This is a genomic window from Serratia proteamaculans (assembly GCF_949794035.1).
Taxonomy (GTDB): domain Bacteria; phylum Pseudomonadota; class Gammaproteobacteria; order Enterobacterales; family Enterobacteriaceae; genus Serratia; species Serratia proteamaculans.
Map to the genome: position 1 here is coordinate 514,973 of NZ_OX461105.1, position 57,671 is coordinate 572,643.

The window sequence follows — 57,671 nt, forward strand, 5'->3', positions numbered from 1 at the left end:
GGCAAGCATTCGCTGTACATGTGGCTGACCCACAGTTTTTATTGCTATTACTTCACTCAAAAGCTGATCTTTGCGCCGCGCTATACGCCGCTGATCCTGCTGTTGTTAATTGCGGTGTCGTACCTGACCAGCCTGGTGCTGAGCCGGATTGAGTTGGCTATCAAGGGCGGGGTGACGGGGAAAGAGCAGAAGGCGGGGTAAGGGCGTAGGGGCGCTGCATGCTGCGCCCGTTATTACCGCGGGCGCAGTAGCAAGATTACAGCGTCTTCAGCATGGTGACTTCACAGTCGACGTGGCCGGTGGTGCCCATCGCCTGGTCGATATGCTCAAAGCCCAGATGCTCATACAGGCCGATGGCCTGCGTCAGGCTGGCGGTGGTTTCTAAATAACAACAGCGGAAACCCTGTTGACGGGCGAACTCCAGTGCCTGCAGCGCCAGGCGTTTTGCCAGGCCCTGGCCGCGTAAAACCGGCAGGAAATACATTTTCTGTAATTCGCAAATATCGTCTTCACCGCCCTGCAGCGGCGCAACACCGCCACCCCCGGCAATCTTGCCGTCGACTTCTATCACCCAGTAAGCGCTGCGTGGCAGGCTGTAGAGCTGATACAAGACGTCCAGATTGGGGTCGGAAACGGTATAGCCTTTGTCCGCTGTCAAACCGTGCTCGGCGGAGACTTCGCGAATGACATTAGCAATAGCGGCATTATCATCAGCCGTTATTGGGCGCACCAGAAGACGTACTGGGGTTGCTGTTGTCATATTTACACTCGCCATAAGAAGAACCTTAGTGGTTCCGAAATTTCATTTTTGTTGCAGACAAAAACGCGCCGAGTTTATATCCCGGCGGCGTCCATGCAGCATTAATACCCGTCATCTTTCAAGTTGCAGCGTTGTTACCTGCACTCGTTCACCCCAGTTACTTACCTGAGTAAGCGCCTGGGGATGAGCGAGCTGGGCGCCTAGCTGCAACTTGAAAGCTATAGGGTGAACCTTGTAATAACATCTTAAGCGGGCCGGATGCAACGGCGATAAAAAAACAGCGGGGAAATCCCCGCTGTTTTCAGCTGTTGCAGCGAACCGACAGATTACAGTGCGGCGATGGTCGCCTGCTGTTCCTGCAGCTTCACTTTGCCTTCTTTGCAGGCCGTCAGACGTTCGCGCTCTTTGGCGACCACGGCTTCTGGCGCACGCGCCACAAACCCTTCGTTAGACAGCTTGCCTTCGATCGAGGCGATTTCCGCATCCAGCTTGCCCATCTCTTTCGACAGACGCGCAATCTCGGCGTCCTTATCGATAAAGCCGGCCATAGGGATCAGCAGCTCGGCACCGTCCACCAGTTTGGTGACCGACAACGGGCCTTTGTCACCGGCAGGCAGCAGGGCGATCGACTCCAGACGCGCCAGACGCTGAATAAAGCTCTGGTTCTCCTGCACGCGGCGCTCAGCGTCGGGGTTGCAGTTGCGCAGCAGCACTTCCAGCAGTTTGCTCGGTGCAATGTTCATCTCGGCACGAATGTTACGTACCGCGGTGATTGCCTGCTTGATCCACTCCAGGTCGTTCAGCGCTTGCGTATCTTCCAGCGCGGCGTCGTACTCTGGGAACGGCTGCAGCATGATAGTGTCTGCGGTTTCGCCGGTCAGGGTTTTCACGCGCTGCCAGATGGTTTCGGTAATGAACGGGATCACCGGGTGCGCCAGGCGCAGCAGGGCTTCCAGCACGGTGATCAGCGTATGGCGAGTGCCGCGCTGTTCCGCTTCGCTGCCGTTGGTCACTACCGGCTTGGTCAGTTCCAGATACCAGTCACAGAACTGGTTCCAGGTGAATTCGTACAGGATGTTGGCAGCCAGATCGAAGCGGTAAGTGTCCAGCGCTTCGCGGTAAGCTTTCACCGTACGGTTGAATTCAGCCAGGATCCAGCGATCCGCCAGCGACAGCACTTTCTCGCCGCCGTTGAAGCCACAGTCCTGGCCTTCTGCGTTCATCAGCACAAAGCGGCTGGCGTTCCACAGCTTGTTACAGAAGTTGCGGTAGCCTTCCAGGCGCTTCATGTCCCAGTTAATGTCACGGCCGGTGGAAGCCAGTGCCGCCAGGGTGAAGCGCAGGGCGTCGGTGCCGTGCGGTTCGATGCCGTTCGGGAACTGCTTCTCGGTGCGCTTGCGAATTTTCTCCGCCAGCTGCGGCTGCATCATGTTACCGGTGCGTTTTTCCAGCAGGTCTTCCAGCGAGATGCCGTCAACCATGTCCAGCGGGTCGATCACGTTACCTTTCGACTTGGACATCTTCTGCCCTTCGTCGTCGCGGATCAGACCGGTCATGTAGACGGTCTTGAACGGAACCTGTGGCTTGCCGTTTTCATCCTTCATAAAGTGCATGGTCAGCATGATCATGCGCGCAATCCAGAAGAAGATGATGTCGAAGCCGCTGACCATCACGCTGGTCGGGTGGAAGGTTTTCAGCGCGTCGGTCTGCTCTGGCCAGCCCAGGGTAGAGAAGGTCCACAGGCCGGAAGAGAACCAGGTGTCCAGCACGTCTTCGTCCTGGTTCAGCACCACTTCCGGGCCCAGGCTGTTCTCGCTACGCACTTCTTCTTCGTTGCGGCCAACATAGACTTTGCCGTTCACGTCGTACCAGGCCGGGATACGGTGACCCCACCACAGCTGACGCGAGATACACCAGTCCTGAATGTCACGCATCCAGCTGAAGTACATGTTTTCGTACTGCTTCGGCACGAACTGGATCTCGCCTTGCTCAACCGCTTCCACCGCCACTTTCGCCAGCGGGGCAGTACGCACGTACCATTGGTCGGTCAGCATAGGTTCGATCACCACGCCGCCGCGGTCGCCGTAAGGCACCGTCAGGTCGTGCGGTTTGATCTCTTCCAGCAGGCCCAACTCTTCAAAGGCGGCTACCACGGCTTTACGCGCCGCGAAACGCTCCAGGCCACGGAACTGGGCTGGGATTTCGTTGCAGTAGTCGGTGCAGATTTCGCCGAGGGTGTTGAACACTTCCGCTTCCTGACGGATATCACCGTCGAAAGTCAGGATGTTGATCATCGTCAGGCCGTGACGTTTACCGACTTCGTAGTCGTTAAAGTCGTGCGCCGGGGTGATTTTCACGCAGCCGGTGCCTTTTTCCATATTGGCGTGTTCGTCACCGACGATGCGGATGCGGCGGCCAACCAGCGGCAGAAGGATTTCTTTGCCGATTAAATCTTTGTAGCGCGGATCTTCCGGGTTCACGGCCACGCCGGTATCACCGAGCACGGTTTCCGGACGGGTGGTGGCGACCACCAGGTAATCTTTGCCTTCGGCAGTTTTAGCGCCGTCGGCCAGCGGGTAGCGCAGGTGCCACATGGAACCTTTGGACTCGCGGTTTTCCACTTCCAGATCGGAGATAGCGGTGCGCAGTTTTGGATCCCAGTTCACCAGGCGCTTGCCACGGTAGATCAGATCTTCTTTGTGCAGGCGGACAAACACTTCGCGTACCGCGTTGGACAGGCCTTCGTCCATGGTGAAGCGCTCGCGCTCCCAGTCCACGGAGTTGCCCAGACGGCGCATCTGACGGGTGATGGTGCCGCCGGATTCTGCCTTCCACTGCCAGATTTTGTCGATGAACGCGTCGCGGCCATAGTCATGGCGAGTTTTGTTTTCTTCTGCGGCGATTTTGCGCTCAACCACCATCTGGGTAGCAATACCGGCATGGTCGGTACCGGCCTGCCACAGGGTGTTTTTACCCTGCATGCGCTGGTAGCGGATCATGGTGTCCATGATGGTCTGCTGGAAGGCGTGCCCCATGTGCAGGCTGCCGGTGACGTTCGGCGGCGGGATCATGATGCAGAAGCTTTCCTGGCTGGTATCGCCATTGGGCTTGAAGTAACCCTGGTTTTCCCAGTGATCGTACAGCTTCTGTTCGATCTCTTTCGGGTCGTAGGCGGTATCGAGGTGACTGTTTGTCTTTTCCATTTTATATCGTTGTTCAGTGAGTTGGCGGCGTGGCCGTGGTCAAATGGAAGCCGACGCTGCGATAAGCTTTATATCGGTCGCGCGCCAACTGTTTCAGGGTGTCTTCGTATGGGACGAAGTCTACCACTTCATGGAAAGCAGTAGCAAAATCTGCAAACTGCGGCAGCAGGGCGATCAGCAGGTCACGCGGGGAGTTACCGCGTTTGCCGGGCCAGCACAGTTCGACCGGGGCACCGTAATGCGGGCCTTCACCGGCCAGGTTATGTGGCACAAACTGGTGTGGATCGCGCTGCCACAGCGCTTCGTCCAACCGCTGGGCCTGTTCCTGACTCTCGCAGGCGATCAACACCCGCTTGCCGGAGCGCCAGCGTTCGGCTGCAACGGCGCAGGCCACGGCCTCATGCGCGCTGAGCGCACCTGCGGGTTCCGCGTGTTCGATTAGATAGAACGTTGCCTGTTTCATGGTCTGATTCACCGCTGCCTATAAAAAGTGTAGGGGCACAGCATGCTGTGCCCCTCGGGATTATACCTGAATTACCACTCAGATTTAATCGTCGCCGTTTAACCCGGCGCGGTTCAACAAGAATTGAGACAGCAAGGCGACCGGACGACCGGTGGCCCCTTTGGCCTTGCCGGAGCGCCAGGCGGTGCCGGCGATATCCAGGTGTGCCCAGCTGTACTTGCGGGTAAAGCGCGACAGGAAGCAGGCCGCAGTGATAGCCCCGCCCGGACGGCCACCAATGTTCGCCATATCGGCAAAGTTGGAGTCCAGCTGCTCGTAGTACTCGTCGGACATCGGCAAGCGCCACGCACGGTCGCCGGCCTGTTCGGACGCGCCGATCAGTTCGTGCGCCAGCGGGTTGTGGTTCGACATCAGGCCGGTGATGTGGTGGCCCAGCGCGATCACGCAGGCGCCGGTCAGGGTGGCAACGTCAATCACCAGCTCCGGATCGAAACGCTCGACGTAGGTCAGGGTGTCGCACAGCACCAGGCGGCCTTCGGCGTCGGTGTTCAACACCTCGACGGTCTGGCCGGACATGGTGGTCAGCACGTCGCCCGGACGATAAGCGCTGCCGCCCGGCATGTTTTCACAGCCGGCCAGCACGCCAATCACGTTCAGCGGCAGGTTCAGTTCCGCCACTACGCGCATCACGCCGTACACGGTGGCGGCGCCACACATGTCGTACTTCATCTCGTCCATGCCTTCGGCAGGTTTGATCGAGATGCCGCCGGCATCAAAGGTCAGCCCTTTACCGACGAGCACAATTGGCTTAGCGTCCGGGTTCGGGTTGCCCTTATATTCCATCACCGACATCAATGATTCGTTACGCGAACCAGCGCCAACCGCCAGATAGGCGTTCATCCCCAGCTCTTTCATCTGCTGTTCGCCGATGACGCGGGTGGTGATGTTGGTGCTGAAGGCGTCTGCCAGTTGGCGAGCCTGTGAGGCCAGGTAACCGGCGTTACAGATGTTCGGCGGCATATTGCCGAGATCTTTCGCCGCTTTGATGCCGGAAGACACCGCCAGCCCGTGCTGGATCGCACGTTCACCGCTGGTGAGTTCACGACGGGTCGGCACGTTGAACACCATCTTGCGCAGCGGACGACGTGGCTCCACTTTGTTGCTTTTCAGCTGATCGAAGGTGTAGAGCGTTTCTTTTGCGGTTTCCACCGCCTGACGCACCTTCCAGTAAGTGTTGCGGCCTTTCACGTGCAGCTCGGTCAGGAAGCAGACCGCTTCCATGGAGCCGGTATCGTTAAGGGTATTGATGGTTTTTTGAATCACCTGTTTGTACTGGCGTTCATCGAGCTCGCGCTCTTTGCCACAGCCAATTAACAGGATGCGTTCGGAGAGAATGTTAGGTACATGGTGCAGCAGTAACGTCTGCCCGACTTTACCTTCCAGTTCGCCACGGCGCAGCAAAGCGCTGATATAACCATCACTGATTTTGTCGAGTTGTTCTGCGATAGGGGACAAGCGGCGCGGTTCAAAAACGCCGACTACAATACAGGCACTGCGCTGTTTTTCCGGGCTACCGCTTTTTACACTGAACTCCATGCACTCTCCTGAATCTTAAAGACAAAGGCAGGCGCTACGGCTAGAATGACGCACTCCGTAACGATCTCCCGCCATTGAGTTAACGAGTTATGTTAACCTGAACGGCGTAAATTGCTCTGTTTTGGCGACTATAGGCAAGTTCCTATAGGACACCCAAATGCTAGATGTTGTAATACTATTTTAGCTGTGTCGGTTGCCATATGATGAGAATAAATGGCGGATTAGCGATGAAACTATCGATTTTCCTGCAAAAAGACAAGTTTTCACAGGCGTAATAAGCGTGATCATCATAAGATATCTGGTACGGGAAACGCTAAAGAGCCAAATCGCGATCTTGTTCATCCTGCTTCTGATCTTCTTTTGTCAGAACCTGGTCAGGGTGTTAGGCGATGCGGTGGACGGCGATGTCCCGACAAATTTAGTTCTTTCTTTGCTCGCATTGGGTGTGCCGAAGATGGCGCAGCTAATCCTGCCATTAAGCCTGTTTCTCGGCCTATTGATGACGCTTGGGCGGCTGTATACCGACAGCGAAATCACCGTCATGCATGCCTGCGGACTGGGTAAACGAACCCTGATTATCTCGGCGATGGTGCTGGCGTTGATCACCTCCGTTGTGGCAGCGGTCAATGTGTTCTGGGCAGGCCCCATGGCCTCGCGCTATCAGGACGTGGTGCTCAGCGAAGCCAAAGCCAACCCCAGTATTGCCGGGCTGGCGGAAGGGCAGTTCAAAACCTCGCAAGACGGCAACGCGGTGCTGTTTATCGGCAACGTTAAAGGCAGCACCTTCAACAACGTGTTCCTGGCGCAACTGCGGCCGAACGGCAACCAACGCCCTTCCGTGGTGGTGGCCGAGCACGGCCAGATCAACCAGATTAAAGACGGTTCGCAGGTAGTGACGCTGGATAAGGGCACCCGCTTTGAAGGTACCGCGCTGCTGCGCGACTTCCGCATTACCGATTTCAACGACTATAAAGCCGTGGTAGGCCACCGTGCAGTTGCCGTGGACGGCAACCAGGCCGAACAGATGTCGATGACGACGCTGCTGGCGTCTGACGACCCGGACGCGCGTGCCGAGTTCCACTGGCGCCTGACGCTGGTGTTGTCGGTGGTGATTATGGCGTTGCTGGTGGTGCCGCTCAGCGTGGTGAACCCACGTCAGGGCCGCGTGCTGAGCATGCTGCCGGCCATCCTGCTGTATTTGATATTCTTCCTGCTGCAGACCTCGCTGCGTTCTAACGGCGGCAAGGGCAAGCTGGATCCGATGATATGGCTGTGGGTGGTCAACGCGGCGTACTTCGCGATCGCGCTGGCGCTGAACCTGTGGGATACCGTGCCGATGCGTAAGCTGCGTGCACGCCTGAGAGGAGCGGCCTGATGTTTGGTGTTTTAGACCGATATATCGGTAAGACAATTTTCAACACCATCATCATGACGCTGTTCATGCTGGTGTCACTTTCCGGCATCATCAAGTTCGTCGACCAGCTGCGTAAAGTGGGCCAGGGCGAGTATACGGCGTTGAGCGCCGGGATGTTTACCCTGCTGAGCGTGCCGAAGGATATCGAGATTTTCTTCCCGATGGCGGCCCTGTTGGGTGCATTGCTCGGCCTGGGGCAACTGGCAACGCGCAGTGAACTGGTGGTGATGCAGGCTTCTGGCTTTACCCGCATGCAGATCGCCGGTTCGGTGATGAAAACCGCCATTCCGCTGGTGCTGTTGACCATGGCGATTGGCGAGTGGGTTGCGCCGCAGGGCGACCAGATGGCGCGTAACTACCGTGCACAGCAGATGTACGGCGGTTCACTGCTTTCCACCAAGAACGGCCTGTGGGCGAAAGACGGTACCGACTTTATCTACATCGAACGCGTAGCGGGCGAGAAAGAGCTTTCCGGCGTAAACATCTACCACTTCAACGACCAGCGCAGGCTGGAGACGGTGCGTTATGCCGCGACCGCCAGCTTTGAAGACGGCGTGTGGAAGCTTTCGCAGGTGGATACCTCTGACCTGACCGACCCAAAACAAGTGACCGGCACCCAAACACTGACCGGCGAATGGAAAACCAACCTGACCCCGGACAAACTGGGCGTGGTGGCGCTGGATCCAACCTCACTCTCCATCAGTGGCCTGCACAACTACGTGAAGTACCTGAAGCAGAGCGGCCAGGAAGCCAGCCGTTACCAGCTGAACATGTGGAGCAAGGTGTTCTCGCCGCTCTCCGTTGCGGTGATGATGCTGATGGCGCTGTCGTTCATCTTCGGGCCGCTGCGTAGTGTGCCGATGGGCGTGCGTGTAGTGACCGGTATCAGCTTCGGGTTCCTGTTCTACGTGCTGGACCAGATATTCGGCCCACTGAGCCTGGTGTACAACATGCCGCCGGTGCTGGGCGCGTTGCTGCCAAGCATGCTGTTCTTGTTGATCAGCGTTTATATGCTGCTAAAACGTAAGTAGCGGCATTGCAGGCAGTTTAAGAAGGCGTAGCCATTGGGTTACGCCTTTTTTGTTTCTGCGGCCTGGTGGCACGCTCCTGCTGATATTAATACGTAGGGGCGCCGCATGCTGCGCCCACAAAACGGGCCCAACGTAACCTCGGAGACGATTTTTTCAGCACTTAACTCATTGAACAACGGATAAGTGTTGCACGCGGATCGCTGAAAGGTATAATGCCCACGTTTTCCGCATACTACTTGCAGTGCCGAAGTGGCGAAATCGGTAGACGCAGTTGATTCAAAATCAACCGTAGAGATACGTGCCGGTTCGAGTCCGGCCTTCGGCACCATTAGTACAGCGCGAACAAGAAGCCACCGAAAGGTGGTTTTTTTGTGCCTGGAATTTGGTCCGCGAGTTTTCCCTATCTTACTCAGACTTATCTTCATCAACGGATTGCTGCACCTCGTCATTGCCACTTTTGTGGGCAGGTTCCGCAGTCCCTTGAACGCTCATTTCCTTCTAAGAGGTGCTGGACTAACCGGGAGTGATGATTATCATGTTATCGAGACTACAGACCCAGAGAGCGTGTTATGCAACATATCATTGAAGGTTTCCTCAGCTTCCAGAAAGATATTTTCCCACAGCGTAAGGAACTCTTCCGCAGCCTTGCCTCCAGCCAGAACCCTAAAGCACTTTTTATTTCGTGTTCTGACAGCCGCCTGGTACCCGAGCTTGTGACTCAGCAAGATCCGGGGCAGCTTTTCGTTATCCGTAACGCAGGCAATATCGTTCCTTCCTTTGGCCCGGAACCGGGTGGAGTGTCGGCGACCATTGAATATGCGGTTGTTGCACTGGGCGTCACGGATATCGTGATTTGCGGCCACTCGAACTGCGGCGCCATGAAGGCTATAGCGTCTTGCCAGTGTCTTGACCCGATGCCTGCTGTGGCCCACTGGTTGCACTATGCTGACGCAGCAAAAGCGGTGGTAGAGAAGAAAACGTGGGATAGCGAAATCGACAAAGTTAACGCCATGGTTGAAGAGAACGTCATAGCCCAGCTAAATAATATTAAGACTCACCCGTCCGTTGCCGTGGGTCTGCGCAACAACGGCCTGCGTCTGCACGGTTGGGTGTACGACATCGAAAGTGGCGAGATCCGCACGCTGGATAAAAATACGAAGAATTTCGTTTCACTGGCAGATAACCCCGCAGTTCACTTCGAATAAAGTGATGGCTGGCCTCGACTATGATATTGAATCCACGTTTCGGCGTGGATTTTTTTATGGGTAGATCTAAAGAATCATGTCCGCTTTTGATACTCACTAAAAGCCATAGCAGATCCATCGTTATGGAGAGGGCATGATATTTCAGCGGAGTTTGGCTCTCGGACAGCTCACCCGCCAGGCGGGAACAGTGGTGATGATATGCGTCGTTCATAACCATGGTTAGCCGTGACTTATTACTGAAAGACAATGGCTTCAGTTTCGACGCTGTAGTAGCCGTCTTTCTCAGGTTTCAGCAGGAAATAGCGTGAACTGCGATAGGTCGCATTCTGCACACTGTAGTTCTGCTCAACAACATAGACATTTTCTCCGCTGCCATTGGTACGGCCCATCCCTAAGAAATCAATCGCATAGTTGCCGTCAATGTTATCGGCCAAGTTAAAGACACCGTCTTTTCTATCTACAAAATGGATAGACCCATCTACAGACAGCAGGGATTTTCCCGCGCTAACTTGCTTGGCTCTAAGCTTGAGGTCATCGTTACTTATTGCCTGATACATCAATGCGGGCAACCGCTCCGGCAAGCTGGCTGGTGTGCCAATAACCAACCCTTTTTGTCCTGCTGCGAATGAGCCTGCCCGTAAACCGTGATGAATCAGGCAGGCTCCCAGATATTGCCGAAGCGTATTAAAATCCATCGCATTCCTGGATTGTTCAACTGGTGGCCCGAACTGTTGATATTTTTGGTAAAAGTCGGCGCAGGATACGGCTTGCAGCTGCTTGTTTCCTGCCCCTTTGAAATAAAACTGATCTGAAAAATCGCTGTCTTTGGCGAAAATAGACCGATCAATTTCTGATGGGGACAACAAGCCCGCTTTAGCGCTGGAGAACCCGAATACGAAGGGGACAATCAACCATAACTTCTTCACTTGAGCCATTCCGTGTGCTTCCTTTTCAATGAGATATGTTGATGTGGGGATGATGGTTTGTGTCAGGAAGTAAATATGCTGTCTGTAGCCGTGGTGATAATATTTTATCTTTAAGGGATTGTTATGAGCATAATATTAGCACCTTTGCTCTTGGGTTTAGACTCGGGCAGGCAGGTTTCCTCAGGGTTTGATACGTTTCCTTCTATAGCCTGACAGCGGTTAAGAAAACGACAGGTAGTTATCTTTTAAACAGCCTTTAAGCTGTGTTTTTAATGGAACACTCTATAGGCTGTACCTAGGTTTTTATTTCATTTCCCACCAGCGAAGATCATACTGAGTTAAAAGGGCGCCAGAGACTTGTCTTTGCTGACACACTGACAGAATTGTTTGTCCTGCTAATCAATGACAGAAGCTATGGTCGCAACTTTTTGATATACAAATGTTTATTTTGCATCTTTTGTTGCCGTAGTCCCTTATGGGCTAATAACAGGGCTAAATAATCTCCAAACGAATCATTGACCTCAGTATTGGTAATCTTACTAAGGAATTTTAATTGCGCATCTGGAAACATAGCCACAGAAGCAGTTTGCATAACCTCTGTTAGCGATGGCAGCAACATTGCCTGAAAGCCTTCGTGTAATGCGATACTCACCCCTTTGGGGTCAAAATCACCAAAGTAGTAGGCGGGTTTCCCCGTTTCCCTCCAGGACTTTTTCAGTGTTGATGATCCTTTGCCGTATATCTTGTCGCCCCGATAAATGATTAGTGGTGAATGGAAATCTTCTGTAGGGAGAAAAAACTTATTCAGCTGATAAAAACAGTCCAAATTCTCGACCACTAATAAAGCATCAAACTCCACTAAGTTTATATCCTGCCACTCGCTGTCGACCACCTGAACTTGTATGTTCTTGCTGCAGACAACTGGATCTGTCAGATAAAACAGCACACGATTCTGGCGCGGTTTAATACCGAGGCTTTTTATTTCCTGATCGCTTCTCGTAGCGTTTTCAAGTCGATTTTTATCCTTTAGCAGTTCACGAAAGTTGCTCTGTTTTAATTGGTTCTGAATAGTGGCTATGTGCTCGAGAAGATGCAAGTTGAAAGTAAATTCTGGCAAGTTTAGGATATTATCTGGCAACAGTCCTTGCTCAATGCACCAGCGTAAAACAAGTATCACGCTTTTGCCGCTGGTTTTCTTTTTCTCATTACCTTTCGCCCGCAGCCTTACCTCAAGAGCGTTTAGCCATACGAGCTCTGCATGTTTTAACCCGTTAGCTTGTATCATGGCAGCTGTAGCCTCAGGTGGATATCAGAGATGATTCTCAGTGCATTGAACTGACCAGCGGGTTTTTCCATATTGCGTAATCTAAACAATTTTTTATTCTTTTGTGGTAGGGAGTGATACTCGGAAATAACCTGAAATAACCACATCTCACTGTCCCATGGCAGGTGTTTTTCAAAGAGATAATTCACCGCACTGATGGCTTTTGACTGCTCAACAACGTACAGATAGAAATTATCAACATCGATTTTCAATGCCTGTTGACGTGCAAGTATAGCTTCATCAATACCATGATCGGCTGTACTGACAGTTTCAAATTTCGCTACCGTCGGCAACGTTGGACGAGGTATTGCATGCAACAGCTCAGCAAGAGTCTGCCGATCGGCAAATCTATCGAGCGCGATCGATGCCTGAGTATGAAGAACAGTAGCAATATTAAACAAATCGGGAACGTCAAGACGATCGGTATAACTCGCGGGTTTATATTGAGGATGCTGCTGTAAAAATGCTGCCATATTACTGACCAAGAGTGACCGAGACTGTTGTTGGCGAAACTTAGCCATGAGATCTACAAGCCGACGCTGAACTTCCAGTAAGGTGCTGTGGTGCGAGCTACAACGATGCTGCAACTGACTGACGAGCAGCTTGCGCAGGGGGTTATTGCCCTCAGCCAGTTCAATCAACTCATTAAAATCCAGTAATTCCAGGCCATCTAGCAGGCGGCGAGACTGTTTTTGTGCTCGGGCATTTTCATTTATTTTTTCGTTCAGTGTGCTGACAAATCCAAAGTCGTTATTTAAACGATGCCAGAGACTGTCAATTGCTTCTTCAAACTGACCACTGAGATCGTGAACGTGTTCTGCCAGTCTCTGCATATGCAACTCAGCCACCACATAATCTGCTTTGTAATGAGAGTCGCGCCATGCCTGTACTTTATTGCGTATTTGCTCGAGTTTTTCGGCCACATCGGCATTTATTTGGCGACGGTTCTCATCAGCAATCATGCTGGCAATCAGTTCACTGACCAGGGGTCGTAGCATCAGTGGTTGCTGTTCATCCGGTCGATAGAGAATACGTGCAACAATTAACCTCTTGAGGGCAGTATCGCTGAAGGATGTTTCATCAACATAACCATCCAGATAGCCTTTCATCAGCGCCTGATGATGTTTCCCCAGCAGTGCAAGGCGTTCGGAACCGGTTCTAAACAACCCGGAGGTGAGGACATCTTCAGTCATCAGATCAAGCTCTCCTGCACTGGAGCAGTATCTTCCACTGGAAGGTGCTCTTCATCACGAATAAACCTGATAACATCAATCAGGTAATCAATTTTACCGGTAACATAAAAATAGTGGCGATCGGCATGGGGCTGTCTCAGATAACCATGCTCTTTAAGGCGGTTAAAAATCAGCTTCAACTGAGTATCAGCCGCCGGGCTCTGACTATTGAAAAAACGGTGACTTGCGAGTTGATTTAAGCGATGACGTAAGCTTTGATTATCTTCGACTCGTGCAATTATTTCTGCCAGTTTGAGAACGTCCCCTGCGATCAGGGTATTTTCCTGCCCCAGCGTTTCCTGCACTAGTCGCATCCACTCAAGCAGTGGCAGCAATGCCGTGATAATCAAACTGAACTGGTTGCTAAGCTGATTTCGAGCCTCCCTGGTCAGCTCACAATAACCTGCGTAGTACACCGTACTACTGTCATTGCTGACCACTCTACGGTTCAGTGGGCGCAAATAATCATTTATTTTTTGGCGGGTCTGTTCTTTATGTAGATGACGAAATGCATCACTGTCGCTGACATTGCAGATAAATTCACCGGCCAGTAAACGCTCTAATAAAGGACCATGTTGCAGCATTACATCGTCTCCTGTTGTTTTTGCGCCAGGCGTAGGGATAACCTGTTTGGTTCGGGATGGATGCGCTTCAGCCGACGTTTGCCTGGTTCAAGCTGATCGGCTTCAATCAGATAGCGGTGCTGAAATAGCATCAGCACCTCTGACTCCGGGTTCGGGAATGCTCCAACGATAACAATGTTATTGTTGTTACAGGCAGTGAACAGTTTTTCCACATTGTGGTAGGCCAGAGTACCGATCTCATCGATCGGCCAGTGAATGGTCACCTCTGAATTACCACGCAGCAGACGAGTAAAGGCCAACAGATATTTGCAAAGGATAAGATAGGCCATTCCATGACTGGAAGCCTCCAGCAGTTGGCGATCACTTTTAATCACTAAATCAGAACCGCTTTCATGCAAATGAAGCTCAAGGCTCAGTAAGGACTCCATGCTGAAACGTTCATCGCCTTGCATCAGGTCGACAACATCGGCTAAAGCATTGAGATAGTTTGTGGAAGGGGCAGCTTTGCCGGAAGAACGCCATTCATCATAACTGCGGGCGAAATGCTTTAATGGCCGCCAAAACTTCAGTTCATCAATAGTGGAACGAATCCGTACTTCAGATTTGCCGATCTCTTCCAGCAACAAATCATCGGCCACTGCTTCACTTAAACGGCGGCTCTGGAGTGAAATGCGACGATTGATATCACTAAACACGGTGAAGAATTTCTTTAGATCGCCGCCAATGTTTTCTCCCATTTCAAGGAGTTGCTGTTGCTGATCCTTAAGGATTTTCAGCAGTCCAGACAGGATGGGTATCTGCTGGCGCTTGGCCGTTGGATCTGGCAACTGTTTGACTTCATAGTCGAGCCGATCGAGAAATTCGGTTTGCGCATCCAGGCTGAGTACTGACTTGAAGTCATGCAGTTTACTTTCCAACTGTGCCGTGATCCTGGCGTACAGCTCACACATTTCATCGGTGCGTGCCAGACGCTCCAGAATATCGGCTGTAGTATCCAGCCTGGCTGGAGTGACGTTTTCCAGATTAAACAGCTGTAGCACAGAAAGCCTATCTCTTAACTGAATCAGTAAATTATCAATCTCGGCTATTTCACGCTGAAACTGCAGTCGTTGGCTGCTGAGCTGTTGTTTCTGGCCATGATGGCTGATATTGAGTCGATCTAACTGTTGTTTTAGTTCGCGCTCGAGATGACTGAGCGTAGTTTCCTGGGCTTCGCGTTGTGGGCGCAGTTCGTTCCAAAAGGAACGCATGAAATGCTTCCAGCCTTTAAGCTCATCAGCACGATCCTCAATTATCTGGATTTCTTTTCTTAATTCTTTATACCGCTGTTCAACTAATCTGATACGCGCGTGATCAATTCCTTTTTCTGACAGCTCAACATTTAGCGTTTGCTGTAACTCCTCAATTTGTTGGCTGATGCTGTCGCGCTTATCACTTATCTGTCGTTCTAGAGCTTCCAGTTCTATCTCAACGCTCTGAATTTCACCCTGAAGATCAAAAGAGGACTGCAACTCCTTAAGATCCTGCTCTGTTTTTAATTCTGTCAACATGTGCTGTTGCTGTTGTAAAGCCGACTGTTGGTTCTTCTCAAGATGCTGTAAATCTTCGCGTTTCAGCTGTTTACGCTCCAGATCTAAAGCAGTGTGTTTCTCTTTTAGCCGTTGGCGACTAGCTCGAGTATGTTCAATTTCAATTTGCTGTTGGCAATTATCTCTCACCAACTTCTCCAACTGTATTTTCTGCTGTTCGACCTGTTTATGGTATTCGTCGAATTTTTTTTCAGTGGCATGCAACGCAGCTTTCGCCTGTGTAACTTCCTGCTCTGCACGGGTTATGTGATGCAGGATGGCGGCTTCATCTAGGGCGAAGACGGGCATTTCCACGTTGACCAGTTCAAGTTGCAGGCCATAAAGCAAATCGTTGGGAGCAGCCAGGTAAGGTTGGAGATCTTTACGATCGAGCAGATTTTCGTTGAGTACTTTCCCCAAATTCTGCTGCCAGTCAGGGTAATTTGAACGTAGAAAATAGCGCAAAGTGCCCTGTTCTGGATCTAACTGGCGATGTAGCTGCTGCAGTTCGATCTCTGTTTTGTGATGCCGGACTCGACATTGTTCAAGCTGTTGATCGGCAGTTTCTTGCTGCTGAAACGCTTGCTGATAGTGTTGTTGTTGCAGTTGGAGTTGCTGCGCCAATAGCTGCGCATTTGATTGAGCTTGTTCGACACGAAGTTCTGCAATCTGGCTTGCTTCACATTCTTCGACAGTGAGCTGTGAGTGCCCTAGTTCTGTTTTAATAATGGCGATATTTTGCCCAATATCTCTGAGCTGAAGGGTAAACTGTGCTGTTTGATGCAGTTGCCGCTCACTAAACTGCTGAATAAGCGCTTTATTTTTCAGGTCATAACGTTGGTAGATAGCGTCTTTATCTTTATTAAGGTACTTGATTTTTTGTTGTACTTTTTCAGTAAGTTCATGAAAATTTTCTTTAAGTTTTAATTTGTGTTGTTCAAATTTATTCGCCAGCTCACCTTGTTCTTCCCTCATCAATTGTCGCTCTTCAGCCAGCTCCTGTAGCGAAATACGCCACTGCGGTAGCGCGGCGGTATCGACCTGCAATTGCGCTATATCCCGACGTTCATACTCCTCATACTCTTCGTGAATTTTTTTCAGGGAAACGCGGGTGGTCCCTAGTTCACTACGTGTTTCGCTGAGTTTTCCGTTCAGTTCGCCAAGCTGTAAGTTGTAATCTTCTTCCAGTAGCTTTAACGCTTCACGACAGTGCAACAGCATTTGTTCTTTCTGAGCCAGACTCTCTTTTTGCTGTAATTCATCAGCGTGCAGTAAAGGACGCAATGCGGCGAGCTGTGATTCGTGATCATCCAGCTGTAAACCTAGTTGTTGCAGGTGTTCAAAGTTCTGCTGCAATTTGTCGAAGTGCAAAGAATGGCGCATTTTCTGGATCCATTCTCGTGCTTTGCTGCTTTTGACTTTGGTTTCAGGAAGGGTCACACCATCTTCTTCGAAAATCGCCGCCAGCATTGCTTTCAGCGTGTCCATTTTTCCTTCTTTGGCATGTACCGCACTGACCAGTTTTTCAATATGCCGAAGTTTATGGCCGCCTTCGACCAGGCTAAATACAGCGGCCAGACGGCGTAATTTATGGTTATCCACGCTGTTGCCACGCAGAGCTGTCATGTCATTCTGGATGATGCTGCGATATTCACTGGTGGCGCTGATTTTTGCGGTAATCTGAATATTACCTAGCTCACGCATTGCTGAGACTAGGCCGCTGTAGCTTAATGCTTTGACGCCCTCGTCTGTATGACGCAGATAATGCTCGCTATTATAAGCACATGCGACAAAGCGGTATTCAACCCCACCTTCATTTCTGCGGGTGAGGACCACCTGGCAAATATTGCCGTTAGTGCGTCGATATTCATAGATGATGTAGCTGTTGCTAAAGGGTAGGTAGAATTCGTCAAATTTCTTGCGGTTGGCACAACCCGGTTAGGTTGCTCACCATAAAATACGGGTAGCAGACGCTGAAGCGTCGTTTTCCCTGACGCATTGGTGCCACAAATATTCGAATGTTGATCAAGCTCTATTTCATATACGCCAGGTAAATGGGTATGAATCAAGATAAGGCGAAGCAGCTGCGACATATGCTCTCCCTGATTAGGATTTCTGCCCCCAAGGCAGATAATACAAATAAGTTAAATCGTCTAATTTGAAGTTGATATACTCACCTTCGTTATTTTTAACCGGCGGTAACTCACTGAAAATAAAGAGATATAAAGGCTTTGTTGCCAATGCTATTTTATCCAACGTCTCCCTGGACGTTCTATCATACTCTGAACTGTCAACGAGTCTGGCTGGGATGAAAAAGGTTGGCTTGCATCTTAATTTTCCTGCCCGAATTTTTTTATCAAAACGAACAAGATAGTAATCATCCTTGCGGTTGAGCCATGCCTTACCGAAGAAGATGCGCGGTTCATCCATATACTCGCTCAGATCCTTGCTATCGTCGACTTTGATAAAGAAATTTCTAAGAGGTAATTTTCCTTCTGTTGTGTTGAGGAAAAAGTTTTCTTTTCGAATAAAGGCGTTAACTAGTCCTGAAAGACGCTTCCTTGAATTTCGGTGTTTAATGTTCTCCCCATCCTCGGTTACTCCTCTGCGTAGTCGTTTTGCCACGGCCTCCTCATCATCTGATGCGGGTAAGTCATGAATGGTGCATTTTTTTGGTGAGGATAAATCTAAATCCACTACATCATCAAAAATGAATGGGAGGGCTTCAGGGTCTTCTCGAGTCATTCTTACATGACGTATATTTTCATCTGTTTCGGCTTCTAGGCGACACCCCAAACTATGTTCAGAAACAAATTTGAAGTAAGGCTCCCGTTTACGAAGACGCTTTGGCCTATCCAAATTGGCACAGGTTACTTGGGCGCTACAGTTTGACTCAGGGCATTCAAAAAGGTGTTTTGAAGTTAAAACTCCCTCTGAAAAAAATTTATCTGCCTCTTCTGCAGTAACATCTTTCACAATTTGTAGGCTATGTGCCAGTTCCAGTTTCATTGTACCTCCCATTTGAACATGAACTTTATCGTTTAAAAAATACGTCCCTATTAATTGTTTAAATAATTGTTCCCCTTTGCGCCGTGTATTGATTAAAATCAATGAGTAGCGATATTTTCTTTTCGTTGTTAACGAGTTCAGTATATTCAACTGGGCATAACATTCCGATACTGGTTAGTTAAACATGTAGCATTTTGGAGCACTTATGACAGTGAGTAAGCTCACTTGGGATCAAACCTTACGGTATCGTCTGCTTGAGATTGTGTTGCAGTGGGAGGGGCGGCTGACTGCTAATCATCTTTGTACTGCGTTCAATATCGGTCGCCAGCAGGCATCAAGAGATATCAATCGCTATATCAAAAATCATTCTCGAAAAGGGTTAGAGTACGATCCTAAACTGAAGGGATATAAGCCTACCGTGCATTTTGTTCCCCGCTTTAGCGAAGGAAAAGTAGACGAGTACTTAACACTTCTATACGAGGAGAAACAACAGGTACGTCAGCATCAAGATCATGATGCAGTACTTCCCATGATGGATTTACGCTATGGCCATATTGAAATTCTAAATGTCCCGGTTCGACATATTGACCCAGTCATAGTTCGAGGCTTGGTGCAGGCTGCTCGCTATCAGTTAAGAGTTGATGTGGACTATGTCTCCTTAAACTCGGGAGAGCAAAGCGGACGCAATATTATTCCGCATACCTTGGTCTATGATGGGATTCGATGGCATGTTCGCGCTTACTGTGAAAAGAAGAGTGATTATTTGGACTTTGTGATGAGTCGTTTTCGCGGGATCCCGGAATTACTTGATGTATCAGAGCATGGTAGGGAGCAGGATCGTGAATGGAATACACAAGTAGTTGCTGTGGTTGTACCAAATCCCGAATTAAGACGCACTCAACAAGAAATCATAGCTAGTGATTACACGATGAGTAAGGGGAAGCTTCTAATTACCCAACGTATCCCGCTAATGCATTATGCCCTAGAGCGGCTGCAAGTCAGCTATGACGGTGAGCATTACGAGAAGCCACTGCAACACCCTCTTGTGCTAGCTAATAGGACCGAATTGATTACTCAAGGGTGCAGTTTCAAACTTACAAGTGCGGATCTGCCAGGAATGTTGGGTTCGTAATTTTAGGACTTAAACGGAATTCGGAGTGAATTCTAGTTACTATCGCAAAGGGGGGTAAGTATGGCAGCGATAAGGCGAGTTCTATGTGGTCCATGCTTTGGTTTTAGACTCCGTCAGGCATGGGCTCTGGGGCTGAGGCGTTTCCTGTTATAACCTGACAACAGTTAAGAAAGAGCCAGCGAGTTATCTTTTTAACAGCCTTTAAGCTGTATTTATAATAATACAGCCTATAATCTGTACAGAGCGATGAGGCAGCGAGCCGCTATCTATGAATACCGTCTATCCATTAAAAACACTGCGTCAGCTACGCCCGTTGCTGGTTGGTTTTCGTAAAGCAAAAGGGCTGACACAAAAAGATGTCTCTGAAAGGCTGGGTGTTACCCAGCAGACCTATGCGCGTCTGGAACTAAACCCTGCTTCAGCCAGTATGGAACGTCTGTTCAGGGTGTTTAATGTGTTGGGCATTGAAATGGTGTTTTCCTCCGAGCTTGCCTCCCCGGGATGTGAAGCAGAGGAGGCTTCCACAGCTCATATAGACTCACCCGCCAGGCGAGAACAGTGGTGAGTACGGGGCGCTTGCGTTAAGCATCAATAATGTCGCCTGGCTTCCGGTTATGAAACCCTGTAAAGCCTATAGTTATTAACTGGCTTTCAGCGATTTGGATTAACTGGATAAGGAGTGTTTATGGCAAGAGTTTTTATGTCTTATACGCATAAAGATGAAGCTTTGCGGGACGAATTAGAGGTCCATTTAGCCATGCTTAAGCGTGAAGGCGTCATTGATGTTTGGCACGATCGTCGAATTAATGCGGGCGATGATTTGAATGCATCTATTGATGCACAGCTAGATCATGCAGACATCATTTTGCTGTTGGTTAGCCCCGACTTCTTAGCTTCAAAGTATTGTTATGACATTGAAGTCCAAAGAGCGATCGCGCGTCACCATGCTGGGGAGGCGAGAGTTATTCCGGTAATACTGCGTCATTGTGATTGGCAGTCTCTGGCGGTGCCGTTTAACCAGTTATTGGCTGTCCCACGTGATGGATTACCTGTGACCCGGTGGCCAGATCGCGATGAGGCATTTCTCGATATAGTTCGCCAAATCCGTGGTGCGTTGCCAAAAGCGGCTCGACAGGCGTTTTCCCAGCCTTCAGGAGCTGTCATTAGCGAGAATATCCAACGTGTTGACGTACCGAGATCGAGTAATCTCAGGCTGACTAAAACCTTTACTGACGTGGATAAAGATCGCTTTCTTGATGAGGCTTTTGCATTTATCAGCTTGTTTTTCGAACACTCTTTGTCTGAACTTCAGCAACGTAACCCAGGGATTGATTCGCGGTTTATCCCTATTGATGGTAATGCTTTCGGCTGTGTAATTTATCAGCAGGGCAAAGCCGTGGCTCGTTGTGGCATCCGAAGAAATGTGGCTCGGGGGTTTGGTGCAGGGATTTCGTTCTCCCATGACGAGAGTGCCCCTGGCAACACGTTGAATGAAAATTTGACGGTTGAAAACGATGAGCAATCAATGTATTTGCATCCGATGGGGATGCAAATGTTTCGTGGCGGCTCGAGAGAGTCAAAACTGAGCTTTGAAGGTGCTGCAGAGCATTATTGGGCTTTACTCATTGAGCCTCTGCAACGTCGTTAGTCATTATCTTTACAAAAAAGACGCTAAATAGTGTTTTTATTGTACATATACCAATGGTAAGTTAGGTATCTATACAGTAATGACGTTAAATGGCGTCTTTTTTGTTGAGATAAACACAATGGATAAACTGACGGCGATTACCAAGCTTGATGAATTTAGTCATAATGGGCGCTATATTTTTCATCTGCATGATTTTGATAAAATTTTTCCTGATGAGTCCCCCAGGGGCTTAAAGGCTTCGCTTGAGCGTTTGGTGCGAAGCAAAATCCTGACTCGGGCTGTACAAGGCGTTTACGTTTACAATCGGGCCACGAAGGATAGTTATATCCTTGAACATATTGTCAAAACTATGCGGAGAGGCGAATACAATTACGTCAGCCTGGAATCCGCGTTATCACAATATGGGGTTATCTCACAGATCCCTATGGATCGTTTAACCGTCATGACGACGGGAAGATCCGGTGAATATAAAACGCCGTGGGGAATTATTGAGTTAACCCATACCGAACGTTCCGTTAGCTCTATCTTGGAAGGGACGGTTGAGACAAAATCCCCAATTAAATTCGCGAAAAAAGAAACGGCGGTGCGAGATCTACGCAGGGTTGGCCGAAATACACACCTAATTGATAATAGGGAGCTGGAGAATGTCTAAGCGTATTGATTTTGATGGTTTAGTCGCGGAAGCGATCCAACAACAAGGGCTGTCTGCTTTGCGCCCTGTTGTTGAAAAGGAATTGTTACATTACGACATTCTCTTCTGTTTGTCAGAGGCCGGTTTATTAAAGTCGTTAGTATTTCAAGGGGGGACTTCGCTGAGATTATGCTATGACTCAAATCGTTTCAGTGAGGATTTGGATTTTGCTGGTGGCGTAGAGTTTTGCTCTGCCGATCTTGTTGCAATGAAAAAGTGTATTGAATCCTACTTGGGTGATCGTTATGGGTTGGAGGTTGTAGTCAAAGAGCCTAAAGAGCTGCGTGCAGAGCCTGAATACTCAGAGGTTAAGGTTGATAAGTGGCAAATTTCGATCACAACGGCACCTGAACTACGGGATGTACCAAAGCAACGTATCAAAGTTGAAGTTGCCAATATTCCAGCCTATACGCGTTCAGTGAGGCAGCTTGTACGCAACTATTCGGTTCTCCCTGATGGTTATAGTGACACGTTGATTAATGTTGAAACGCTGGAAGAAGTGATGGCTGATAAATTGGTCTCACTCCCTGCCACGACAAAGTATATCCGGTATCGTGATTTATGGGATTTAGTCTGGCTTAAGCAACGCTCAACCAATGTGAACTCTGAACTGGTTCGTAAAAAATTGGATGATTATAAAATTGAAAACTTTGAAGGTAAGCTCCAGTCAAGAATTGACTCACTGGAAGATATTATCGGCGGCGGACGGTTTCATGAAGAAATGAAACGATTTATCCCTAGTCATGTTTATGATACGAGTCTGGGACGAGAAGGGTTTTCACAGTACTTACTGGATACATTGAAATTGTTATTGACTCAGGTGAAAAATGAACTCTATGGCAGAAATGAAATAAATACTGTCTTTAAGATGTGAATATCTTAATGATTATTAGAGAGTATGCCCGTTGGGTTGTTTCACAGGGTGATGACTGACGATTATATATTATCCGATATGAATATATGCCTAGGGGTAAACGTTAGAACGAATTTGCGTGCCTCAGTTGACTATTGCTGTACCCAAGTAAAAATCACTACGCACTGATGTCACAGCAAGCAGTATTGATTCATGTATAATCTAGCCATCTTTTTGCGCCCCTATTCAGGTTGTTGATATGGCTAACACAAATTTCTCTCAAACAGCTGCTTTCATCTGGTCGGTAGCCGACTTGCTTCGCGGTGATTTTAAGCAATCCCAGTACGGGCGGGTGATTTTGCCTTTTACCCTGTTACGCCGTCTGGAGTGCGTTTTAGCCGCCAGTAAAGAAGCCGTCGTAGCTCAAGCGGAAAAGCTAAAAACTAGCCCGTTGCCGGAAGAAGGAAGAGATAAGTTTCTGTTACGTGCGACCAATGGCCTTACGTTCTTCAACATCTCGCCGATGGATCTTGGCAAGATGGGGCAGAACGATATCAAAGCCAACCTGGAGAACTACGTTCAGTGTTTCTCAAAGGATGCGCGGGAAATCTTTGAACACTTCAAGTTCAGCGAGTTTGTGGGCCTGTTGGATGATGCCAACCTGTTGTACAAAGTGGTTAAAAAATTCGCCACCACCGATCTGAGCCCTAAAGCTATTTCTAACCATGATATGGGTTTGGTGTTTGAAGAACTAATTCGTCGTTTTGCGGAGAGTTCAAACGAGACGGCGGGTGAGCACTTTACCCCGCGCGATATCGTGCATTTGACCACTTCGCTGGTGTTTATGGATGATGACGAAGCGCTATCGAAAGACGGCATCATCCGTACCATTTACGACCCCACTGCCGGCACCGGTGGCTTCCTCTCTTCCGGCATGGAATACGTCCACAAACAGAACCCGAACGCGGTGATGCGTGCTTTTGGTCAGGAGTTAAACCCAGAGTCCTACGCCATCTGTAAAGCCGATATGCTGATCAAAGGGCAGGATGTTAGCCGCATCAAGCTGGGGAACACCCTTTCTAACGACCAGCTACCGCAGGACCAGTTCGATTACATGCTATCTAACCCGCCGTTTGGCGTGGACTGGAAAAAGATTGAAGGCGAGATCAACGACGAACATCAGCAGAGAGGCTTTAACGGGCGCTTTGGTCCTGGCCTGCCGCGCGTCTCTGATGGTTCGCTGTTGTTCCTGATGCACCTGATCAGCAAAATGCGAGATAGCCGTAACACCGATAGTTCAGTGAGCAACGGTGGGCGTATCGGTATTATCCTCAATGGTTCACCACTGTTTACCGGTGGCGCGGGGAGCGGTGAGAGTGAAATTCGCCGTTATATTCTGGAAGCCGATTTGCTGGAAGGGATTGTCGCGCTGCCAACGGAAATGTTCTACAACACCGGCATTGCGACCTATGTGTGGATCCTGTCGAATAAGAAGGCGCCAGAGCGTAAAGGCAAGGTCCAACTGATTGATGGCACCAACCTGTGCGGCAAGATGCGGAAGTCATTAGGTTCTAAACGAAATCTGATGGGCGAGGACGATATCAAGCTTATCACCCGCACCTTTGGTGAGTTTGAAGTGGTGGATGCGACTTCTCTGGAGGATTTAGGTCTGGAAAAAGCGCCAGAGCAGAAATCTAACCGTGGTCGCCAATCGGCAACGGCGAAAACCGAAGTGCCAAAAACCTTCGCCAGCAAAATCTTTAACAGCACTGACTTTGGCTACCGCCGCCTGACCATTGAGCGCCCGCTGCGTTTATCTGCACAGGTCACGGATGAGGCCATTGCCACACTGCGCTTTGCTCCAAAGCCGTTTAATGCACCCATGGAACGTCTGTATGAAGAGTTCTCCGCACAGTGGCAAAACGATAACTACGGTGACTTTAGCGAACTGGAAGTTGAAGCCCGCGCCATTATCAAAGCTGAATTTGCTGAGCTGAAAGAGAAGCAAATTAAAGACCTACTGGACAGCAAACTGTGGCTGGCACAGCGTGCCTTGATGGACAAAGCGCAGCAAATCCAGACTGCACTGGGTGTTAAAGCGGGTGGCAAAGAACGTGTCAGCGATGACTTTAATGAGTTCCAGCTCACTCTGAAAGGCGCAATTAAAACTGCTGGCGTTAAGCTGGATACCAAAGAGAACAAGCAGTTTATCGATGCCATCACCACTAAAAATCCGGCCGCCGAGCCGGTGGTGAAAAAAGCACTGAAAGAAGCCGCCCAACCGCTGTACGGTGCCTTTGAATACAAAGGCAAAGTGGTGGAGTTTGAACAGGACGGTGAGCTGCGTGACAACGAAAACGTGCCGTTAAACCCAGAAGTTACCACCAGCGATTTGATCGAGAGCTACTTTAAAGCGGAAGTGTTACCGCATGTAGCCGATGCCTGGATTAACGCCGATAAGCGTGATGCGAAAGACGGTGAGGTGGGGATTGTCGGTTATGAAATTCCGTTTAACCGCCATTTCTATGTTTATCAACCACCGCGCCCATTAGAAGAGATTGATGCCGACCTGGATGCCGTTAGCGCCGAGATTATGAAGCTGCTGCAGGAGGTGCATTCCTGATGGCTAAATATCAAGCTTATCCGGAGTATAAGGATTCTGGGGTTGATTCAGTGGGCGTTATTCCTCATCAATGGTCTGCGTTGAAACTTAAATATATTTTTGATATTAAGAAAAGAATCGCAGGCAAGATTGGTTATGACGTTTTGTCTGTAACCCAAAAAGGGATAAAAATAAAGGATATTGATAGCGGTGAAGGTCAGCTTTCTATGGATTACTCAAAGTATCAAAGAGTATATCCAGGTGAGTTTGCAATGAATCATATGGATTTATTAACAGGCTATGTTGACATCTCTAATTATGATGGTGTAACTAGCCCAGACTATCGGGTGTTTTTTGTACGAGATAAACATAACTTATATAGCCGTTACTATCTTTACTTATTGCAAGATGGCTACAAGCAGCGTCGATTCTTTCATCTTGGGCAAGGAAGTGCTCATTTAGGCCGCTGGCGTTTACCTACTGAAGCTTTCAATGAAATTCGCTATCCTTGCCCTTCGTTTGAAGAACAAACTCAAATAGCTACCTTCCTCGATCACGAAACCGCAAAAATCGATAACCTGATCGAGAAGCAACAGCAACTGATTGAACTGCTAAAAGAAAAACGTCAGGCGGTGATTAGCCATGCTGTGACTAAAGGGCTAAACCCTGATGTGCCGATGAAAGACTCTGGTGTTGAGTGGTTGGGGGAAGTGCCGGAGCATTGGGATGTATGCCTACTCAAATTTAAATGTAGTTCCATTACAGATGGAGCACATATATCCCCTGATACGAATGGAGGAACCCACTATTTTGTATCAATAAAAGATATTAAGAACGGTGTCATAGACTTTGATAATGCTCTTCTTACTACGACTAAGAGCTATTTTTATTTAATTAAAACTGGCTGTATGCCTTTGCCCGGAGACATTCTTTTTAGTAAGGATGGAACTATTGGTCAAACGGCAATTACGCCTTCAAATATTGACTTTGTTGTTGCGTCATCTTTGATAATTATTCGCCCTAATAGACTACATGTATTGCCTGAGTTTCTGGATTTTCTTTTACAAAGCTCATTTGTAAAGGAACAAGTTGAGAGTTTCGTGAAAGGAGCTGCATTACGACGCCTATCAATCCAAAATTTACAAAAAATATTTGGAATATTTCCTTCTCTGGAAGAACAAAATAGCATTTCAAATTTCATTAGTAACAAACTAGTTATGTTTGATGTTTTAGAAAATCAAGCTACTTTTCAAATTGGATTTCTCCAAGAACGCCGAACCGCCCTTATCTCCGCCGCTGTGACCGGCAAAATCGACGTACGCAATTGGGTCGCGCCAGAAGCCCGAGAAGCTGAGGTATCACAGGAGGCTACCGCATGAGTATGGACACCACCAAAGAGGCAATCTTCCAAAATGAAATGATTGCTCAAATGGTTACCAAGGGATGGATTGTCGGCAAACCAGACGGCTACGATCGAGAACGCGGTTTGTACTCGCAAGACGCTATCGCCTTTGTGCAAAACACTCAGCCGCTGGAGTGGGATAAATTTGCCAAGATTTACCCGACCGATACCGAGCGCCATTTCCTCGATGCGTTGGTGGCCCAACTTAAAAAAGCCGATAACAACGCCACCGATAAGCTTTCGCGGACTTACGGCACGCTGGGTGTATTGCGTCACGGAATCAAAAGCCATAACGCACGATTTTCCCTGTGCCAGTTCAAGCCCGAGCATAATCTCAACCCGGAAACGTTGGCGCGGTATCAGCAGAATATCTGTCGCATTGTACCGGAGCTGGTATACAGCCCGCATGCCTCTAAAGCCGCGTTTGAAGATACTGGGATAAAAGCGAAGAAATGGCGAATCGATCTGGTGCTGTTTGTTAATGGCCTGCCGATAGCGACGTTAGAACTGAAATCTGAGTTCAAGCAGGCGGTACAAAACGCGATTAAACAATATAAGAAAACGCGTTTGCCGAAGGATCCGGTCACCAACAAGCCGGAGCCGCTGCTCACCTTCAAGCGTGGTGCGCTGGTGCATTTTGCTGTCAGTCAGTACGAAGTGTTTATGGCCACCAAACTGGCGGGCGATGACACCTTCTTCCTGCCGTTTAATAAAGGCACCCAAGAAGGTGGGGCGGGGAATGATATCCCTGAAGACCCAAATCGCTATGCCACCGACTATCTGTGGAATGAAGTGCTGTTGCCAGACAACCTGCTGAAAATCCTCGCCAGTTTTGTGCATCTGCAAATCGAAGAAAAAGAAGACTGGAATGGGCTGAAAGCTAAGAAAGAGAGCCTGATCTTCCCGCGTTATCACCAGTGGGACGTGGTGAATAAACTGATTAGTGCGGCCACGGTGGAAGGGACGGGGCATAAATACCTTATTCAACACAGCGCCGGCTCCGGGAAATCTAACTCTATTGCCTGGACGGCACACCAGCTTTCCCGGTTGTATGACGAGAAAGGCGAGAAGCAGTTCCATTCGGTGATTGTGGTCACCGACCGCACGGTACTGGATGACCAGCTTCAGGACACCATTTACCAGTTTGAACATGCGGACGGCGTGGTCGGCCGCATCAATAATAAAGAAGGCGATGGTTCGAAGTCGGAGAAACTCGCCAGCGCGCTGGAAAACTCGCAGCCGATTATTATCGTCACCATCCAGACCTTCCCGTTCGTGCTGAAAGCTATCGAAAACAGCGTTAGCCTCAAGCAGCGTAAATATGCGGTAATCGCCGATGAAGCGCACTCATCGCAAAGCGGTTCCACTGCTCGTCAGTTGAAAGAAGTACTGATGACGGAAGAGGCGGATGATGATGTCGAGTTGTCGTCGGAAGACATTCTCGATGCTACCGTCGCCGCGCGCAAAGGCAGCAGCAATCTTAACTACTATGCGTTTACCGCCACGCCAAAAGCCAAAACTCTAGAGTTGTTTGGCCGTCGTCCTAACCCGCTTGAACCGGCATCGAAAACCAATAAGCCAGAAGCCTTCCATATTTACTCCATGCGTCAGGCGATCGAAGAAGGCTTTATTCTTGACGTGCTGAAGAATTACACCAACTACAAAGTGGCGTACAAACTACTGCAAAAGTTGGACGATCCCGGTCGTGAAGTCGACAGCAAAAAAGCCAAAATCAAACTGAATCAGTGGGTGACACTGCACGACTATAACGTTGCTCAAAAAGTAAAAGTGATCGTCGAGCACTTCCGTAAGCATGTGATGCATCTGCTGGGTGGGCAGGCCAAAGCGATGGTGGTGACCAGTTCGCGTAAAGCGGCGGTGCGCTATAAGCTGGCGTTTGATAAATACATTGCCGAGAATAAATACGAGAAGATTAATGCGATGGTGGCATTCTCTGGTGAGGTGGAGTTTGTTGAAAGTGATCACAATAGTCTTGCGCTGCTGAATCAAAAGTTTACCGAAATGAATATGAACCCAGGGCTGAAAGGCCGGGACATGCGTAAAGCTTTTGATAGTGAAGATTATCAGGTGATGCTGGTGGCGAATAAATTTCAGACTGGTTTTGACCAGCCAAAGTTATGTGCCATGTACGTGGACAAAGCGCTTGGCGGTGTAGAGTGCGTACAAACGCTGTCGCGCTTGAACCGCACTTATCCAGGCAAAGCGCAGTCGGGGACTTTTGTGCTCGATTTCTATAACGAGCCTGATGAGATCCTCGCTGCCTTCCAACCTTACTATCAAACGGCAGAGCTAACGGATGTCAGCGATCCCCAGCTAGTTTTTGAACTATTCGAGAAACTGCGCACCAGCGGCATATTTCTTTGGAGCGAGGTGGAACAGTTCTGTGAGGCCTTCTTTACCAAGAACAAATCCAATGCGGCGATCAGTAATATCTGCAAGCCGGCCGTTGAGCGTTGGAAGAAGCGTTATACCTCCGCTATCGATGCTTACGTGTTGGCAAAAGAGATCTTTGAACGCACGAAAAAAACCAACGATGTGGTGTTGATCACCAATGCTGAAAACAGCTTCAAAGACTGTAAACAAGAAAAAGACAAGCTGGATATCTTCAAAAAAGACCTCGGCAGCTTTGTTCGTTTCTACGAATTTATGTCACAACTCGTCGAGTACGACGATAAAGATCTGGAAAAACTGAGTCTGTTTTCCCGTCATCTGCGCCCATTGCTACATGAACAGCGCATAGAAGAAGATGAGATTGATTTAAGCAACGTGGATATGAGCCATTACCGTCTCTCGAAAATCCACGAACAGCATCTCAAGCTCCAGGAAGATGTCGAAGAATATAAAATCGAGCCGGGTAATGACGTCGGTACAGCCAAGCCGAAGGATAAGAAAGAAGAGTTCCTGTCGAACATTCTGGCGCGTCTGAACGACCTGTTTATTACCGATAATCTTAGCGATAAAGACATGATCAATTATGCCTTTACCGTGCGCGACAAGCTGTCGGAAAACCAAGCGGTGATGACGCAGATTGCCAACAATACCCGCGAGCAGGCCATGCTGGGGGATTTCCCGAAAGCCATTGATGACGCGATCATGGACAGCAACGAAGCTCAGCATGAAATGATGGTGCAGTATCTGTCCAACCCAGAGCTCGCCAAGGGATTTGCTCGCGTGGTGTTTGATATGCTGAAAGGCGCTTGAGGTTGATTCGGCAGTAGCTAGCAGCCTTGATGTTAACGTCTCGGCTGCCGTGTTTTTGTAGTTGCAGTACCGGTTTTTCTTTCAAATAATGTCACCGTACAGGAATTATCGTGATGGATATCGTTGCCGATGTTGAAGCAGGTAAGCTGACTCTCAGTGAATTGATTAACTCTCTGGCTGAATACAAAGATTACTCTCATTCAGAGTGGGATCGCCGTTACCGTGAATTTACGGCATTGCTTCAACAGACCCAGACATTCTCGGAGCCGGAGACGGATGATCTGGTCAAACGGCTTTGGTATGAGCGTGATAACGGTATTGCCAGTATTCGTCAGGGTGTTCCATCCTTGGCCGAGTTCCAACAAAGCCTGCCGCTGCTCAGAGAACTGACTGAGCGTATTCATCGACAACCCGATGAGCAAACTTACCAATATGTAGAAGCCGCCTTGAAGCAAGCCAAGGAAACCGGACAGCTCAAGCGGATGTATTGGAGCTTGAGAAATCGCGTCTTTGCGGCTTTTACACCGGTAACCTGTACCAGCACGGTAGACGAGAATGCGTTTACCAAAGCCGCGACGTTTTTGAATGAACAATTCTCGCTTGGGCTGACACTGGCTGGCGATTGGTTGCAGAAAAACCATGAATTGAAGAGTGCGATTAACAGGCTGTTGCCAGATGCAGACCCTTACTATGTGAACATGGCGATCTGGCATCTTTATGAGCTGCTGCGTGAGCGTGACAGTGAGCAAAAACAAGAGAAGATAGTTAGCAGCCCAGTCATGGTGAGTAATGAAGCGGTGAGCGTGAAGATACCGCAGCATTCACCCGTCAATATGATCTACTTTGGCCCGCCGGGAACTGGGAAGACCTTCATTTTGCAGCAGAAGATGAAGGAATATACCACTCAAGCAGCGCCCGCCGACTATGATGCCTGGTTAGATTCCCGCCTTGAATCGCTTAACTGGATGCAAGTGACGGCGCTAGTCTTATTGGATTTAAATAAGCGAGCCAAAGTTCGCCAACTCATTGAACATCCGTGGTTCCAACGTAAAGCATTATTAAATGGCCGCAGCAGTAATTTATCGCAAACGGCTTGGGTGACGCTGCAATCCTTTACCGTGCCAGAATCCACTACGGTTGAATATAAAAGCCGCCGTGAGCCTGCCATTTTCAATAAAACGGCAGAGAGCGAGTGGTTCTTGGTTAAGTCGCAGCTAGAGCAAGTGGAAGATCTTGTTTCACTCTATGATGAGTTAAAACAAGGCCCGCAAACAGCAGAGGCTATTCAGCGGTTTGCCGTGGCTACCTTTCATCAGTCTTATGGTTATGAAGAGTTCATTGAAGGGATGCGCGCTCGTGCCGACGAGGGCGGTAATATCTCTTATCCTATTGAGCCCGGCATTTTCATGCGTTTATGCCAGCGTGCTAAAGCCGATCCGGCGCATCGCTATGCCATTTTTATTGATGAGATCAATCGTGGCAATATCTCCAAGATTTTCGGTGAGCTGATTTCGCTGATTGAAATCGACAAGCGGGCAGGCATGAGCAATGCGATGAGCCTGCAGCTGTCCTACAGCTGTCAGACATTCAGTGTTCCTGGCAACGTCGACATCATCGGAGCAATGAATACCGCAGACCGCTCGTTAGCGCTGATGGATACCGCATTGCGCCGCCGCTTCGATTTCGTCGAGATGATGCCAGATCTCTCATTGCTCAGTGGGGCCACAGTAAAAGGTATTGAGCTTGAATCGTTATTAGAGAAACTTAATAGCCGAATTGAGGCGCTTTACGATCGTGAGCATACGTTAGGGCACGCGTTTTTTATGCCGATAAAAAAAGCCTGCGATGCAAAGGATGAAGAGAAGGCATTTAAACAGCTGAAGGCGGCATTCCAGAAAAAGATCATTCCGTTATTGCAGGAATACTTCTTCGACGATTGGAATAAGATCCGGTTGGTGTTGGCGGATAATCAGAAACAAGACGACAGCCTACAGTTTGTCATTGAGCAAACCGACGATCTAGAAATGTTGTTTGGTTCCGACCATGGTTTACGGCGTCACGATCAGCAATCAACAGCCTACGAACTTAAGGCTTTTGAGCAAGAGGTCTGGAGTATGCCCCAGGCTTACCGTGCGATTTATCAACCTGAAGAGGCTGCTCTTTCTACCCAGGCTGCGCAAAATGGGTGAGGTGATCTCTGTTTTTGAGTATGACCTGTTAGGTATTGAAAAAGAAACGCCGGTTGGTGCTGTTTCTCTCCCTCTCGAGGTATTCCATTATTTAGAATCGCTTAGCCTAACCAGCGAGAAGGGGAGCCAATTACTCAAACTCACCTCACGCTCTGGCTGCCGGTTGCTTCAAGTACAGAATTACGCAGGGATACTTTATACCCCCTATGGCCTGCAGCTCGAAATTCTGCCCAAGATAGGCAAAAACCTTTCACGTGGGGACGCGCGCGAAACTTTGCTGATTATGCTGAGCCATCTGTCTGGGTTTCGACATATCCAAACTCAGCAGGCTTCAGTGCATGCGCAACGGATGCCTTTGCTAGAGATTTTTATTAACCAGTTTTTGCATAGCGTTAGCCAACTGCTTAAGCAGGGTCTGCGTTCAGACTACGTGAATGAACAGGGCAATTTACCCTTCATGAAGGGCAAGCTGATGATGTCAGCTCAGTTGCGGCATAACCTAGTGGATCGCCATAAATTCTGTGTAGATTACGATGACTATTTGCCCGACTGTGCTGCCAATAGGCTCTTGCATTCAGCCCTTCATAAGTTAGCTAGTCTTAGTCTGTCATCAGATAATCAGCGCTGGCTGCAGGAACTACGCTTTGCTTTTGATGGCGTTCCGTTTAGCCGAGATGTTAATGGGGATATATCGAGCCTGCGGCTGGATCGCGGTATGGCCCATTACCATGAACCGCTTGCATGGGCGCAATTGATATTGCACGGAATGAGCCCGAGCGCCTTACAAGGCGATGCTAAAGCTTTGTCGCTATTGTTCCCCATGGAGGCGGTATTTGAGTCTTTTGTCGCACAAACGCTTGCTGATGAGCTGCCACCTGACTTTAAAGTGAAACAGCAGGCTGCGGGCCATTCGTTGGTTAAACATGGGGAAAGGGACTGCTTTAAGTTACGTCCAGACTTGTTGATTCAGTCACGCCATCCGGTCAAAACCAAGATGGTGCTGGACACTAAATGGAAGTTGGTGAATAGCAATTCGCAGGAGAAACCCCTTTACGGGATTGCGCAATCCGACTTCTATCAGATGTTTGCTTACGGCCAAAAGTATCTTGGTGGGGATGGTGAGATGTATTTGATCTACCCGGCGCACGATGACTTCAATCATCCAATACCACAGCATTTTGCTTTCTCAGAGACATTACGTTTGTGGGCTGTACCTTATCGGATCACCGCAAAGCGTGGGCAGAGGATGATGTGGGGAAAAGATGAACCTTTTGCGTAGGCTCATCTCTTCAAACATCATCCGTGAAGCGTTTCTACTTGAATGTTTTTTATAAAGAAAAACTATTTAAAACTAGCCTCTTTAAACTCCAGCTTCACCATCAAATCCTGGTTCAGCGCTTTCCCATCTTCGCCACTATGGATCCGACGGTGGCAGGTAGGGCAGATAGCACCAACCCATTGAGGGTGATCAGGGCCTTCATCGGCTAGGCGTTTTGTGTGGTGTGGTTCTAGGTAAGGCTCGCCATTCTTTTTCTTGAACGGTGCGGGTTGCTCACATGACTCGCAGATGCCATCGGCTCGTTGCAGCACGTATTTTTTTACGTCCTCACTGCGCTTGAACCAAGAGTTTTTGCTGTCACTCTCTTTGCGCTGTCCCGTCATCATTGATGATGCTATCGCCTTGGCTCGTAGCTGTTCGAGTGTCTCCTTCTTCGGCGTTACTTCTGAAGTATCAATATCATTATCAACTTCGCGAGCAGAAGATACCGGGAATAAATTAAAGGTGATTCCTTGCCTCATATTTTTCTCGGAATCTAAGCATTCAATGTAATCCCAAGTATCACACTCAAACATTCCAACGAACCTTACACCTTTATCTTTTTTATTATCTTCAAATAAGAAAATATCTTCGCCATTCTTTTTGTGGTCACGGATGGCTTTATTACCCCGAATAAACTCCATCGGACCTTTTTGGCCTTCTCCGGTGTAGGCGAAGCTGCCATCAGCAGACCATCCGTCTTTGTAGCCGTATGCCTCGCCGCTCTCACCGGTAAAGATGAAGATGACGGGAAACTCTGTAGGTGTCCAAATGCCGCCCTGGAGTTGTCCACCATAGAGGTCGATAAGCTCTTTACGCGTGTAAAGCCTACCTTTCACTAAATGCTCAATAGGATGTGGCGTTTCTACGATCTCGAAACCGAGGTTTTTAAGCGCTTGGATAGCGCTCTTAACACCACTGTTAGAATTTATTTTTTCGAATGGTATTCCGAACTGCTCAATATAAGCTGCCGCGACAATACCTTTGATATCGTACTTTTCGTTATTATAAAGAAGCTCACATTTTTTAATTCGTTTGACTTCGTATTTTTCTAGGAAGGCATCGCGGCCTAATAATTTATATTCTTCGATGGCTTTTAAAACAGCATCTTTCGAAGATAACGTCTCTATCTTAGTAGACAAAACAATCCCCTCATTGCAGAACAGATTCTGATCAATGCGTTTGCGTACTGCCAGCGGCCATGCGTCGTCACCCAGCAGTTAACTCATCGATTTATCGAATGCGTTAACTATGCCAGGCCACGGGGGAAATGCCTACCTTCGTGAATGTGTTTATCGTGATATGTCAGTCAGATCTATAAAATTTACCAGAGTGATAAGAACGGTACAAAACTAATACCGTTCTTATTATTTATTTTGTCTTTTATTTTAACCTCTCAGCTCTGGCACTCCATCTGCCGCAGTGCACGGCCATAAAGGTTGCAAAGCGCTGGCACCAAGTGAGCTGTCGCATTGATGTAGTGATTCAGTTGTTCCCACTGGGTGTCGTCGGCTTGCGGGTTGTTTTGCAACAGATCGCCAAACAGCATCAGGCCGTGGCAGAGCCCTTCGGCTTGTTCGGCGGAGAGAGCGGCAAGGTCTAGGAGTTGTGTTGAGTCTAAGGTGCTGAGATCGAGCTGATTGAACAGTTGGCGATAGAGGGTACTTGTGGCGGGTTGTGAGGTGGAAGTATCAGCCATGATTGCATCTCCGTATGTCATTGGATAATGACTACCATCAGAGACGCTAAACTCGGGTGGCAGCCCAGACGGGGTTAGCGTCACCGGGACATAGGAACCGGCGCTTCTTGCGAAGCCCCCACCTGAGCTACCATAATTTTTGGTGAGCTAAAGCTGCGGCATTATTACACAACGCCGCGGTATATGTCAGATTCGGAACGCTAACTCCGGCTGCGTATTTTGACGCAGCCCAAAAACTATAACGCTATCGCCAAAATGAAAGAATAACCTGTACAGAATTACAGTTAATTTACTCTTTGGATTGGAATGCAACTCGCAGTTATTCGTAGTAACCTCGGACGTTAACGTATTATCTATATATGCATTTATTATATGTTTAATGTCCCGGTTTATGATTAAGGGAATATTATGAAGGGTAATTTACTGTTCACGGAAGTTGGCGTGATTTTGCTAAGGGCTTGCCAGCATGAGATTGAATTTTATTCCCATAGATAAACGAGAAAACCTGCAGGACGCATCCGGCAGAGCTTTTATTGCCCACTTCAAAGTGAAAAAGATCAATGGCAGCTACGATTTATTGTGAATGGGTAAATATCTAGACCCTGTTTAAAGTAATCGCTAATATGCCATTACCATATGGTCATAGGGAGTTTGACTCATGTTAACGAAAGAGCAGAAAAACCAGCAGGTGGAAGAAGGAACGCTACGTTTAATAACGCTTGGTGAGATTTCTATGGCTCGCCAAATTTTTGGTAAATCAATCGTCTACAACCGTGTATGGATCCATTGCGATAGTTACTTACCCTTTGGTCTACAAGGTAAACATGTTGGCATGTCACCCAATGGCGAAATCTATTTCCGCCAAGAGGAGTATTTAGCGGATTTCTCTCAGATTAATAACTATGCTAAACAGCACTTTTTTATCCATGAGCTTGCCCATGTGTGGCAGCATCAACATGGGCAATGGGTGCGCCTGAGAGGTACTTTTAGCTGGGCGGCTGATTACAACTATAAATTGGATGTGAATAAGACACTCACTAACTACTCTTTAGAGCAACAAGCTTGTATTATCGCAGATTATTGGCTGTTAATACGCTATGGCCATGGTGCTTGGGAATACGGTATCGGGCGTTTTGTTAGGTATATTGGCCCCAAAACCAATGAAATTCGCTCACAGTACGAGCAGGTTTTAGCTAAGTTTTTACGTCAGAGGTAATTATGAAACGGATTTTTATACTTTCGTTACCTTTCCTGCTCGCAGGCTGTCCTTCGATGGGGGATCGTATTCCCGTCGACTACCCCGCAACCGTCACTCTGCGCGATGGTGCAGTGTGCGTGACGGTGATGCCTGAAGGTGATGAGAAGTTAGCAGGCATCTCGATTAATCGGTTGGATAATACGCAAAATCGTGACTTCAAATTCTTCGACCCACTGCGTGAAATCGCGCGCAACCAATGCACCCCCGATGAAGGCTACGTATTTGCTCCAGGGCAGAAATATCATTTTTCAGTGAAACTGATATCCCCTAAAAAACAACAGGCGGGTGATTTTCCCTTTGCTCGCGAGTTCGTAACCGAATTCTCGGTTAATCAATCGAACGGAATTTTGCAGGTCGAAGCATTGCCAACCTCGCGTTAAGTCCAACGCTGGAGCCTGAGGAACTCAGGCTCCGAAAGCTCCGAAGTAAAAGTCAGCGTCAGCTCACTCCCCCCAACCCCATCACCCCAAATCCCCCCCATTGCTAGCAATAACGGTTTTGTACCACCAGAAAGACTTCTTGCGGGTACGGGCGAGGGTGCCGTTGCCGTTGTCGTCGCGGTCGACATAAACCAAACCATAGCGCTTGCTCATCTCGCCGGTCGAAGCCGCTACCAGGTCAATGCAGCCCCAGGTGGTGTAGCCCATCACCGGCACGCCGTCGGCGATGGCGTCGGCCATGGCGCGGATGTGTTCGCGCAGGTAGCTGATGCGGTAATCGTCCTCTATCTCGCCGTCGGCGTTGAACTCATCGTGTGCGCCCAGGCCGTTTTCCACCAGGAACAGCGGCTTTTGGTAGCGGTCGTACATCATGTTCATGGTGATGCGCAAACCCAGCGGGTCGATGCCCCAGCCCCAGTCGCTGCGCGGAATATGCGGGTTGGTCAGGGATTTCACCACGTTGGCGGCGCTGCTGTTGCTGTCGTTCATATCGGCAGAAGCGCAGCGCGAGGCGTAATAGCTGAAGGAGACAAAATCGACCGTGTTCTTCAGGATTTCGCTGTCGCCTTCCTCCATCGCGATGCTCACGCCTTTCTCGCGGAACACCCGGGCCGAGTAGGAAGGGTAGCTGCCTCTGGCCTGCACATCGATAAAGAACAGGTTCTCGCGGTCTTTTTCCAGCGCGGCCCACACGTCTTCCGGCTTGCTGGACCAGGGGTAGAAATTGCCGCCGGCCAGCATGCAGCCCACCTGGTTGGCGGGGTTCACCTCATGCGCAATGCGCGTCGCCAGGGCGCTGGCCACCAGTTCGTGGTGCACCGCCTGGTATTTTACCTGCTCGGGGTTTTCGTCTGTTTCAAACACCAGCCCGGCACCGGAAAACGGGCTGTGCAGCACAATGTTGATCTCGTTGAAGGTGAGCCAGTATTTCACCAGGCCATCAAAGGCTTCGAAGCAGGTGCGGGCATAGCGGGTGAAAAACTCCACCATTTTGCGGCTGCGCCAGGAGCCGTATTCGGTCACCAAGTGCATCGGCACGTCAAAATGGCACAGGGTCACCAGCGGCTCGATGCCGTATTTGCGGCACTCTTCAAACAGGCTGCGGTAGAAGGCGATGCCTTCCGGGTTCGGCGTCAGCTCGTCGCCCTTGGGGTAAATCCGGCTCCAGGCGATGGAGGTGCGGAATACGCTAAAGCCCATCTCCGCCATCAGCGCAATGTCGTCGCGGTAGCGATGGTAAAAATCAATGGCGTCGTGGCTGGGGTAAAACTCGTCTTCACGCAGGGTAAAGCGTTTCTCCAGGCCCAGTTTCACCGGCATGCGGTTGGGGCCATGCGGGATCATGTCGACCGTAGTCAGCCCTTTGCCGCCCTCCAGATAGCCACCTTCAGACTGGTTGGCGGCCAAGGCGCCGCCCCATAAAAACCCTTGCGGGAATGTCGAATCAGACATGAAATCCTCTGTAACTTAAATAGTGCGTCATTGGGTATTCGCGGCGTTAACGGTATTCGTCGCCGGGGCCGGGGGCGCGGTTTGGGGTTCTTCGCTTTCCGGGATGTCTTCGAAGCCCAAAAGCAGCGTGAGCACGAACGACAGCACCACGGCCAGCACCATCACGCCGCCGACCCAGACAATGCTCATCGGGTTGGTCGGGTCGAAGAACTGTACGCTGGTGAACAGGCCGGGCGAAGCCATCGAATGGCTGGCCAACCCGCCGATACCGGCGACGGCACCGCAGATAAAGCCGCTGATCAAACTGGCGATTAACGGGCGCTTAAGCCGCACTGCCACACCATACAGCGCCGGTTCGGAAATCCCTGCCACAATGGCGGAAGCAGCGGCGGCCAATGCGGTCTGGCGCAGTTCGCGGTTCTTGGTTTTGAACGCCACGGCTAGCGAAGAGCCGCCGAGCGACAGGTTGGCACCAATCTCCGAAGGCATCACCATGCCCTCTTTGCCTGTCTCGGCGATGGTCTGAATGATGGTTGGGGTGAATACGCGGTGCATGCCGGTCATCACCAGCAGCGGCCAAATGGCCCCCATAATGGCGACGGAAAGCCAGCCCAGATAGCCATGCACGGTGTACACCAGCGCCGAAATCCCGCTGCCGATCCAGATGCCGAGCGGCCCGATAAACACAATCGCGATCGGTGCGGCAATCAGCACAATCAGCATCGGCTTAAGGAAGTTCTTGGTCACCGCCGGGGTGATGCGATCGACCCAGCGTTCGATGTACGACAATATCCAGGTCATCACCAGCGCGGGGATCACCGTATAGGTGTATTTCACCGCCGTCACCGGGATGTAGGCGAACTCCACCGCCTGGCCCTGCGCCGCTTTGGCCATCAAGTCGATAAAGTTAGGGTGCAGCAGCACCCCGGCAATGGCGATCGCCAGCGACATGTTGGTTTTGAATTTCAGCGCCGCAGAGGCAGCCACCATCACCGGCAGGAAGAAGAACGCGCCGTCGCCAATCACGTTCAGTATCACCAGGGTCGACGAACCTTTGTCGAACACGCCGGCCATATCCAGGATCATCGCCAGCAGCTTCACCATCGAACCGCCGATGATGGCCGGGATCAACGGCGACATGGTGCCGACCAGGGCGTCGAGAATGCCGGCGCCAATGCCTTTCAGGGTGATTTTGCGTTTTGCCGGTGTGGTGGCGGGCGTCGCACCCGGCATACCGAGCGCCAGCACCGCCTGATAGGCTTTCGACACTTCATTGCCGATGATCACCTGGCATTGCTCGCCGCTGTGCACCACGCCCAAGACGCCATCAATGGCCTTCAGCGCCGGGGTGTCGATCAGCGCCTTGTCTTTCACCACGAACCGCAGGCGGGTCATGCAGTGGGTAACGGCTTCGATATTGTTGAGGCCACCCAACGCCTTCACGATAGCGGGGGAGATCTCTGCGTAATTCTTCGGCATGGAATTATCGTCTCTCTAGATAGGAATTCGGATTGCCCAAAGGCGAACTTTTACTGCCTGGGCGATCCGCCGTTCCATCTGAATGAAACGCCCACAAGAAACCGGTTTCACAAAATCATGATGTGATATCTAATTGGTGGCAAGAATTATGATTTTTTGGTTTTTCGTTTCGTGATGCTGCTCACTTTTAGTTCAGGAGTGGCGGCAGAAGCGGGCGTGAAAACATTTCAAACCGAGGGCGTCTTGCGTAGACTGCGCTGACCCAATCGATTTTGACGGCGCAGAGATGGCAACAATACTTGAGGTGGCTAAAAGGGCGGGCGTGTCGAAAGCGACGGTGTCCCGCGTGTTGTCCGGCAGCGGCTATGTCAGCCCGGAAAAGCGTGAGCTGGTGGATAAAGCCATCGCCGAAACGGGTTACCGGCCCAATCTGCTGGCGCGCAATCTGGCGACCAAATCCACCCAGACCATCGGGCTGGTAGTGACCAACACGCTGTACAGCGGTAACTACTTCAGCGAGCTGATGTTCCAGTCTGCCCGCATTATGGAAGAAAACGGCCGCCAGCTGATTTTGGCGGACGGCAAGCACACCGCGGCAGAAGAAAAGGCCGCCATTCAATACCTGCTGGATATGCGCTGCGACGGCGTGATCATCTACCCGCGTTTTCTGTCGATTGCCGAAATGGACGAGATCATTTCCCAGCACAAGCAGCCGATCCTGGTTATCAACCGCCGACTCAGGCTTAACGACAGTTACTGCATCTTTAGCGATCAGCACGCCGCCAGCGCGACGGCGGTGGAGCAGTTGATCGACCGGGGGCATCGCGATATCGCTTTTATCACCGGCTCACTGGATTCCCCCACCGGGCTGGAGCGGCTTTCGGGCTACAAATCGGCGCTGGCGGAGCATGATATTGGCGTAAAAGACGCGCTGATTGTCGAAGGGAAGTGGAACGCGCAAAGCGGCATGGCGGCGGTCGAAACGTTGCTGGCCAGCGGCCACACCTTTAGCGCGATTGTTGCCAGTAACGACGAGATGGCCATCGGCGCCATCAAGCGGCTGACGGAATGCCAAATCCCGGTGCCGTCCGCCGTCTCGGTGATAGGGTTCGATGATATTCCCTTGGCGCCTTATACCATTCCCTCGCTGTCCAGCATGAAAATGCCGGTGACCGAAATGATTAAGGAAACCATCCATCGGCTGGTCTCGATGCTGGACGGCGGTGAGTTGAGCAAGCGCCCAACTTTCCCGGCCAGCCTGATGCTGCGGGATTCAGTCGCGGTGGGGCCGTATTTGAGTGGCAGAAAAGGCGTGCCGTTAACGGCGGATCAGCATATAGGCGCGCGGCGAGCTGCCGGTCATATTTTTAAAGAAGGTTGAGAAGGCGCTGTCGCTGGAGAATTCAAGCTTGCCAGCGATATCTGACAGGCCGTATCCCTCCGCCAGCAGCTCGATGGCTTTGATCAAACGCCATTGCTGGCGCCACTGCTGGTAGCTCAACCCGGTTTCCTTGCGAAAGATGCGGCTGATGGTTTTCTCCGAAGCGCCGCTGTAGCGCGCCAGCTCATTGAGTGGCGGCACCTCCTCCATGCCGGCCAGTTGCCGTAAGCGGCGGTCCTTGGGCAGCGGCAATAAGGTCAGCTCGCGCTGCGCATGCCGTATTTCGTCCAGGCATACGGCAAGAATATTGGCGCTGGGGCCGCTTTCCCACTGGGTGGCAAAGTCGGCGAGGGCGATCCGCTCCAGCACTTCCCGCAGCAAAGAAGAGGCCGACAGCACTTCCAAATGGGGCGAAAGGTCGGGATAGCGCTGGTTGTCGAGATAAACCGAGCGATAGCCCGCCACGCCGGTAACCTGAACGCGGTGCACCACCTTTGGCGGGATCCAGGCAATGCGTGCCGGCGGCAGGAGGCAAATGCTTTCATTGAGCGTGATGCGCATACAGCCCTGCTGGCTGAATAGCAACTGCCCCATGTGGTGCCAGTGCGGCCCGGAATCATGCTGCGCCAGCTCGGCCGCAATGCCTAACACGCTATTGTTGATCGCATCGGGATCAAATTCGTCCTGTGCGCTGAGCCATGCCATAAGTGTGTCCGATTTTATAAGTTTTTTGTCTTTTATATTGTAATGGTCGGGGCGGGGAAGGTGCTACTTTGTGGCCTACTTTCTTTTTGGATACGGGATGTACTATGCAACGCAGACTGACCCTCACCCTGGCGACACTGATGATGATGTTTCCCCAGATTGTGGAAACGATCTATAGCCCGGCGCTAACGCACATTGCCGACGGTTTTCACGTCAGCGCGGAGGTCGCGGCGCAAACCCTGTCCTGTTACTTTTTCGCTTTTGCATTCGGGGTCGTCGTTTGGGGCCGTTTGTGTGACGTGATCGGCCGGCGTCCCACCATTTTGGCCGGTTTGGCACTGTATCTGCTGGCGTCGATCATCGCCATCTTCAGCACCAGCTTTACCCTGCTGTTGGCGGCCAGGGTGCTGGCGGCGTTTGGTGCGGCGGTGGGCTCCGTAGGCACTCAGACCGCCATTCGCGACCGGTTCGACGGCTATGAGCTGGCGCGGGTGTTTTCCGTGATGGGGATTGCGATGGCGGTCAGCCCTGCGGTGGGGGTGCTGAGCGGCGCCCTGTTGACCCATTACTGGGGCTATCAGGGGGTGTTTGCCGGGCTGGCCACGTTGGCCGCCTTGCTGCTGGCCTATGCCGCATGGCAGTTGCCGGAAACGCGCCCGGCGCAGGTGGTGAAAAGTTCTTTCTTCGGCACGTTTAGCCGCATGGCGAAAGACGGCGATATCTGGCGCAGCGCATGGCTGGTGGCCCTGTTCAACGTCTGCATGTTCAGCTATTACCAGCTGGCGCCGTTTCGGTTTGAAGCGCTGGGCATTCCGCCGCAATGGTTTGGTTATACCGGGTTTGTGCTGGCCGCCGGCGTCGGGATCGGCGCGGCAATCAACAAGTTTCTCATCGCCAAACAGTGGTTGTTTACGCCGCTGCTGATGCTGGCCTGCGTATTGGCGCTGATCGGCGGCGGCCTGGTGTTCCTGTTGGAGGATAAGCTGTGGTTCGTGCTGCCGATGATGCTGGTGGTTATGGCCTACGGCATCGCGATCCCCAATATTCTGGCGCGGGCGCTGCAGAATTATAAGGATTGCATGGGCACTGCGGGCGCAATCCTTGGCCTGATGTATTACCTGATGCTGGCGGCGGGGCTGGTGCTGGCCGGGTTGGCGCAGCGGCCGGGCATCGTGCTGATGGCGAGCAGCGCCTGCGCGCTGCTGCTGGCGTGGACCGTGGTGCGCGGCGAACGCACCGCCACATTGGGTAAACGCCATAGCGAGCAGGCTTAACCCTCAGCGCGGAGTTGGCGGGGCGCTCAGCGGGCCCGCCAGCAAGGTATGAAGTGCCCCTATCACCGCATTGCGCTGTTCGTTCAAAAAGAGGTGCCTGCCGGGGAAGCGTTGTTCATGCACTTCGCCCCCGGCCAGCAACCGCCAATCTGCCAGATCCTGCCTGTCGACCCAAAGATCGTCCTCGCCATAAAAAACCGCCAGCGGGATCGGCAAATGTGTTTCCCTTGGAAAAATAAGCTGGCTGGCAAGTAGGAGATCGGCGCGGATCAGCGGCAAATAGGCGTCAAGCAGGTCGGCGCTTTCGTCGGTGATCTCACCTGTTTGCCCGGACTCGTGAAGTGTTTCAATCAGCGCGCTGCGCGTCAGGCGCAGCAAACGACCGTGCTTTGCCGCGTAGGGCGTGGAGCAGGCGGACACGATCAACCCTATGGGCGGCAGCCGGGCTGAGAGTGCGGTCGCCAAGGCCAACCGGCCGCCAAGGCTGTGGCCGAAAAAGACGCAGGGTTTGTCCTGCAGGGGGGCCAACGCCTGCTGCAGTTCGGCCACCAGCCTGCGGTGCTGGCACGCCGGTGCTTCGTTCGCCCGCTCTTCACGCCCGGGATATTGCATGGCGAACAGCTCGATGTCCGGGTGCAGCAAACCGCTCCAGGCGCGGAAGGTGCCGGCGCTGCCGCCGGCATGAGGAAAGCAAATCAGCCGCAATTTACCCTGGCGTGTGGGAGTCAGCGCTTTCAGGCATCGCTCGGCTCCCCGGAATGGTATGGTGTGCATGGCAGGTTAATCGCCGTTCAGGATGAAGGGGAAGGGGATCGCGCGATCCCCTGGTTCTCGGCTAAGGCGATCAGTGGATCGCCTCCCACAGTTCGTCAAAGATCGGCGTAAACAGCGTGGATTTCAGGTAATCGGAACCGGCGGAGCCGCCGGTGCCTTTACGTTGGCCGATGGTTCTTTCTACCAACTTGACGTGCCGATAGCGCCATTCCTGCAGCAGCGAGTCCAGATCCAGCAGCTGATTCAGCAACAGCGACTCGCTGGAAGCTTCCTCCAGCACGGTTTTTATGATGTCTTTGAAGGACTCGGTCTGCTGTCCCTGGCGATCGTTGAGCAGTAGCAGGTGGCGCTGAACCGTTTGCCAGAGCGATATGGGGCGAATGATCGCGCCAAGCATTTTCTGAATGGCCGGATCTTCACCGTACTGCTGCAACTTTTTACCGTTCGCTTTACCCAACAGCGCCTCAATGCCCGCAAATTGGTAGGACTGAAATCCGCTGGCGGAACCAAGGTAACCGCGAAATTTTTGGAACTCATGGAATTTCAGCGTGAAAATCACCTCAATCTGGTTCACCACGGTTTTCGTGATGGCGTTGATGCGGATCAGCCCGTTGTTGGCGGCGGCTATGTCTCCGTTTTCTATCAGATCGATAAGGCAGTGGAGTTCATCGATCAGCTGTTTGAACCACAGTTCATACGTCTGATGCGTAATGATGAAGAGGTTCTCGTTGCGGTGTTCGCTCGGTGGCGAGGCCGGTTGTTGCAAAGCGAGTAGCTGATTTAACTGCAAATAACCTGAGTAATTCATGCTGCGTCATTCCCTCGGGAGAACGGAAACAAAATGGGTTTGCTGGGGAGGGCGTCGCCCGAACAATCCGGCAAATGCAATGACAGGAAATAGCTGCCGGCCGGGGTTGCCGGCGAAACCTGTGCCATTTCCGTTACGGAGCAGCGCAATCTTGCTCGCGCCTCCGCCGTCGACAGGCCCATTCCCCAAAAGCAGCGGTGGTTGTCCATCCTGCCGCCATCGTGCAATCGGTCAATCGAAGGCACATCAACCACCAGGTGATGTACGCCAAGCTCGACGATGCGCGCCATCGCCTGGTGGCTGAAATAAGGCGGTATTTCATCCGCCAGTCGCCAGCTCGGCGCTTTGGCGGCGATCACCAACGCCTGAAGATAATGCGGCGCCACCTGCGACAAGGCATCGTCGATCGCCGTGCGGGTAATGACCAGGTCCGTTCCCCGGGCGCTCGCATTATAAGTTTCCGACATCTCGCCCGCCCTTTGCAGCGGCACTCGAATCAGCGTAGCGGCAATGAATGGCTCGAAAACCAACTCTGCCACGTTATGTTCGCCAGGCATGATGTGCCCGACGCACTCAGTGTGGGTGCCGTGACAATGCGGCACCAATGAGATGCGGGAGGCATTGCACGCCCCCCCATGCTCTACGCTGGCCAGCGAATCGCCGTAGCGCAAGGGGGCCGCGCTCGCCGGCGTAACGCCGTAGATATTGGTTGGGTTGTCGCCGAACTTCAGCATGGCGGACAGCGGGATCCGCTCATGGTGATGCACCCGGTACCGCCGGCCGCGGTAGGTTACCTCAATGCACTCCATCTGCTTCCTCCCTGGTTTTGGTGAGCGCCAGCGCGGTCAGCTCGCGAATTTGGCTGTGCAGGATGAATTCGCGGATAGTGAGGGAAATGTGCATCGCCTGGCGAATGGCGTGCAATAGCCGTGGGATCTGCAGCGAGTTGCCGCCCAAGCTGAAAAAACTGTCCGTCACGCTGATGTGTTCCTGCATCAACACGGTTTGCCAGATTTCCTGCATGGCGCGTTCCGCCTCGCTGGCCGGCGGCACGTAATCCGTTTCGGAGGACGAGTAGGTTATCGTCGGGGTAGGTAGCCTGCGAACGTCGATCTTGTTGTTGTTGGTCAGCGGGAAAGCGGACAGCACCATAAAGCTGGAGGGTATCATGATGTTGGGCAGCCTGCTCTTCAACGCCGCGCGCACAGATTTCTCGTTTAACTCCGCGCCGGGCACCATTTGCAGGTAACTGACGATCCTGGCGTTATTCCCTTCTCCGACGATCAGGCTCAAGGCATGCGCGATGCTATCCATGGCGGATAAATTGAGGTCGATCTCGCTGAGCTCAATGCGATGGCCGCGAATTTTTACCTGGTGATCGTTACGGCCCAGATATTCCAATTGCCCACGGCTGTTGAAGCGCGCGATGTCGCCGGTTTTATACAGGTAACGGACGGCGCCAAGGACCTGGCGTTTGATGAACGCCTGGGCGCTCAGCGCACCGTTGTTCCAGTAGCCCGGAGATACGCTGGCGCCGCCCAGGCAAAGCTCGCCGAAAGCACCGCCGGGCACCAGGCCGCCGGCCGAGTCCATGATGAAAGCCTCGGTCATGTTTATCGGCGTGCCGATGCAGGTGCTGTCGCCCTCAAAGGTCAGATCGGCACAGGTTGACCAGATGGTGGTTTCCGTCGGCCCATAGACCTGCAGCACCTGAGTGGCGATGCGCCGCAGTTGTGAAAGCAGCGCGACGGGCATTTTCTCGCCACCGCACAGCACCGTCAGCGGCCGGTTGCCCGCCGCCGGTAAATGGCTGACGATGGTGCCCCAGACGGTCGGGGTGGCCTGAATGACGCTGGGTTGTTGCTGCTCGATAAAATGATAAAGCCTGACGGGATCCATGGCGGTTTCCCGCGGGCACAGCACGACATGGGCGCCCGAGGCCAGAGAGCAAAACAGTTCCAGGCCGAAAATATCGAAACTGATGCTCGTCAGGCTCAACATCTTGTCAGCAGGCCCCAGGGCCAATCGGTCGGCAAAGTCATTGGTGAAATTGGTCAGATTACTGTGACTAATCATCACACCTTTCGGGTTGCCGGTAGAGCCGGAGGTGTACATGATGTAAGCCAGCGGATCCTCTTCTCCGTTCGAACGCGTTTGCTCAACGGCGGGGCTGGCAGACAGTATTGACTCGAAAGTCACGTGCGGGCAATCCGCTGGCACCGTGGCGTTTGCTTCGTCGGTGACCAGGATTTTCGTTCGCGCATCGTCAATCATGTACCGCACGCGATCCGCCGGGTAATGGACATCAATGGGAATATAGTATTTGCCGGCCTTGAGTGCGCCGAGGATCAGTGCCGCCACCCTGCAGCTCTTTTCCATCATAATACCGACAGAAAACGCGTTGTTGTCCAATTCGCTCAGGTAATGGGCGATATGCTCTGAGAGGCGCCACAGTTGCTCGTAGCTGTAACTCTCTTTTTCGCAGCTCACCGCGGGTAAATCCGGCTGCCTGCGTGCCAGGTCATGAATTTGCTCAATCAGCGTCCCGCGCGAGCTCTGCGTCGTATTGCTCGCCAGCTGTAAAAGCCGGGTTTGCTCCGCCTCGCTGAGCGGGTTTATAGCGGCAAGCGCCATCGAGGGGGATTGCGTCAGCAGCTGATGCAGTACCTGTTCATAATTGTTCAGCATCATCTGCAATCTGGCGGCGTGGAACAATTCGCTGGCGTAATCAAGCTCAATGCTGATGCCGTCTGCGGCCAGGCTGAAGTTCCAGGTCATGTCGAACATCGAGAAACCCGAAGACACCGGCAATTTTTGCAATGAGCAGTCATGGAGGCCTGCCTGGCACACGTCTCCGGCGTTTTGCAGAATGGCCATGATTTGGAACAGCGGGTTTTTGTTCGATACGCGCTCGTAATCAATCTGGTGGAGAATGCGGTCGAAGGACAGCTGTTGGTGCCGATAGGCGCCCGTACAGGTTTCCGTCATTTTACCGATCAGGGTTGCCAGGGTGTCATCCGCGCTCAGCACCGTGCGCAGCGGTACGGTATTGACGTGGAATCCGCTCACCTGCTCGAGGTAAAGATTGTCGCGTGCGGCGATGGCGCTGCCAATGACAATATCGTCTTGGTTAGTGTATTTACTCAGCAGATAGGTCAGCGCTGCGGTAAGCAAAACGAAGGGAGTCGCACCTAATACCCTGGCGCGCTGTTCCAGCAGCCCCGCGATGGCGGGATCCAACCGGCGGCCTATGCGTTCACCGGCATGCGTCGGTGCCAGGGGGCGAGGCATGTCTAAGGGGAAATCCAATTCTCTGCACGCGTGCAGTTTTTGCTGCCAGTAGGCGATATCGCTCTCGAGGCGGGGTTCCCCGGCATCATTGACGATATCAATTGTTTGAACCTCTGGTACCGGCAGTGCGTAGGGGCCCCCGCCGCACAGATGATTATATTGCCGCCAAAGATCGTTGAGGATGAGGTCCTCACTCCAGGCATCGGTCAGAATGTTGTGTTTCACCCATACTAACACGTGGTGCTGGTCATGGTACTGCACCAAACGCAGGGTGACCGGCGGGCGGCGGGTAATATCGAAGGGGACGGCGCAAAGCTGTTTCACCCTGTCTTCCAGAGGAGGATGCTGCCCGGTGAGGGTATGCCCGGCAAGGTTAATGGGAATATGCGGCAGCGCATGCTGATAGGCGATGCCCTGATCCTCGCCGAATTGAGTACGCAGGCTTTCATGTTTTTCATAAATGAAATTGATGGCCTGCTCGAACAGCGAAAGATTTAGCGGCCCGCGGATCTCCACCGCAATGGGTAGGTTATAACTGCAATCATCAGGATTCAGCGCGCTCAGGTACCACAGTAAATTTTGCTGGGGGCTGAGCGCCGCACGGCGTTGCTCGCCGATGGGGACGGTCCTGTCGGCGGAGACCGCCTTATTCTCAATATATTCCGCCAGATTACGTATCGTATTGTTTTGGAAAAGGTCGGCGATATTCAGACGACAGCACAAATCCCGGGCGACCAGCGAAACGATTTTACTCATGGTAAGCGAGTGTGCCCCCAGGCAGATAAAGTCCTGCGTGACGTCGGCGCGGGTACAACCGATGGCCTCGGTCACGATGCGCTCCAGGATCACTTCCGTTTCGGTTTCCGGCAACGCCATATCGCCGTCACCGTCTTCTATAACCCAGTTTTCCAACTGCTGGCGCGCAACTTTGCCATTGGTGGTCAACGGCAATGCAGGCAAGAAAACGAAAGCGGTCGGAATGGCGGCTGCATGCAGCAGAGGGGCCAGCGAATGCCGTAAGCCATCGGCGGTCAGGGCCGGCGACGAGGCTTGCACAAACGCCACCAGCGCTTTGCCGGCGGCCTGCGGTTTGGCTACCACGCACACGCTTTCTACCTGCGGATGGGTGCGAATGGCCGTTTCCACTTCGCCAATTTCGATACGCACGCCGCGGATCTTGACCTGATGGTCTTTGCGGCCAATAAAAATAATATTTCCCTGTTTATCCCATTTGGCGATATCGCCCGTTTTATAAATGCGTTCTTTACCCGGACTGCCGGGTAGGGCGAACGTGATGAATTTTTCGCCGGTCAATTCGGGCTGATTCAAATAACCGCGGGCAAGGCCGTGCCCGGCGATGCACAATTCACCCTCGAAGCCGAGGGGCTGCAGATTATTGTGCGCATCCAGGATATGGCAGCGGTAATTCTTCAGCGGTTTGCCAATGCAGTTCCAGGCCACGCCGGATTGATATTCGCACAGGGAGGTGGCGATGGTGGCCTCTGTCGGGCCATAGCCGTTGAACAGACGAGTCTGCTCAGCCCACCAGGCCACCACATCCGCCGGCGGTGCATCGCCCATCACAATCATCGATCTTAAACCGCTCCAGGCTTCACGTGGCAGCAATTCAAGGATGGCCGGGGTAATGGTGATATGGTTCACCTCGTGCCGCGCGAGGTAACGGAATAAGGCATCGATTTCGGTATGCAATGTCGTAGGCGCGAGGTAGAGCGTTGATCCGCTGATCAAGGCACCGTAAACATCCCAGCCAAAAGCATCAAAACCCAGAGAGGCAATCGACAGGACTTTACTGCCGGTTTCCAACCGCATGAAGTCGCGATGGTTTTGCGCGACGTTGGCAAGCCCCTCACGAGTGATCATGACGCCTTTAGCTTTGCCGGTGGTGCCCGAGGTGTAACAGAGGTAAGCCAGGCCATCAGACGGCAGGGGAAGATGTGACGCCGGCAGGGTCATTGCCGGGTAGTTAATGGTTGCCGGATCAATGCACGGCGCATTCCCCGCCTGCAGAAGAGTATCGGCCAGGATCAGCGTGGGTCGCACATCATTAAGGATATTCTGATTGCGGGTTGCCGGGGCCTGCGGGTCGAGCAGAACATAGGTCTTATTACTTTTCAGGATGCCCAGCATTACGATCGGCAGCAGGGCGGTTTTCTGCATGGATACGGCAATAATGTCGTGGCCGTCTACGTCGCCGCAGTGTTCGAGCAGCCAACAAGCCATTCTGTCAGAGGCGTCATCGAGCTCAGCGTAGCTGTATTCTCTGTCGTCGGCATGCAAGGCGATAAGCGCCGAATTTTCCGCCGCCGTACGGCGAAACAGGGTGACAATATCTTGGGAAAGCAGGGCCGCGTCCGCGGTATCATTGAAGGACGCCAACTGGCGTATTTCATCAGGAGAAATGACCAGTGGTGCGGTAGCGGGATCGTCCTGAGAGATGAGTAGCGCGTCCAGATAGTCGGTGAAGCGTTGGAAACGGGCATCGTCCCCAGTTACCGTGACCAACACGCCATCACCATCGCCGGCGGGGGCGAGGGTAATCATCGCATTGGCTTGCGCGTATCGGTTTTGTTTGAGAATGCCGGTTTCATTGAAGAAGAAATGCCGCAGGTTTTGATTCTCCGGCGTGACCTGGTCTTCGGCAAGGGTATGAAAGTCAGCTTCTTTTCGCCAGGTGACGAAACAGAGATCGGTCGCGCAACGCCCCTGGGTTTGGTCACCCAAGCGTTGTAAAAGCGTGACGATCAAAGCGCGCAGGCGTTCTGGCGGAGCGGAATAACATTTCTGGCCGATGCAAGGAGGCAAACTGATATTGTCAGGCAGTATGCCGCGTGACAGAGAGACCACTACGTCGCAGATTAAGTCTTTCAACTGCTCTGCGTTATTCCGTTGGCTATGTCGGGTATCGGGTATCAGACTGCCGCACAGGTAGCCGGTTTTTTCTTTTTGAATAAAGTACAGGGATAAGTATTCTTGTTTTTGTAAACTATCTACATCGGTGATTATTTCTTTATTTGACGATATCACCAGAACGTTTTCAGATAATTTCTGCAGTCGTTGTAATTCATCCTGATGATTGTTTGTCGTTATTATCAGGTCGATTTTCCCGGCTGGTAAAGATGATGAAGATAACGGGTAAATATGATGACCATATTCTTGTATTTCTGAGGTGAGCGCTTCCCCGCAATGGATATTGCCTGAGAATACTATGTTTAATAGTTCCACATTGGCTTCCTAGTAATAGTGTAACGTGAGCATCCGGTGCTGATGTCCAGTTTTTATTCGGTTTATCTGTTTTATGCCTGCGCTATTTTCGAAATCGGCAGGTCTTCGAGTATGCCCGCTTTATCCAGTGCCAGCAGCATCTGCTGCGTAACAATATTATTGGTTTCCCATGGCTTGGTGTCGGCAGGTGGATAAGTGTCGTGAATGACGGCGGCGATGGTTTCTGCATCCATATTCAAATGATCTAACATCCGGACGCTAAATTCTTTAGCGATGGCATCCGTCGTATAGTGTTCAATAAAGGTCAGGATGGGGCGTTTCATCGCCTCTTTTGCATGCGTATCGCTGTGGCGCCATATATGCCCAAGTATCTGTTGAGAAAAGCGGGCGTGTCGGCCTTCGTCCGCGACATGGTCTTTCATGATCTGATAGAAGGAGGGGAAAATATCTTCATTGTCGATGACATCGATGAGATCGGTGGTTAACGCCTGTTCTGACAGGGAAACGCACACCAGCCGGAATAATTCTCGGTGTTCATCCGGGGTCTGGCCAAGCGCGAGCGCGAGCGCGAAGGACGCTTCGGTGTCTTTCGGCATGCTCAGCGGTGCTATGCCCGTCATTTGTTCGACCTGATTGATAAGGTCTAGTGCGACCAGAGCATGATAGGACTCATCTACAACGACGGTTAATGCTTCCAGGCGTATATTCGCGGGGAAATCGACACCTGCGGTATTTTTGTACAACTTGTAGGTTGAGTCATTAATAATCTCCAGCTCAATGTTGGCGATGCCATTCAGATAGTGATAAAGCGTTTGGACCTGAATATAGCGCAGCGCTTCGTCACCCAACGCCGCCACGCGCGGGTGCATGCAAAGCGGCAGACGTTCCGTAGGGAAATATTGCCTGGATTGGTAATCTTGCTCATTAAGTATGCGACGCGGACGGGAGCGGACAATAGCAGCGCGATCCCATTTTTTCAGGGTTGTTTCAATTATACTCACGGAAAGAATCCTTCTTTAATAGAGTTCGACTTCAATATCCGACAGCGGATAGGCACAGCAAGCTAATATAATATTTTCCTCAAGCTCATCTTCGGCGAGGGCGCTTTGTTTTCCATGACGCACTTCACCTTTGACTAACAACATTTTGCAACAGCCGCATTTTCCTGCGCGACATAAATGTGGAATATCGATACCTTTGCTCTCAAAGTTATCTAATAGTGACTTCTCGGCGCAAAAGCTACCCGTGTCCTCACCATCAAGAATAACCTGATAGTGGGCGATTTTTGATTGTGAAATCATGACGGGGATTTCCTTAGCTATTAATTAAATGGTGTGGTGTCCATTATTCTTACCTTGGTTGAATGAGATTTTTATTATGTGCCTTGATGGCGGAATAACAGTAGCTTCTGTGTTGTTTATTGTCAACATGAATGGTTAATAACTTTAACATTTCATTAATTTTTGCATTGTCTTTTTATTTTTTAATGGTTAACTCGTTAATTATTTATTTTTTTATTTTTACAGGTGAATATGACCATATTGCAATAATTGATTTTAAAATTATTTTATTTGGCAGCGGCGGGGCCGCATCGGCAGGTTAAATGAGTGGGCTGCAATTGAATGTGCAGCCCTATAGGTTCAGGCTTGCGCCAACTCGGCAAACCGCTGGCGAATGGTGTCTTCCGGCAAATCCAACCCAATAATTACCAAAGTACTGCGACGTTCTTCGTCAGGTAACCACTCGCGGTCCCAGTCGGCGTTATACAGCCGTTGCACACCCTGGAACAGCAGGCGGCGCGGCTCGTTCTGGATCGACAAAATCCCTTTATAACGCAGCAGGCTGTCGGCGTATTCCAGCAGCAGGCCTTCCATCACTTCTGAAACCTGCATCAGCTCCAGCGGTTGGTCGTGGTACACCACAATCGACTGAATGTTGTTTTGCGCCTGCGGAATGCGGCGGAACAGCGGGGCGGGCGGCGTCAGGTTCAGCTTGTCGTTCAGCACAAAGCCTTCGATGTCGAACAACACACTTAGATCGATATCGCCGTGCGTCACTGTGTAAACCGGTGCGCGGGCGTTCATCTGTTGCAGCCGTTGGATCAGCGCTTCACAGTCCGGTGCCACGTCGGTTTTGGTCAGCAGAATACGGTCGGCGTAGCCCACCTGCGCCTGTGCGATGCTGAACTGGTTGAGTTGTTGATCGGCGTGTGCGGCGTCCACCAGCGTGATGATGCCGTCCAACAGGAAGCGTTCGCAGAGGATCTCATGCGAGAAAAAGGTCTGGGTGATCGGGCCGGGGTCGGCCATGCCGGTGCATTCAATGATCAGCCGGTCGAACTCCAGTTGGCCCTGGTCAACGCCGTCCAGCAAGTCCAGCAGTGCGTCTGCCAGCTCGTTGGATTTGCTGCAGCAGATGCAGCCGTTGCTCAGGGTGGTGATGCGGCTGGCGCGATCGCCAATCAAGGCGTTGTCGATCGGCACTTCGCCGAACTCGTTTTCAATCACGGCAATCTTGTAGCCGTGTTCGGCGTTGAGAATATGGCGGAGCAGGGTGGTTTTACCGGCACCCAAAAAGCCGGTCAGAATGGTGACTGCGATGGGTTTCATTCAGGATCCTTGTTAACAACAGCGCATGCCGCCTTTGCCGTCCCCACCGTAGCGGGCCTGCTGGCGTTCGCGGAAAAACTCTTTATAGGTCATCACCGGCTTGTCCGGGTGGTTGTCTTTCATATGCTGGACGTAGGTATCGTAGTCAGGTACGCCGACTAACATGCGCGCCGCCTGCCCGAGGTATTTACCCGCCTGGCCGAGATTACCGAACATAAGCCTTCTCCCAAAAAATTACCCTGCATAACAGATTTCATTATGCAGGGTATCCGTTAAATCACCATCAGTGCTGCGGTGAAACTTTGACGTCTCCCTCAGTTATGCCGTTGGAAGGCGCTTCTTCAGGCACCGGCACGTACGGCGTTTCCTGGTCGCTGCGGTTCGGGTTTTTGTGCGCCGCCATGGCGGTTTTCACCCCGTAGAAGATGATGCTGTACACCACCAGCAGGAACAGAATGCTCAGCCCGGCGTTGGTGTAGTTGTTCACCACAATATGGTTCATGTTGGCGACCTGCTGGGTGGTCAGCTCGGCGCCGCCTTCGGCGATTTTGCGTTTGTACTCGCCGGCCTGGAAGAAGAAGCCTTCCAGTTGCGGGTTGTTGCTGAACAGCTTCAGGCCCAGGGCGTAGGTGGTACAAATCAGCAGCCACACTGCCGGAACCACGGTGACCCAAATGTACTTGGTGCGCTTCATCTTAATCAGCACCACGGTACCCAGCACCAGCGCCACGGCGGCCAGCATCTGGTTGGAGATGCCGAACAGCGGCCACAGGCTCTTCACGCCGCCAAGCGGATCGACCACCCCTTGATACAGCAGGTAGCCCCACAGCCCCACACAACCGGCGGTGCCGACAATACCGGCCACCAGCGAGTCGGTTTTTTTCAGGAACGGCACAAAGTTGCCCAGCAAGTCCTGCAGCATAAAGCGGCCGGAACGGGTGCCTGCGTCCAGCGCGGTCAGGATGAACATCGCTTCGAACAGAATACCGAAGTGGTACCAGAAGCCCATATTGGCGCCAGGAATGATCTGGTGGAACACGTGGGCGATACCCACCGCCAGGGTTGGTGCACCACCGGCGCGGTTCAGTACCGAAGGTTCACCGATGTCTTTGGCGGTCTGCAGGATCTGTTCCGGACTGATGACAAAGCCCCAGGAACTGACGGTCGCCGCCGCATGGGCGGTCACATCACGCAGTGAGGCCATGATCATCGGTGCATCTTCGGTGCCCAAGCGGTGCAGGTCTGGCATGGTGATGCCCAGTGCGGCCGGTGGGGTGTTCATGGCGAAGTACAGGCCCGGTTCGATGATGGAAGCCGCGACCAGCGCCATGATGGCGACGAAGGACTCCATCAGCATGGCGCCGTAACCGATAAAGCGCGCGTCTTTTTCATTGGCCAACAGCTTCGGCGTGGTGCCGGAGGCGATCAGCGCATGGAAGCCGGAAACCGCGCCACAGGCGATGGTAATGAACAGGAACGGGAACACCGAACCTTTCCACACCGGGCCGGTACCGTCGATAAACTGGGTCATCGCCGGCATTTTCAGCTCAGGGTTGAGGATCACGATGCCAATCGCCAGCCCGACGATCACGCCGATTTTCAGGAAGGTCGCCAGATAGTCGCGCGGTGCCAGGATCAACCACACAGGCAGCAGAGCGGAGATAAACGCATAACCAATCAGCGTATAGGTGATGGTGGTGTCTTTAAAGGTCAGCGCCGGGCCCCAGAACGGGTCGTGGGCGATCACGCCGCCAAACCAGATGGAGAGCACCAGCAGCACGATGCCAATCACCGAAATCTCACCGACCCGGCCAGGGCGCAGGAAGCGCATGTAGATGCCCATAAACAGGGCAATCGGCACGGTGGAGCACACGGTGAACACGCCCCATGGGCTTTCCGCCAGCGCTTTCACCACGATTAGGGCCAGCACCGCCAGAATGATGATCATAATCAGGAAGCAGCCAAACAGCGCGATGGTGCCCGGTACCGGCCCCATTTCCTTTTTGATGATCTCACCGAGCGATGCGCCGTTGCGGCGTGAGGAGATGAACAGCACTAAAAAGTCCTGCACCGCCCCCGCCAGCACCACGCCGCCCAACAGCCACAGCGTGCCGGGCAGGTAACCGACCTGCGCAGCCAGCACCGGGCCGACCAGCGGGCCAGCTCCGGCAATGGCGGCGAAGTGGTGGCCGAACAGCACGTACTTGTTGGTCGGCACATAGTTCAGACCGTCGTTATTGACCACCGCCGGGGTGGCGCGGAAGGCGTCCAGCTTCATCACCTTGGTGGCGATGTACAGGCTGTAATAACGGTAGGCCACCAGATACACCGCCACCGAAGCGACGATGATCCACAGTGCGCTGATGTGCTCGCCGCGACGCAGCGCCACCACACCCAGGCAGGAAGCGCCGAGTATCCCCAGCAGCATCCAGGGTATGTGTTTTAAAATCCCCTCTCGGTTCATTGAAGTGTCCTTAGTTCAAATCTGCAAAAAAAATGAGTGAGTTAATCCGCTTATAAGATGTTTAGGCGCGTGGCCCGAATGCGGATAACGGTCGGATAGAGGTATAGGAACAGTTCATCATTGCGGCTTGGGGCAGGGGAAGACATCTGAATTTCAGTCAGCGGTGCTATAGGGGCGCTAAGCGGTCAAAATCCCGGGGTGAGCGGTTGGGCGCTGTGCGGCAGCGCCCCACTGGGGACGCGGAAAAGGGATTGGGAAGAGTGAGTCACTGTCTGATGGCTGGATAATAAACGGTTGCATATACTGCGGATAACTTGGTTATTCCGGAGAAAATCCATGATCAGAGCCTTAATCGTGTTTGCCGCCGCCATCACAGCGTTCAATGCCGCTGCGTCGTCCGAAGCCGCCTGGGCCAGCGGCGATAAAGCGCTGCAAGCGGCCTGTCTGAAAGCCAGCGGACTGAAAGGTGCCAAAGCCGCCGGGAGCATTATTCATTATGGCGACGACGTCGGTTACTCGGCGCTGCTGATTAGCGGCCGTTACCCGCAGGCGTTTATGCACAACAAATCGGGTAAAGAGCTGTGCCTTTACCAGCGAGCGACTAAAAAAGCGGTGATCCAGGATGCCGACGGGCTGGTGGGTAAGCCGTAGCCGCCATTCAGGCTCAGGATGAATGAGGTGGAATCGATCGAAGGAAATAAAAATGCCAGTCAGGCTTAACTGACTGGCATTAAAGGTCTTCGTGGTAGGGGCGTTGCATGCTGCGCCCTATTGCATAATCAATGGGTTAAGTCGGGTCGAACATGTTCGACCCCTACCGGTTTAGCCCTTACGCCTGTCGGTGTTATTTCAAAGCGATACGGATCACGTCATCCGGATCTGTGGCTTCTTTTTCACGGCTGGAAGCCTGTTTGACGCTGACGTACAGCGTCTGGCCATCCGGTGACAGCGCCAGGCTGTTTGGGTGGGTCGGCGTCTTGATCGTCTGCAGCAGCTTGTAGCTCTTGGCGTCAATCACGCTGACTTCACCGGCCTGGCGATGGGTCACATAGACTTCATTACGCGCCGGGTTGAACAGCACCGCCAGCGATTCCGGCACGTCGATCGTGCTCAGAATTTTGCCGTCGCGGGTATCGACAACCAGCACCTGCGCCTGCTTGGAGTCAGTAATAAAGGCGCGGTGAGTGGCTGGATCCAGGCTGATGTTCAGGAAGAAGTGCTCTTTGGACTCATCGAGTTTCTTGCGGCTGACAACCTTGTTGGTTTTGGTGTCGATAGTCACCAGTTCACCGTCGGCGTTGGTCACATACAGACGGCCGGCAGCGGCGTCCAGCGCCAGACCAGTGCCGTATTTACCGGTCTCGGTAATGGTGGTGCGCAGGGTCAGATCCTTGCCATCCACCACCCAAACCACGCTGGATT

At 51.6% G+C, this 57,671-nt stretch carries 43 protein-coding genes, 1 tRNA gene and 1 pseudogene (2 of these 45 running past the window's edge); 20 read left to right on the forward strand and 25 right to left on the reverse strand.

The window, feature by feature from the left end:
- On the forward strand, nt 1-201 hold the final stretch of the coding sequence (locus tag QOT07_RS02360) for an acyltransferase family protein (RefSeq protein WP_261427680.1). It extends 807 nt beyond the left edge of the window; only the last 201 of its 1,008 coding nucleotides appear in the window; its start codon lies beyond the left edge, outside the window; its stop codon occupies nt 199-201.
- A gap of 55 nt (nt 202-256) precedes the next feature.
- Here QOT07_RS02360 and QOT07_RS02365 read toward each other — a convergent pair whose 3' ends face one another.
- From QOT07_RS02365 to pepA, 4 genes are all read right to left on the reverse strand, one after another.
- A complete protein-coding gene (locus QOT07_RS02365) occupies nt 257-760 on the reverse strand; it encodes a GNAT family N-acetyltransferase (RefSeq protein ID WP_099065048.1) in 504 nt (167 codons plus the stop codon).
- Nucleotides 761-1,086: 326 nt separating this feature from the next.
- Nucleotides 1,087-3,963, reverse strand: a complete 2,877-nt coding sequence (locus QOT07_RS02370) for a valine--tRNA ligase (RefSeq protein ID WP_283602500.1) — start codon at nt 3,961-3,963, stop codon at nt 1,087-1,089.
- A gap of 13 nt (nt 3,964-3,976) precedes the next feature.
- Nucleotides 3,977-4,426, reverse strand: coding sequence for a DNA polymerase III subunit chi (locus QOT07_RS02375; protein ID WP_012005017.1), 450 nt, complete (start codon nt 4,424-4,426; stop codon nt 3,977-3,979).
- Between the two features lie 84 nt (nt 4,427-4,510).
- Nucleotides 4,511-6,022, reverse strand: a complete 1,512-nt coding sequence (gene pepA, locus QOT07_RS02380; protein ID WP_012005018.1) for a leucyl aminopeptidase — start codon at nt 6,020-6,022, stop codon at nt 4,511-4,513.
- Nucleotides 6,023-6,302: 280 nt separating this feature from the next.
- On the opposite strand from pepA, the gene lptF reads away from it, so the two are divergent.
- From lptF to QOT07_RS02400, 4 genes are all read left to right on the forward strand, one after another.
- On the forward strand, nt 6,303-7,397 hold the full coding sequence (gene lptF, locus QOT07_RS02385; protein WP_099065046.1) for an LPS export ABC transporter permease LptF: 1,095 nt from the start codon (nt 6,303-6,305) through the stop codon (nt 7,395-7,397).
- Nucleotides 7,397-8,467: an LPS export ABC transporter permease LptG gene (gene lptG / locus QOT07_RS02390; RefSeq protein ID WP_099065045.1), complete on the forward strand. Its 1,071-nt coding sequence runs from the start codon at nt 7,397-7,399 to the stop codon at nt 8,465-8,467. The genes lptF and lptG overlap by 1 nt, the downstream gene beginning before the upstream one ends.
- Before the next feature lie 243 nt (nt 8,468-8,710).
- A tRNA-Leu gene (locus QOT07_RS02395) sits at nt 8,711-8,795 on the forward strand.
- Nucleotides 8,796-9,036: 241 nt separating this feature from the next.
- Nucleotides 9,037-9,672 (forward strand): carbonic anhydrase, encoded by a 636-nt coding sequence (locus QOT07_RS02400; protein WP_261285505.1) that lies wholly within the window; start codon nt 9,037-9,039, stop codon nt 9,670-9,672.
- A gap of 233 nt (nt 9,673-9,905) precedes the next feature.
- Here the strand turns inward: QOT07_RS02400 and QOT07_RS02405 are convergent, their stop codons facing one another.
- The 6 genes and pseudogenes from QOT07_RS02405 to QOT07_RS02435 all read right to left on the reverse strand — a co-directional run bounded on the left by QOT07_RS02405 (nt 9,906) and on the right by QOT07_RS02435 (nt 18,315).
- Entirely contained in the window at nt 9,906-10,607 is a 702-nt protein-coding gene (locus tag QOT07_RS02405) for a hypothetical protein (RefSeq protein WP_283602501.1), read from the reverse strand.
- A gap of 403 nt (nt 10,608-11,010) precedes the next feature.
- Complete coding sequence (locus QOT07_RS02410) at nt 11,011-11,883, reverse strand: DUF7281 domain-containing protein (protein WP_283602502.1); 873 nt, start codon at nt 11,881-11,883, stop codon at nt 11,011-11,013.
- Nucleotides 11,880-13,115: a hypothetical protein gene (locus tag QOT07_RS02415; protein ID WP_283602503.1), complete on the reverse strand. Its 1,236-nt coding sequence runs from the start codon at nt 13,113-13,115 to the stop codon at nt 11,880-11,882. Before QOT07_RS02415 ends, QOT07_RS02410 begins: the two co-directional genes overlap by 4 nt.
- Nucleotides 13,115-13,738, reverse strand: a complete 624-nt coding sequence (locus QOT07_RS02420) for a condensin complex protein MksE (protein WP_283602504.1) — start codon at nt 13,736-13,738, stop codon at nt 13,115-13,117. The genes QOT07_RS02415 and QOT07_RS02420 overlap by 1 nt, the downstream gene beginning before the upstream one ends.
- Nucleotides 13,738-17,399: pseudogene (locus tag QOT07_RS02425) on the reverse strand (ATP-binding protein). Before QOT07_RS02425 ends, QOT07_RS02420 begins: the two are co-directional and overlap by 1 nt.
- 13 nt (nt 17,400-17,412) lie before the next feature.
- On the reverse strand, nt 17,413-18,315 hold the full coding sequence (locus QOT07_RS02435; protein WP_283602505.1) for a hypothetical protein: 903 nt from the start codon (nt 18,313-18,315) through the stop codon (nt 17,413-17,415).
- A gap of 205 nt (nt 18,316-18,520) precedes the next feature.
- Between QOT07_RS02435 and QOT07_RS02440 the strand changes: the two genes are divergently transcribed.
- From QOT07_RS02440 to QOT07_RS02485, 10 genes are all read left to right on the forward strand, one after another.
- On the forward strand, nt 18,521-19,447 hold the full coding sequence (locus tag QOT07_RS02440) for a BrxR family helix-turn-helix transcriptional regulator (RefSeq protein WP_283602506.1): 927 nt from the start codon (nt 18,521-18,523) through the stop codon (nt 19,445-19,447).
- 268 nt (nt 19,448-19,715) lie between these two features.
- Nucleotides 19,716-20,012 (forward strand): helix-turn-helix transcriptional regulator, encoded by a 297-nt coding sequence (locus tag QOT07_RS02445; protein WP_283602507.1) that lies wholly within the window; start codon nt 19,716-19,718, stop codon nt 20,010-20,012.
- A gap of 120 nt (nt 20,013-20,132) precedes the next feature.
- Nucleotides 20,133-21,095, forward strand: coding sequence for a toll/interleukin-1 receptor domain-containing protein (locus tag QOT07_RS02450; protein WP_283602508.1), 963 nt, complete (start codon nt 20,133-20,135; stop codon nt 21,093-21,095).
- A 118-nt stretch (nt 21,096-21,213) separates the two neighbouring features.
- Nucleotides 21,214-21,747, forward strand: coding sequence for a type IV toxin-antitoxin system AbiEi family antitoxin (abiEi, locus tag QOT07_RS02455; protein WP_283602509.1), 534 nt, complete (start codon nt 21,214-21,216; stop codon nt 21,745-21,747).
- Nucleotides 21,740-22,660 (forward strand): nucleotidyl transferase AbiEii/AbiGii toxin family protein, encoded by a 921-nt coding sequence (locus QOT07_RS02460; RefSeq protein ID WP_283602510.1) that lies wholly within the window; start codon nt 21,740-21,742, stop codon nt 22,658-22,660. Before abiEi ends, QOT07_RS02460 begins: the two co-directional genes overlap by 8 nt.
- Before the next feature lie 238 nt (nt 22,661-22,898).
- The gene (locus tag QOT07_RS02465; RefSeq protein WP_283602511.1) at nt 22,899-25,262 is read left to right on the forward strand and encodes a type I restriction-modification system subunit M; all 2,364 of its coding nucleotides are present in this window, start codon (nt 22,899-22,901) and stop codon (nt 25,260-25,262) included.
- Complete coding sequence (locus QOT07_RS02470; protein ID WP_283602512.1) at nt 25,262-26,620, forward strand: restriction endonuclease subunit S; 1,359 nt, start codon at nt 25,262-25,264, stop codon at nt 26,618-26,620. Before QOT07_RS02465 ends, QOT07_RS02470 begins: the two co-directional genes overlap by 1 nt.
- Complete coding sequence (locus tag QOT07_RS02475; RefSeq protein WP_283602513.1) at nt 26,617-29,865, forward strand: type I restriction endonuclease subunit R; 3,249 nt, start codon at nt 26,617-26,619, stop codon at nt 29,863-29,865. The genes QOT07_RS02470 and QOT07_RS02475 overlap by 4 nt, the downstream gene beginning before the upstream one ends.
- A gap of 113 nt (nt 29,866-29,978) precedes the next feature.
- Nucleotides 29,979-32,054, forward strand: coding sequence for an McrB family protein (locus QOT07_RS02480; RefSeq protein ID WP_283604273.1), 2,076 nt, complete (start codon nt 29,979-29,981; stop codon nt 32,052-32,054).
- The gene (locus QOT07_RS02485; RefSeq protein WP_283602514.1) at nt 32,047-33,333 is read left to right on the forward strand and encodes an McrC family protein; all 1,287 of its coding nucleotides are present in this window, start codon (nt 32,047-32,049) and stop codon (nt 33,331-33,333) included. Before QOT07_RS02480 ends, QOT07_RS02485 begins: the two co-directional genes overlap by 8 nt.
- Nucleotides 33,334-33,395: 62 nt before the next feature.
- Here the strand turns inward: QOT07_RS02485 and QOT07_RS02490 are convergent, their stop codons facing one another.
- Nucleotides 33,396-34,514 (reverse strand): HNH endonuclease, encoded by a 1,119-nt coding sequence (locus QOT07_RS02490; protein ID WP_283602515.1) that lies wholly within the window; start codon nt 34,512-34,514, stop codon nt 33,396-33,398.
- A gap of 254 nt (nt 34,515-34,768) precedes the next feature.
- Entirely contained in the window at nt 34,769-35,071 is a 303-nt protein-coding gene (locus QOT07_RS02495; RefSeq protein ID WP_283602516.1) for a hypothetical protein, read from the reverse strand.
- A gap of 658 nt (nt 35,072-35,729) precedes the next feature.
- Between QOT07_RS02495 and QOT07_RS02500 the strand changes: the two genes are divergently transcribed.
- Together QOT07_RS02500 and QOT07_RS02505 are read left to right on the forward strand one after the other, a co-directional pair.
- Complete coding sequence (locus tag QOT07_RS02500) at nt 35,730-36,287, forward strand: type IV secretion protein Rhs (protein ID WP_283602517.1); 558 nt, start codon at nt 35,730-35,732, stop codon at nt 36,285-36,287.
- Nucleotides 36,288-36,289: 2 nt separating this feature from the next.
- Nucleotides 36,290-36,709 carry a putative T6SS immunity periplasmic lipoprotein gene (locus tag QOT07_RS02505; RefSeq protein WP_283602518.1) on the forward strand — a complete coding sequence of 140 codons (420 nt, stop codon included), beginning with the start codon at nt 36,290-36,292 and terminating at the stop codon, nt 36,707-36,709.
- A gap of 81 nt (nt 36,710-36,790) precedes the next feature.
- Here the strand turns inward: QOT07_RS02505 and QOT07_RS02510 are convergent, their stop codons facing one another.
- Entirely contained in the window at nt 36,791-38,221 is a 1,431-nt protein-coding gene (locus tag QOT07_RS02510; RefSeq protein WP_283602519.1) for a 6-phospho-beta-glucosidase, read from the reverse strand.
- Between the two features lie 27 nt (nt 38,222-38,248).
- A complete protein-coding gene (ascF, locus tag QOT07_RS02515; protein WP_283602520.1) occupies nt 38,249-39,700 on the reverse strand; it encodes a PTS cellobiose/arbutin/salicin transporter subunit IIBC in 1,452 nt (483 codons plus the stop codon).
- A 286-nt stretch (nt 39,701-39,986) separates the two neighbouring features.
- Between ascF and QOT07_RS02520 the strand changes: the two genes are divergently transcribed.
- The gene (locus QOT07_RS02520; protein ID WP_283602521.1) at nt 39,987-41,081 is read left to right on the forward strand and encodes a LacI family DNA-binding transcriptional regulator; all 1,095 of its coding nucleotides are present in this window, start codon (nt 39,987-39,989) and stop codon (nt 41,079-41,081) included.
- Here the strand turns inward: QOT07_RS02520 and QOT07_RS02525 are convergent.
- Nucleotides 41,019-41,786 carry an AraC family transcriptional regulator gene (locus QOT07_RS02525; protein WP_099063229.1) on the reverse strand — a complete coding sequence of 256 codons (768 nt, stop codon included), beginning with the start codon at nt 41,784-41,786 and terminating at the stop codon, nt 41,019-41,021. The genes QOT07_RS02520 and QOT07_RS02525 overlap by 63 nt on opposite strands.
- A 104-nt stretch (nt 41,787-41,890) precedes the next feature.
- On the opposite strand from QOT07_RS02525, the gene QOT07_RS02530 reads away from it, so the two are divergent.
- Nucleotides 41,891-43,060, forward strand: coding sequence for an MFS transporter (locus QOT07_RS02530; protein WP_099063228.1), 1,170 nt, complete (start codon nt 41,891-41,893; stop codon nt 43,058-43,060).
- A gap of 3 nt (nt 43,061-43,063) precedes the next feature.
- Here QOT07_RS02530 and QOT07_RS02535 read toward each other — a convergent pair whose 3' ends face one another.
- The 9 genes from QOT07_RS02535 to QOT07_RS02575 all read right to left on the reverse strand — a co-directional run bounded on the left by QOT07_RS02535 (nt 43,064) and on the right by QOT07_RS02575 (nt 56,249).
- Entirely contained in the window at nt 43,064-43,834 is a 771-nt protein-coding gene (locus QOT07_RS02535; RefSeq protein WP_099063227.1) for a thioesterase II family protein, read from the reverse strand.
- Between the two features lie 70 nt (nt 43,835-43,904).
- The gene (locus QOT07_RS02540) at nt 43,905-44,642 is read right to left on the reverse strand and encodes a tryptophan 2,3-dioxygenase family protein (protein ID WP_099063226.1); all 738 of its coding nucleotides are present in this window, start codon (nt 44,640-44,642) and stop codon (nt 43,905-43,907) included.
- Nucleotides 44,639-45,409 (reverse strand): cyclase family protein, encoded by a 771-nt coding sequence (locus QOT07_RS02545; protein WP_157765442.1) that lies wholly within the window; start codon nt 45,407-45,409, stop codon nt 44,639-44,641. Before QOT07_RS02545 ends, QOT07_RS02540 begins: the two co-directional genes overlap by 4 nt.
- A 28-nt stretch (nt 45,410-45,437) precedes the next feature.
- Nucleotides 45,438-50,822, reverse strand: a complete 5,385-nt coding sequence (locus QOT07_RS02550; RefSeq protein ID WP_219015332.1) for a non-ribosomal peptide synthetase — start codon at nt 50,820-50,822, stop codon at nt 45,438-45,440.
- A gap of 425 nt (nt 50,823-51,247) precedes the next feature.
- The gene (locus QOT07_RS02555; protein WP_261427656.1) at nt 51,248-52,177 is read right to left on the reverse strand and encodes a diiron oxygenase; all 930 of its coding nucleotides are present in this window, start codon (nt 52,175-52,177) and stop codon (nt 51,248-51,250) included.
- 15 nt (nt 52,178-52,192) lie between these two features.
- Nucleotides 52,193-52,477: a 2Fe-2S iron-sulfur cluster-binding protein gene (locus QOT07_RS02560; RefSeq protein ID WP_099063222.1), complete on the reverse strand. Its 285-nt coding sequence runs from the start codon at nt 52,475-52,477 to the stop codon at nt 52,193-52,195.
- Between the two features lie 339 nt (nt 52,478-52,816).
- The gene (gene yjiA, locus QOT07_RS02565; protein WP_283602523.1) at nt 52,817-53,785 is read right to left on the reverse strand and encodes a GTPase; all 969 of its coding nucleotides are present in this window, start codon (nt 53,783-53,785) and stop codon (nt 52,817-52,819) included.
- Nucleotides 53,786-53,797: 12 nt separating this feature from the next.
- Nucleotides 53,798-54,001 carry a YbdD/YjiX family protein gene (locus QOT07_RS02570; protein WP_004953088.1) on the reverse strand — a complete coding sequence of 68 codons (204 nt, stop codon included), beginning with the start codon at nt 53,999-54,001 and terminating at the stop codon, nt 53,798-53,800.
- Between the two features lie 67 nt (nt 54,002-54,068).
- Nucleotides 54,069-56,249 (reverse strand): carbon starvation CstA family protein, encoded by a 2,181-nt coding sequence (locus QOT07_RS02575; protein WP_283602524.1) that lies wholly within the window; start codon nt 56,247-56,249, stop codon nt 54,069-54,071.
- 336 nt (nt 56,250-56,585) lie between these two features.
- Here QOT07_RS02575 and QOT07_RS02580 point away from each other — a divergent pair, with 336 nt between their 5' ends.
- Nucleotides 56,586-56,900 (forward strand): hypothetical protein, encoded by a 315-nt coding sequence (locus tag QOT07_RS02580; protein WP_283602525.1) that lies wholly within the window; start codon nt 56,586-56,588, stop codon nt 56,898-56,900.
- Between the two features lie 193 nt (nt 56,901-57,093).
- On the opposite strand, the gene yncE is transcribed toward QOT07_RS02580, so the two are convergent.
- Nucleotides 57,094-57,671, reverse strand: partial view of a 7-bladed beta-propeller protein YncE gene (gene yncE / locus QOT07_RS02585; protein ID WP_430523267.1) — the 3' portion only. Its footprint extends 499 nt past the window's final position; only the last 578 of its 1,077 coding nucleotides appear in the window; its start codon lies beyond the right edge, outside the window; its stop codon occupies nt 57,094-57,096.

What these genes read in the sequence shown, in the direction of transcription:
- QOT07_RS02465 (WP_283602511.1), top strand. Translation starts at nt 22,899, where the DNA reads ATGGCTAACACAAATTTCTCTCAAACAGCTGCTTTCATCTGGTCGGTA.
- QOT07_RS02370 (WP_283602500.1), bottom strand. Translation starts at nt 3,963, where the DNA reads ATGGAAAAGACAAACAGTCACCTCGATACCGCCTACGACCCGAAAGAG.
- QOT07_RS02450 (WP_283602508.1), top strand. Translation starts at nt 20,133, where the DNA reads ATGGCAAGAGTTTTTATGTCTTATACGCATAAAGATGAAGCTTTGCGG.
- QOT07_RS02420 (WP_283602504.1), bottom strand. Translation starts at nt 13,738, where the DNA reads ATGCTGCAACATGGTCCTTTATTAGAGCGTTTACTGGCCGGTGAATTT.
- QOT07_RS02470 (WP_283602512.1), top strand. Translation starts at nt 25,262, where the DNA reads ATGGCTAAATATCAAGCTTATCCGGAGTATAAGGATTCTGGGGTTGAT.
- QOT07_RS02530 (WP_099063228.1), top strand. Translation starts at nt 41,891, where the DNA reads ATGCAACGCAGACTGACCCTCACCCTGGCGACACTGATGATGATGTTT.
- QOT07_RS02580 (WP_283602525.1), top strand. Translation starts at nt 56,586, where the DNA reads ATGATCAGAGCCTTAATCGTGTTTGCCGCCGCCATCACAGCGTTCAAT.
- abiEi (WP_283602509.1), top strand. Translation starts at nt 21,214, where the DNA reads ATGGATAAACTGACGGCGATTACCAAGCTTGATGAATTTAGTCATAAT.
- QOT07_RS02485 (WP_283602514.1), top strand. Translation starts at nt 32,047, where the DNA reads ATGGGTGAGGTGATCTCTGTTTTTGAGTATGACCTGTTAGGTATTGAA.
- yjiA (WP_283602523.1), bottom strand. Translation starts at nt 53,785, where the DNA reads ATGAAACCCATCGCAGTCACCATTCTGACCGGCTTTTTGGGTGCCGGT.
- QOT07_RS02510 (WP_283602519.1), bottom strand. Translation starts at nt 38,221, where the DNA reads ATGTCTGATTCGACATTCCCGCAAGGGTTTTTATGGGGCGGCGCCTTG.
- QOT07_RS02525 (WP_099063229.1), bottom strand. Translation starts at nt 41,786, where the DNA reads ATGGCATGGCTCAGCGCACAGGACGAATTTGATCCCGATGCGATCAAC.
- QOT07_RS02445 (WP_283602507.1), top strand. Translation starts at nt 19,716, where the DNA reads ATGAATACCGTCTATCCATTAAAAACACTGCGTCAGCTACGCCCGTTG.
- QOT07_RS02575 (WP_283602524.1), bottom strand. Translation starts at nt 56,249, where the DNA reads ATGAACCGAGAGGGGATTTTAAAACACATACCCTGGATGCTGCTGGGG.
- QOT07_RS02375 (WP_012005017.1), bottom strand. Translation starts at nt 4,426, where the DNA reads ATGAAACAGGCAACGTTCTATCTAATCGAACACGCGGAACCCGCAGGT.
- QOT07_RS02365 (WP_099065048.1), bottom strand. Translation starts at nt 760, where the DNA reads ATGACAACAGCAACCCCAGTACGTCTTCTGGTGCGCCCAATAACGGCT.
- QOT07_RS02560 (WP_099063222.1), bottom strand. Translation starts at nt 52,477, where the DNA reads ATGATTTCACAATCAAAAATCGCCCACTATCAGGTTATTCTTGATGGT.
- QOT07_RS02535 (WP_099063227.1), bottom strand. Translation starts at nt 43,834, where the DNA reads ATGCACACCATACCATTCCGGGGAGCCGAGCGATGCCTGAAAGCGCTG.
- QOT07_RS02520 (WP_283602521.1), top strand. Translation starts at nt 39,987, where the DNA reads ATGGCAACAATACTTGAGGTGGCTAAAAGGGCGGGCGTGTCGAAAGCG.
- QOT07_RS02505 (WP_283602518.1), top strand. Translation starts at nt 36,290, where the DNA reads ATGAAACGGATTTTTATACTTTCGTTACCTTTCCTGCTCGCAGGCTGT.
- QOT07_RS02475 (WP_283602513.1), top strand. Translation starts at nt 26,617, where the DNA reads ATGAGTATGGACACCACCAAAGAGGCAATCTTCCAAAATGAAATGATT.
- QOT07_RS02440 (WP_283602506.1), top strand. Translation starts at nt 18,521, where the DNA reads ATGACAGTGAGTAAGCTCACTTGGGATCAAACCTTACGGTATCGTCTG.
- QOT07_RS02460 (WP_283602510.1), top strand. Translation starts at nt 21,740, where the DNA reads ATGTCTAAGCGTATTGATTTTGATGGTTTAGTCGCGGAAGCGATCCAA.
- pepA (WP_012005018.1), bottom strand. Translation starts at nt 6,022, where the DNA reads ATGGAGTTCAGTGTAAAAAGCGGTAGCCCGGAAAAACAGCGCAGTGCC.
- QOT07_RS02435 (WP_283602505.1), bottom strand. Translation starts at nt 18,315, where the DNA reads ATGAAACTGGAACTGGCACATAGCCTACAAATTGTGAAAGATGTTACT.
- ascF (WP_283602520.1), bottom strand. Translation starts at nt 39,700, where the DNA reads ATGCCGAAGAATTACGCAGAGATCTCCCCCGCTATCGTGAAGGCGTTG.
- QOT07_RS02405 (WP_283602501.1), bottom strand. Translation starts at nt 10,607, where the DNA reads ATGGCTCAAGTGAAGAAGTTATGGTTGATTGTCCCCTTCGTATTCGGG.
- QOT07_RS02480 (WP_283604273.1), top strand. Translation starts at nt 29,979, where the DNA reads ATGGATATCGTTGCCGATGTTGAAGCAGGTAAGCTGACTCTCAGTGAA.
- QOT07_RS02495 (WP_283602516.1), bottom strand. Translation starts at nt 35,071, where the DNA reads ATGGCTGATACTTCCACCTCACAACCCGCCACAAGTACCCTCTATCGC.
- QOT07_RS02500 (WP_283602517.1), top strand. Translation starts at nt 35,730, where the DNA reads ATGTTAACGAAAGAGCAGAAAAACCAGCAGGTGGAAGAAGGAACGCTA.
- QOT07_RS02410 (WP_283602502.1), bottom strand. Translation starts at nt 11,883, where the DNA reads ATGATACAAGCTAACGGGTTAAAACATGCAGAGCTCGTATGGCTAAAC.
- QOT07_RS02540 (WP_099063226.1), bottom strand. Translation starts at nt 44,642, where the DNA reads ATGAATTACTCAGGTTATTTGCAGTTAAATCAGCTACTCGCTTTGCAA.
- QOT07_RS02400 (WP_261285505.1), top strand. Translation starts at nt 9,037, where the DNA reads ATGCAACATATCATTGAAGGTTTCCTCAGCTTCCAGAAAGATATTTTC.
- lptG (WP_099065045.1), top strand. Translation starts at nt 7,397, where the DNA reads ATGTTTGGTGTTTTAGACCGATATATCGGTAAGACAATTTTCAACACC.
- QOT07_RS02415 (WP_283602503.1), bottom strand. Translation starts at nt 13,115, where the DNA reads ATGACTGAAGATGTCCTCACCTCCGGGTTGTTTAGAACCGGTTCCGAA.
- QOT07_RS02570 (WP_004953088.1), bottom strand. Translation starts at nt 54,001, where the DNA reads ATGTTCGGTAATCTCGGCCAGGCGGGTAAATACCTCGGGCAGGCGGCG.